Annotated in this window: 50 protein-coding genes and 3 pseudogenes (1 of these 53 running past the window's edge); 26 read left to right on the top strand and 27 right to left on the bottom strand. The window is 73.1% G+C overall.

Annotated elements, in window-relative coordinates; genetic code table 11:
- Positions 1–77, bottom strand: partial view of a hypothetical protein gene (locus ACVCAH_RS28530; RefSeq protein ID WP_447139312.1) — the 5' portion only. 157 nt of this gene lie to the left of the window's left edge; 77 of the gene's 234 nt are visible here — the first part of the coding sequence; its start codon is at positions 75–77; its stop codon lies off the left edge, out of view.
- Positions 78–83: 6 nt separating this feature from the next.
- On the opposite strand from ACVCAH_RS28530, the pseudogene ACVCAH_RS28525 reads away from it, so the two are divergent.
- Positions 84–221, top strand: a pseudogene (locus tag ACVCAH_RS28525) (sigma factor-like helix-turn-helix DNA-binding protein); the annotation flags it as partial.
- A 409-nt stretch (positions 222–630) separates the two neighbouring features.
- Here the strand turns inward: ACVCAH_RS28525 and ACVCAH_RS28520 are convergent.
- The 5 genes from ACVCAH_RS28520 to ACVCAH_RS28500 form a co-directional block, all read right to left on the bottom strand.
- Positions 631–1674, bottom strand: coding sequence for a fatty acid desaturase family protein (locus ACVCAH_RS28520; protein WP_447139327.1), 1044 nt, complete (start codon positions 1672–1674; stop codon positions 631–633).
- 91 nt (positions 1675–1765) lie between these two features.
- Positions 1766–2275, bottom strand: a complete 510-nt coding sequence (locus ACVCAH_RS28515; RefSeq protein WP_447139311.1) for a DUF3618 domain-containing protein — start codon at positions 2273–2275, stop codon at positions 1766–1768.
- On the bottom strand, positions 2272–2712 hold the full coding sequence (locus ACVCAH_RS28510) for a phage holin family protein (RefSeq protein ID WP_447139310.1): 441 nt from the start codon (positions 2710–2712) through the stop codon (positions 2272–2274). Before ACVCAH_RS28510 ends, ACVCAH_RS28515 begins: the two co-directional genes overlap by 4 nt.
- A gap of 133 nt (positions 2713–2845) precedes the next feature.
- Positions 2846–3055, bottom strand: coding sequence for a hypothetical protein (locus ACVCAH_RS28505; RefSeq protein WP_447139309.1), 210 nt, complete (start codon positions 3053–3055; stop codon positions 2846–2848).
- 444 nt (positions 3056–3499) lie between these two features.
- A complete protein-coding gene (locus ACVCAH_RS28500; protein WP_447139308.1) occupies positions 3500–3862 on the bottom strand; it encodes a hypothetical protein in 363 nt (120 codons plus the stop codon).
- 207 nt (positions 3863–4069) lie between these two features.
- On the opposite strand from ACVCAH_RS28500, the gene ACVCAH_RS28495 reads away from it, so the two are divergent.
- Complete coding sequence (locus tag ACVCAH_RS28495) at positions 4070–4498, top strand: hypothetical protein (protein ID WP_447139307.1); 429 nt, start codon at positions 4070–4072, stop codon at positions 4496–4498.
- A 293-nt stretch (positions 4499–4791) separates the two neighbouring features.
- On the opposite strand, the gene ACVCAH_RS28490 is transcribed toward ACVCAH_RS28495, so the two are convergent.
- Entirely contained in the window at positions 4792–5616 is an 825-nt protein-coding gene (locus tag ACVCAH_RS28490; protein WP_447139306.1) for a hypothetical protein, read from the bottom strand.
- Between the two features lie 140 nt (positions 5617–5756).
- Here ACVCAH_RS28490 and ACVCAH_RS28485 point away from each other — a divergent pair, with 140 nt between their 5' ends.
- The gene (locus tag ACVCAH_RS28485) at positions 5757–6635 is read left to right on the top strand and encodes an endonuclease/exonuclease/phosphatase family protein (RefSeq protein ID WP_447139305.1); all 879 of its coding nucleotides are present in this window, start codon (positions 5757–5759) and stop codon (positions 6633–6635) included.
- A gap of 98 nt (positions 6636–6733) precedes the next feature.
- Here the strand turns inward: ACVCAH_RS28485 and ACVCAH_RS28480 are convergent, their stop codons facing one another.
- Entirely contained in the window at positions 6734–7639 is a 906-nt protein-coding gene (locus ACVCAH_RS28480; RefSeq protein ID WP_447139304.1) for an SMP-30/gluconolactonase/LRE family protein, read from the bottom strand.
- A gap of 97 nt (positions 7640–7736) precedes the next feature.
- Here ACVCAH_RS28480 and ACVCAH_RS28475 point away from each other — a divergent pair, with 97 nt between their 5' ends.
- The gene (locus ACVCAH_RS28475; RefSeq protein WP_447139303.1) at positions 7737–8198 is read left to right on the top strand and encodes an Lrp/AsnC family transcriptional regulator; all 462 of its coding nucleotides are present in this window, start codon (positions 7737–7739) and stop codon (positions 8196–8198) included.
- Between the two features lie 20 nt (positions 8199–8218).
- On the opposite strand, the gene ACVCAH_RS28470 is transcribed toward ACVCAH_RS28475, so the two are convergent.
- A complete protein-coding gene (locus tag ACVCAH_RS28470; protein ID WP_447139302.1) occupies positions 8219–8524 on the bottom strand; it encodes a BON domain-containing protein in 306 nt (101 codons plus the stop codon).
- 540 nt (positions 8525–9064) lie between these two features.
- Here ACVCAH_RS28470 and ACVCAH_RS28465 point away from each other — a divergent pair.
- Together ACVCAH_RS28465 and ACVCAH_RS28460 are read left to right on the top strand one after the other, a co-directional pair.
- Positions 9065–10633, top strand: a complete 1569-nt coding sequence (locus ACVCAH_RS28465; protein ID WP_447139326.1) for a DHA2 family efflux MFS transporter permease subunit — start codon at positions 9065–9067, stop codon at positions 10631–10633.
- Between the two features lie 152 nt (positions 10634–10785).
- Positions 10786–11088 carry a GNAT family N-acetyltransferase gene (locus ACVCAH_RS28460; protein ID WP_447139301.1) on the top strand — a complete coding sequence of 101 codons (303 nt, stop codon included), beginning with the start codon at positions 10786–10788 and terminating at the stop codon, positions 11086–11088.
- Between the two features lie 62 nt (positions 11089–11150).
- On the opposite strand, the gene ACVCAH_RS28455 is transcribed toward ACVCAH_RS28460, so the two are convergent.
- Entirely contained in the window at positions 11151–11606 is a 456-nt protein-coding gene (locus ACVCAH_RS28455) for a hypothetical protein (protein WP_447139300.1), read from the bottom strand.
- A 222-nt stretch (positions 11607–11828) separates the two neighbouring features.
- Between ACVCAH_RS28455 and ACVCAH_RS28450 the strand changes: the two genes are divergently transcribed.
- From ACVCAH_RS28450 to ACVCAH_RS28440, 3 genes are all read left to right on the top strand, one after another.
- A complete protein-coding gene (locus ACVCAH_RS28450) occupies positions 11829–12374 on the top strand; it encodes an RNA polymerase sigma factor (RefSeq protein WP_447139299.1) in 546 nt (181 codons plus the stop codon).
- Positions 12371–13549: a CU044_5270 family protein gene (locus tag ACVCAH_RS28445; RefSeq protein ID WP_447139298.1), complete on the top strand. Its 1179-nt coding sequence runs from the start codon at positions 12371–12373 to the stop codon at positions 13547–13549. Before ACVCAH_RS28450 ends, ACVCAH_RS28445 begins: the two co-directional genes overlap by 4 nt.
- A gap of 553 nt (positions 13550–14102) precedes the next feature.
- Positions 14103–16184 (top strand): NPCBM/NEW2 domain-containing protein, encoded by a 2082-nt coding sequence (locus tag ACVCAH_RS28440; protein WP_447139297.1) that lies wholly within the window; start codon positions 14103–14105, stop codon positions 16182–16184.
- Between the two features lie 100 nt (positions 16185–16284).
- Here ACVCAH_RS28440 and ACVCAH_RS28435 read toward each other — a convergent pair whose 3' ends face one another.
- Genes ACVCAH_RS28435 through ACVCAH_RS28420 form a run of 4 tightly spaced genes read right to left on the bottom strand, consistent with a single transcriptional unit; the run spans position 16285 to position 21489 of the window.
- Entirely contained in the window at positions 16285–18444 is a 2160-nt protein-coding gene (locus tag ACVCAH_RS28435; RefSeq protein ID WP_447139296.1) for an alpha-galactosidase, read from the bottom strand.
- Positions 18441–19265 (bottom strand): carbohydrate ABC transporter permease, encoded by an 825-nt coding sequence (locus ACVCAH_RS28430; RefSeq protein WP_447139295.1) that lies wholly within the window; start codon positions 19263–19265, stop codon positions 18441–18443. Before ACVCAH_RS28430 ends, ACVCAH_RS28435 begins: the two co-directional genes overlap by 4 nt.
- Positions 19262–20197: a carbohydrate ABC transporter permease gene (locus ACVCAH_RS28425; protein WP_447139294.1), complete on the bottom strand. Its 936-nt coding sequence runs from the start codon at positions 20195–20197 to the stop codon at positions 19262–19264. The genes ACVCAH_RS28430 and ACVCAH_RS28425 overlap by 4 nt, the downstream gene beginning before the upstream one ends.
- On the bottom strand, positions 20197–21489 hold the full coding sequence (locus tag ACVCAH_RS28420; protein ID WP_447139293.1) for an ABC transporter substrate-binding protein: 1293 nt from the start codon (positions 21487–21489) through the stop codon (positions 20197–20199). Before ACVCAH_RS28420 ends, ACVCAH_RS28425 begins: the two co-directional genes overlap by 1 nt.
- A gap of 162 nt (positions 21490–21651) precedes the next feature.
- On the opposite strand from ACVCAH_RS28420, the gene ACVCAH_RS28415 reads away from it, so the two are divergent.
- The 7 genes from ACVCAH_RS28415 (at position 21652) to ACVCAH_RS28385 (ending at position 28917) form a co-directional block, all read left to right on the top strand.
- Positions 21652–22398, top strand: a complete 747-nt coding sequence (locus tag ACVCAH_RS28415; protein ID WP_447139292.1) for an SDR family NAD(P)-dependent oxidoreductase — start codon at positions 21652–21654, stop codon at positions 22396–22398.
- Positions 22399–22435: 37 nt separating this feature from the next.
- Entirely contained in the window at positions 22436–23146 is a 711-nt protein-coding gene (locus tag ACVCAH_RS28410) for a FadR/GntR family transcriptional regulator (RefSeq protein WP_447139291.1), read from the top strand.
- Positions 23143–24288 carry a galactonate dehydratase gene (gene dgoD / locus ACVCAH_RS28405; protein ID WP_447139290.1) on the top strand — a complete coding sequence of 382 codons (1146 nt, stop codon included), beginning with the start codon at positions 23143–23145 and terminating at the stop codon, positions 24286–24288. The genes ACVCAH_RS28410 and dgoD overlap by 4 nt, the downstream gene beginning before the upstream one ends.
- Positions 24282–25232, top strand: a complete 951-nt coding sequence (locus ACVCAH_RS28400; protein WP_447139289.1) for a hypothetical protein — start codon at positions 24282–24284, stop codon at positions 25230–25232. The genes dgoD and ACVCAH_RS28400 overlap by 7 nt, the downstream gene beginning before the upstream one ends.
- A complete protein-coding gene (locus ACVCAH_RS28395) occupies positions 25201–26088 on the top strand; it encodes an SMP-30/gluconolactonase/LRE family protein (RefSeq protein ID WP_447139288.1) in 888 nt (295 codons plus the stop codon). Before ACVCAH_RS28400 ends, ACVCAH_RS28395 begins: the two co-directional genes overlap by 32 nt.
- A 189-nt stretch (positions 26089–26277) precedes the next feature.
- On the top strand, positions 26278–27468 hold the full coding sequence (locus ACVCAH_RS28390) for a low temperature requirement protein A (RefSeq protein ID WP_447139287.1): 1191 nt from the start codon (positions 26278–26280) through the stop codon (positions 27466–27468).
- 102 nt (positions 27469–27570) lie between these two features.
- Entirely contained in the window at positions 27571–28917 is a 1347-nt protein-coding gene (locus ACVCAH_RS28385) for an MFS transporter (protein ID WP_447139286.1), read from the top strand.
- Positions 28918–28919: 2 nt separating this feature from the next.
- Here the strand turns inward: ACVCAH_RS28385 and argS are convergent, their stop codons facing one another.
- The gene (gene argS, locus ACVCAH_RS28380) at positions 28920–30635 is read right to left on the bottom strand and encodes an arginine--tRNA ligase (RefSeq protein WP_447139285.1); all 1716 of its coding nucleotides are present in this window, start codon (positions 30633–30635) and stop codon (positions 28920–28922) included.
- A 321-nt stretch (positions 30636–30956) separates the two neighbouring features.
- Positions 30957–32216 (bottom strand): ROK family protein, encoded by a 1260-nt coding sequence (locus ACVCAH_RS28375; protein ID WP_447139284.1) that lies wholly within the window; start codon positions 32214–32216, stop codon positions 30957–30959.
- Between the two features lie 213 nt (positions 32217–32429).
- Here ACVCAH_RS28375 and ACVCAH_RS28370 point away from each other — a divergent pair, with 213 nt between their 5' ends.
- Positions 32430–34901: a low temperature requirement protein A gene (locus ACVCAH_RS28370; protein ID WP_447139283.1), complete on the top strand. Its 2472-nt coding sequence runs from the start codon at positions 32430–32432 to the stop codon at positions 34899–34901.
- 105 nt (positions 34902–35006) lie between these two features.
- On the opposite strand, the gene ACVCAH_RS28365 is transcribed toward ACVCAH_RS28370, so the two are convergent.
- The 3 genes from ACVCAH_RS28365 to ACVCAH_RS28355 form a co-directional block, all read right to left on the bottom strand.
- A complete protein-coding gene (locus ACVCAH_RS28365) occupies positions 35007–35393 on the bottom strand; it encodes a DUF2267 domain-containing protein (RefSeq protein ID WP_447139282.1) in 387 nt (128 codons plus the stop codon).
- Between the two features lie 86 nt (positions 35394–35479).
- Positions 35480–35821, bottom strand: a complete 342-nt coding sequence (locus ACVCAH_RS28360) for an MmcQ/YjbR family DNA-binding protein (RefSeq protein ID WP_447139281.1) — start codon at positions 35819–35821, stop codon at positions 35480–35482.
- 34 nt (positions 35822–35855) lie between these two features.
- On the bottom strand, positions 35856–37295 hold the full coding sequence (locus tag ACVCAH_RS28355; RefSeq protein WP_447139280.1) for a hypothetical protein: 1440 nt from the start codon (positions 37293–37295) through the stop codon (positions 35856–35858).
- Positions 37296–37549: 254 nt separating this feature from the next.
- Between ACVCAH_RS28355 and ACVCAH_RS28350 the strand changes: the two genes are divergently transcribed.
- The 3 genes from ACVCAH_RS28350 to ACVCAH_RS28340 all read left to right on the top strand — a co-directional run bounded on the left by ACVCAH_RS28350 (position 37550) and on the right by ACVCAH_RS28340 (position 40861).
- A complete protein-coding gene (locus ACVCAH_RS28350) occupies positions 37550–37672 on the top strand; it encodes a 50S ribosomal protein L36 (protein ID WP_447139279.1) in 123 nt (40 codons plus the stop codon).
- A gap of 128 nt (positions 37673–37800) precedes the next feature.
- Entirely contained in the window at positions 37801–40269 is a 2469-nt protein-coding gene (locus tag ACVCAH_RS28345) for a PEP/pyruvate-binding domain-containing protein (protein ID WP_447139278.1), read from the top strand.
- Between the two features lie 4 nt (positions 40270–40273).
- Positions 40274–40861: a TetR/AcrR family transcriptional regulator gene (locus tag ACVCAH_RS28340; RefSeq protein WP_447139277.1), complete on the top strand. Its 588-nt coding sequence runs from the start codon at positions 40274–40276 to the stop codon at positions 40859–40861.
- Between the two features lie 22 nt (positions 40862–40883).
- Here the strand turns inward: ACVCAH_RS28340 and ACVCAH_RS28335 are convergent, their stop codons facing one another.
- On the bottom strand, positions 40884–41540 hold the full coding sequence (locus tag ACVCAH_RS28335; RefSeq protein WP_447139325.1) for a response regulator transcription factor: 657 nt from the start codon (positions 41538–41540) through the stop codon (positions 40884–40886).
- Positions 41537–42824, bottom strand: a pseudogene (locus ACVCAH_RS28330) (histidine kinase). Before ACVCAH_RS28330 ends, ACVCAH_RS28335 begins: the two are co-directional and overlap by 4 nt.
- A 153-nt stretch (positions 42825–42977) precedes the next feature.
- On the opposite strand from ACVCAH_RS28330, the gene sigJ reads away from it, so the two are divergent.
- From sigJ to ACVCAH_RS28310, 4 genes are all read left to right on the top strand, one after another.
- Complete coding sequence (sigJ, locus tag ACVCAH_RS28325) at positions 42978–43862, top strand: RNA polymerase sigma factor SigJ (protein WP_447139276.1); 885 nt, start codon at positions 42978–42980, stop codon at positions 43860–43862.
- Between the two features lie 249 nt (positions 43863–44111).
- Entirely contained in the window at positions 44112–44525 is a 414-nt protein-coding gene (locus tag ACVCAH_RS28320; protein WP_447139275.1) for a hypothetical protein, read from the top strand.
- Between the two features lie 15 nt (positions 44526–44540).
- Positions 44541–45137: a cell wall protein gene (locus ACVCAH_RS28315; RefSeq protein ID WP_447139274.1), complete on the top strand. Its 597-nt coding sequence runs from the start codon at positions 44541–44543 to the stop codon at positions 45135–45137.
- Positions 45138–45208: 71 nt separating this feature from the next.
- Positions 45209–46075: a MauE/DoxX family redox-associated membrane protein gene (locus tag ACVCAH_RS28310; RefSeq protein ID WP_447139273.1), complete on the top strand. Its 867-nt coding sequence runs from the start codon at positions 45209–45211 to the stop codon at positions 46073–46075.
- 94 nt (positions 46076–46169) lie between these two features.
- Here ACVCAH_RS28310 and ACVCAH_RS28305 read toward each other — a convergent pair whose 3' ends face one another.
- Positions 46170–46742, bottom strand: coding sequence for a DoxX family membrane protein (locus ACVCAH_RS28305; RefSeq protein ID WP_447139272.1), 573 nt, complete (start codon positions 46740–46742; stop codon positions 46170–46172).
- A gap of 191 nt (positions 46743–46933) precedes the next feature.
- On the opposite strand from ACVCAH_RS28305, the gene ACVCAH_RS28300 reads away from it, so the two are divergent.
- Positions 46934–47950 carry an ornithine cyclodeaminase family protein gene (locus ACVCAH_RS28300; protein ID WP_447139271.1) on the top strand — a complete coding sequence of 339 codons (1017 nt, stop codon included), beginning with the start codon at positions 46934–46936 and terminating at the stop codon, positions 47948–47950.
- Between the two features lie 163 nt (positions 47951–48113).
- Here ACVCAH_RS28300 and ACVCAH_RS28295 read toward each other — a convergent pair whose 3' ends face one another.
- A complete protein-coding gene (locus tag ACVCAH_RS28295; protein WP_447139270.1) occupies positions 48114–49598 on the bottom strand; it encodes a S1 family peptidase in 1485 nt (494 codons plus the stop codon).
- Between the two features lie 287 nt (positions 49599–49885).
- On the bottom strand, positions 49886–51667 hold the full coding sequence (locus ACVCAH_RS28290; RefSeq protein ID WP_447139269.1) for an ABC transporter ATP-binding protein: 1782 nt from the start codon (positions 51665–51667) through the stop codon (positions 49886–49888).
- A 73-nt stretch (positions 51668–51740) separates the two neighbouring features.
- Between ACVCAH_RS28290 and ACVCAH_RS28285 the strand changes: the two genes are divergently transcribed.
- Positions 51741–52313, top strand: coding sequence for a TetR/AcrR family transcriptional regulator (locus ACVCAH_RS28285; protein WP_447139268.1), 573 nt, complete (start codon positions 51741–51743; stop codon positions 52311–52313).
- 15 nt (positions 52314–52328) lie between these two features.
- On the opposite strand, the gene ACVCAH_RS28280 is transcribed toward ACVCAH_RS28285, so the two are convergent.
- The 3 genes and pseudogenes from ACVCAH_RS28280 to ACVCAH_RS28270 all read right to left on the bottom strand — a co-directional run.
- On the bottom strand, positions 52329–53798 hold the full coding sequence (locus ACVCAH_RS28280; protein WP_447139267.1) for a dynamin family protein: 1470 nt from the start codon (positions 53796–53798) through the stop codon (positions 52329–52331).
- Positions 53795–55642 carry a dynamin family protein gene (locus ACVCAH_RS28275; RefSeq protein ID WP_447139324.1) on the bottom strand — a complete coding sequence of 616 codons (1848 nt, stop codon included), beginning with the start codon at positions 55640–55642 and terminating at the stop codon, positions 53795–53797. Before ACVCAH_RS28275 ends, ACVCAH_RS28280 begins: the two co-directional genes overlap by 4 nt.
- 103 nt (positions 55643–55745) lie before the next feature.
- Positions 55746–56228: pseudogene (locus ACVCAH_RS28270) on the bottom strand (hypothetical protein); the annotation flags it as partial.

Raw genomic sequence — 56228 nt, 5'->3', positions numbered from 1 at the left:
AGCAGGATCCCGAAGACCGCGGCCAGCAGCAGGGCGACCCCGACGGGCAGGTGGCCGTGTGCGCCGAGGAACGACACCTCGGCATGGTCATCCGCCGCCCTTGTCTCCAGCGCGAACGTCGGATTCTGACCATGCGGTTCGTCGGCCGGCTGAGCCAAAAGCAGACCGCCGACGAGGTCGGGCTCTCGCAGATGCACGCCTCCCGGCTGTTGAAACAGTCCCTGGCCCGGCTCGGAGCCGGCATGTCCGCTGACCGGTCGTCATCGAGGCCGGTGCGACGCACCGGTCACGCTCATCAACGACCAGGAGAGGAACCCCATGTCTGCTGGCCCTGTCGTCACGACCGAGTCATCCGCGGCCCTGGCACGGAGATCCGCATCGTCGCGGCTCGGTGCGCGGGTGAAGCGGGGCGTCGAACTGCGCGCCTTCCGGCTGAGAGTGCTCCTGCTGGTGGCCGCCCTGCTCCTCCCGCTGTTGCTCACCGTCCTGCTGGGATGACGCTCTCGGACACGAACACAACCCCATGGTGCGCGCTGAGGCCAGCCTCAGGGTGCGCCGATCAGGGTCGGGCGGCCGCGCCGTCCGATGGCGGCGGCGGGGCGAGGAGCGAGGCCAGCGCAGGGCCGGGCCTCATCTTGGGCCGGCGTCGTCAGCTGGCCGGCCCGACCCGACCGACTGGAGATGCGTCAGCGCCTGGGCCCAGGACCGCATCAGGGTGGTCTCGTGGTACGCGATGTCGTTTTCCGCGCAGAACTGGCGGATTAGCGGTTGGGCCCGGCGGAGGTTGGGCCGCGGCATGCTGGGAAAAAGGTGATGTTCGATCTGGTAGTTGAGGCCGCCGAGCAGGCTGTCGACGAACCAACCGCCGCGTACGTTGCGGGAGGTGAGAGTCTGACGTCGGAGGTAGTCGAGCTGCTCGTCGGCGCCGAGGATCGGCATGCCCTTGTGGTTGGGTGCGAAGGCACTGCCGAGGTAGAGGCCGAGCAGGCCCTGGTGGACGAGGACGAACGCGACGGCCTGCATGGGGCTCAGGACAAGGACCACAGCACCGAGGTATCCGGTGGCGTGTAACGCCAGCAGGGCGGCCTCCGCCGGGCGTCGCTTGATCCTGCGCCGACCGACGACGGCCCGGACGCTGTTGGCGTGCAGATGCAGGCCTTCCAGTAGCAGCAGCGGGAAGAACAGGTACGCCTGGTACCGGACCACCAGTGCGGCCAACCCGCGTCGCGTCCGCGCCTGCCCGGGAGTGAACGACAGCGGCCGGACCAGGATGTCCGGGTCCCGGCCTTCCGTGTTGGGGTGGGCGTGGTGCCTGTTGTGCTTGTCGACCCACCAGCCGTAACTGATGCCGATCAGGAGATTGCCGTGGACAAGACCGACCAGGTCGTTGGCGCGGCGGGTGCGGAAGATCTGGCGGTGACCGGCGTCGTGACCGATGAACCCGGCCTGCGCGAAGATCACCGCCAGGGCGACAGCGACGCTCAGCTGCCACCACGACTCACCGAGCCAGCCGAACAGCGTCCACGCCCCGACGTAGCACCCTCCGAGGGCACCGATGCGCAGCGCATAGTAACCACGCCGCCGATCGAGGAGGCCCGCCTGCCGGATCAGCCGCGACAGGTCTGCGTACTGACTGCCGCCATGACGTTCGGTATCGAGGGTTGCATCGCTCATGATCGCGGCTCCGTGCGTATGGCGTTCTCGGACTGACGACGTCGTCGACAGTCGGTCCTTCATGACGGGCGAGGTGAACGGCGGGCCCGCGTCAGCATCGACGGCGAGCAGCGGCACGGCGGCCCTGCTGACCTAGTGTCACGGCGACGCTGATGGTGGCAGCGGCGGCAACGATCAGGACGGGATGGCGGCGGGCGGCCGATCCCATCCCGACCAGCCGGCCGCGGAGTGCACGGGCGGCGGCAGGCCCCCGCTGGCTCACCGTACCGGTTGTGACGCTGCCGCGAAGGGCGGCCAGTTTCCCTGACGTGCCTTCCCGCAATGCCGCCCCGCGTTGCTGTGCCGTACGGCCCAATCCGTCGAGACCGGTGCTGGCGGCCCTTGCTCGGGCTGCCTGGACCGCTTTCGCCGCCTTCCCCCGTATCGCCTGCGCTGAGCTGGTCAAGCGCTGTCGGGCACGGCCGTTGATTTCGACGGCCCGGTCCCGACCCCGGGCGCTCACGTCGGTCTTGGCTGCCAGGGCCCGCACCGTGGCACCGAGTTCAGCGCGGGTCTTCTCGACATCCGCTCGGGCGCGGTCCGGGTCGCTGCTCGCGGTCATCGCCCTCGTCCCTCCTTGGCCGCCTGCTGCACCGACTCCACGTCCGCGCGCACGCTGTGCAGCGTCGACTCCGGCTTGACCGGCATCGTCTGCTTGACCTGCTTCTTTCCGAACAGCGCGAGCAGCCCGGCCACCGCGAAGAGGACCACCGTGACGATCAGCGCGGCCACCCAAGCCGGCATGAACTCGGCGAGGACCAGGATGACGGTGGCGACGAGGGCGCCCGTCCCGAACAGAGCCACCCCTCCCGCGCCACCGACCATCGCGGCACCGACGCCGGCGCGTTTGCCCTTGTCGGTCAGCTCCGCCCGGGCCATCGCCAGTTCGTCGCGCACCAGGCGGGTGATCTGGTCGGTCGCACGCTGCACAAGCTGGGCGACCGTGGCGTCCGCTGGCGGCCCGTCGGAAGCCAGGTCTCCGCTGGGCGGGTCACCCATGCGTTGTCACCTCCAAGACAGATTCAGCACGTCGCACCGGTCGCGCCGCGGCACCGGTGCCGCCCCGGCGGCGCCGCTGGGTCACGCCCAGTCGGCGCCGTGCCTGGACGCTTGCGGCGTGGCGCTCGCCGGCTCACCGCGCTGCGGCTGCCGACGACGTTGTTTCCCGGCCGGCCGGGCCGCCGGCGATCGGCGATGCGCCTATGCCCGCCTCGGCGAACGCGTCGTCCGGCCGGGTAGGAAGATCACTGGCCATCGCGCCACCTGCGGCACGGCGACGACCGGCTCTTACGACGGCCACCGCCGCGATCACCGCTGCCAGGGACATCGCCGCCGCCTGCATCAGCGGCACTCTCTTGTTGCGTCGACGCCTCATGCCTGATCAATCCCTCGCACTGTCGAGTCCAACCTTGTTCTCATCGTGAGGACACCGCAGCAGCAGTGGGGTCTGTTCGCCGCATTTGACACGGTCGGGTCATCTTGCCGGCAATGCACTGTCGGGAGCTCCACGTCGCTGCTCGGCGGGCTCGCAGGTGTTCGAGCGCCCAGCGTGCGGCACGAGAGGACGCACTGTCGGCGCGGTCGCCCTGGCGGGGTGCGTCAGCGTCGCCGGGTCGTCCTCGGGGCGACCGCCTACGAGCCGGGAAGCTGCGGCGCGTCCGGCTGATGGGGATTCGACGGGGGTGCGCTGGTCAGCGATGACGAGGGAGCGCGCTGCTGACGCGGCGTTCGACTCGCAGCGGTTCCAGGTGGTCCGGCAGGGCGGGCATCGCGAATCCTGGGGATCTCAAACCGGGAAGCCACAGATGCTAGCGACTGGAGGATCAACCGTGGCGTCGACCAGAGCGACCAGATCTCGGCCCTGAGCGTCTTCCGGGTGATACATCCGGTAACTGACGCCATCACGGAAGATCCAACCGACATCGCTCAGTTTTGGTCGGCCGTTAGGGAATGGCTCCGGCGGGGCGGCTTCGCCGATATCAATCATGTTATTTGTGTCGAGGAATTGGTCCATGCAGGCACTCGTCGCCGAAAAGCGAAGGTAGAGATCGTGCCCGCCCCACATTCCGACCAAGGCATAGCGCAGATCCTGCACCGGACAGTCGGGCATTGCGAGCCCGTAAAGTTCAAGCCCCTCGTCCAGCGCCATGCTGCCAGTGTCAATCGAGTACGCTCGCTCGTCGGCCGCCCTGCAGCCCGAGACGATGCCGGCAAGGAGAGCCAGTGCCACGACTGTGGCGGTCCCGCGCCATTTTCCAACTGACGCCGTGCCACGCATGGCCGTGACTCTATGGGCCCATGGGAGTCGGGCCAGTCGGCTGACTGACTGAGGCACGACGGACGTCACACTTGACCCGTGCGTAGATCTCTGGGCGGCGGTTGGTCGATCGAGCTTGTTGGTCACTGGCAGCGGGAGCGCATCGAGCACGGCGTCACATCGTGGCGCGCACCGGGCCGGACGCTGCGCGTCGCCCCGGGGGGCCCGTGGCGGTGCGCCAGCGCCGTCGACATCATCGCCTCGCTTGATGCCGAACTGCCCCCGGACCCGGCGGGCAAGGTGGGTGAGGGCGGCCGCAACGGGGTCGGCCATCGCGCCGCCTGGTTCTACCGCCACGGCGGCGGTACCAGTTGCGCCCTCTACGGCTACACCTTCGTCGACGGTGCGTATCTGGAGACTGTCTTCGTCGGCAGAGACGCCACCGACCTCGCATGGGCGTTCGACGCCTGGCGCTCAGTGAGCCTTCTCCACGGTGGGTCGTCAGATTCGGCGGGCATCAGCGGCTAGATCCTTGGCCGCCAGATTCTCGACGTTTGTGTCAAGTTTTTGAGCGGGCGTAACGTTGGGTTGCCCGCTCCACATTTTGCAGACATGGGTTCTGACCAGCCACTTTGGTGTGGCACAGCCGGTCGCCACGGCGGCCGGACATCGGCGCAGCGGGTGGCGGCGGCCGGCCAAGATCGGGCCGCAGGTCCCTGCGTGAGCTTGGCCCGAGGTAGGGCCACAGGCTGTTTGTCCAGCTCAACCGGCCTGCTCGGCGGTCCGAGGCGGAGCCTCTCTGGTGCGGTGTCCACTAACGTTCACCGGATGTCCGGCAGGTGGGTGCAGTGGGCAACCGTGGCGTCGTCGGGTACCCGAGCATCGAGGCCCGCGGAGGTTTGGGCTTCGGCCTGTCGGACGCGGCGGATGATGTCGGCCGGCCCGTTGGCGCCGAGCAGTTCCATTAGGCCGGGCCAGTCGGTCAGGCCGTACGGGCTGACGATGCGGCTTGCGCCGTTGCTGAGCAGCACGAGGCTGTGCAGGTCATGAAGGGGCCGGCTGCCGGTGACCGCTTCCTGCGCCGCGCGCGGGTCGTCCTTGGCGATCCAGTAGCCGCCCGGCTGGTTCCGGCGAGCCCGCAGCGCCTCTACGCAGGAGTCCCGGATCCGGTCGTACTCCGGGGTTCCTTCAGGAATGCCGTCCAGGGGCGCCGAGCAGTTGCGCCTGGCGGTCACCTCCCGCTCGTCGGTGATGACCTGCGGGCCACCGCGGACCTGGTCGAGGACGAGAAAGGAGTCCGCGAGCAGGAGATAGTCCAGGCGGCCCCGGTGGGCGCGGACCATCGCCACGGTCGCCTGCGGGCTGCTCGGGTTCGTGATGTCGCAGGTGCCACTGTGCTCGGCGGCTATCTCGCCGATCGTGGTGGCGAGGATCGCCGCGAGGTCTCGCCCGTCGGCACGCGACAGCCGGCCGAGCAGCGCGCCGCCGAGACGGTGTGTGTACCAGGCGACACCGTGGGAGCAGACCGACTCGGTTCCCGGGATGCCGGCGCCGTCGAGCAGCACGGCAGCGCCGGGCACCGCGCCGGCGAAGTCCTCGTTCGGCTGGCCGGCCTTACCGGCGCTGGTCGCCATACTGACGTGCACTCATGGGCTCCTTGGTCAGGGAATGACCATCGACAGTCTCTATCCGACGCGTAACCGCGGGATCAACACGGCCATCCGATGTACAGAGTCCTTTGCCCACCATTCGGGGCGATGTCACGGTGAACTGGCATGCTCCGCAGATGCGGATCCCACGAATACTCCTGCCCCTCCTCGTCGTCGTGGCGACGACGGCGGTCCTGGCCTCACCGGCCACGGCAGCGGCGGCCGTCGACTCGCCCCCACCGCAGGCGCCGGATCGACCCGTGCGCGTCATGACCTTCAACATCCATCACGGGGCCGGCACCGACGGCATCCTCGATCTGTCCCGAGTGGCCCAGGTGATCCGGGACAGCCGGCTCGACGTCGTCGGCCTCCAGGAGGTCGATCGGCACTTCGGCGAGCGCAGCGAGTTCGTCGACCAGGCCGCCTGGCTCGCGCGTGCGCTGAACATGCACGTCGTCTACGGCGCCAACCTCGATCTCGACCCGCTCGCCCCGGGTCAGCCGCGTCGCCAGTACGGCACCGCGATCCTCTCGAACTTCCCGATCCTGGAGTGGGAGAACACCTACCTGCCGCGGTTCGGCAACCACGAGCAACGCGGCCTGTTACGGGCCCGGATCAACGTGCGGGGGGTGCCGGTACAGGTCTACAACACCCACCTGCAGCACAATGACGCCGCCGAGCGGGTTGCCCAGGCGCAGGCGATCGCGCAGCTCATCGGCGTGCCCGACGAGTCGGTCGTCCTGCTCGGGGACCTCAACGTGACCCCGGACACGCCGGAGATCCGGACTCTCGTCGAGAACCTCGTGGATGCTTGGGAGGCGGCCGGCGTCGGCGAGGGGCACACCCACCCGGCCGAGGACCCCACCCACCGCATCGACTACATCATGCAGTCCGGCGACGTCGTCGCTCGTACGATCGCGGTCGTCGCATCCCCGGTGGCCACCGCCGCCTCCGACCACCTGCCGGTGGTCGCCGACCTCGCGCTGCCCGGGCAGAAGGTCGGCATCGGTCATTGACCGTGCGGCTCGACGCGGACACCTCAGCGAGCGCCTCGTAGCCGATGGCCGGTGCGGCGACGCCGCACCGGCCATCGCGGGTAACCGCGGCGTGCTGGTCACCAACCGGGGTAGCGGACGCCGTTGACGTTCACCCGAAGGGTGAGAAGCGAGCTGGAGGCGCAGATGTAGAGGTGGTTGCGCTTCGGGCCGGCGAAGGTGAAGTTGGCGACCACCTCCGGCAGGTGCAGCTTGCCGAGCAGGGTGCCGTCCGGGTGGAAGCAGTGCAGACCGTCGTGCGCGGCGATCCAGACCCGGCCGGCCTCGTCGAGCCGTACGCCGTCGAAGGAACCGGCGTCGCAGGTGGCGAAGACGTCGCCCCCGGCGAGCGTCCCGTCGTCGTGTACGTCGAAGCGGCGGATGTGCCGGCGCCGGGTGTCGACCACGTACAGCGTGGCCTCGTCGGCGCTGAACGCCAGGCCGTTGGGCTGCTCGAAGTCGTCGGCGACGACGCGCACCTCGGCGCTGTGCGGGTCGACCCGGTAGACGTGGTTGCCGCCGATCTCCGACTCGGCGCGGTTGCCCTCGTAGTCGCTGTCGATGCCGTAGCTCGGGTCGGTGAACCAGATCGACCCGTCGGAGTGTTCGACCACGTCGTTCGGGCTGTTCAGCAGCTTGCCGCGCCACCGGTCGGCGAGCACCGTGTCCGAGCCGTCCGGCTCGGTCCGGGTGACCCGGCGCCGCCCCTGCTCGCAGCTCACCAGCCGGCCGCGACGGTCCACGGTGTGCCCGTTGGCGTATCCGGCCGGCTGGCGGAACACCCCGACCGCGCCGGTGGTCTCGTCCCAGCGCAGCACCCGGTCGTTGGGGATGTCGCTGAACAGCAGGTAGCGCCCTGCCGGGAACCAGGCCGGCCCCTCGAGCCAGCGCCCCCCGGTCCACAGGCACTGCACCCACTCGTCGCCGTTCACCCGCGCGAACCGTTCGTCGAGCACCTCGAAGCGGGTCCGGAACCGATCCACCATGGCAACCTCCCGTGTCACTCACGTTCGGTAACAAGCTAACATGTCCGAACCAGGATCGGAGTTCGGAGGAAACACCGAACGAGCTTCAGGAGGCGGCGTGGACGACATCGACCGTGACCTGCTGGCCGCCCTGCAACGGGACGCCCACCAGCCGTACGCCGCGCTGGCCGCGACGGTCGGGCTCTCCACCGGGGCCGTGCACGAGCGGGTCCGCAAACTGCGCGAGCAGGGGATCATCCGACGGACGACGGTCGACGTGGACCCGGCCGCGGTGGGCCGGGGCGTGCTCGCCTTCGTGATGGTGGAGGCGAACGCCTGGATGGGCGACCCGTCCACCCACGAGGCCCTCGCCGCGCTGCCCGAGGTGGAGGAGGCGCACGTGGTGGCGGGCCCCGCCTCGGTGCTGGTGAAGATCCGGGTCGGCACGCCGGAGCAGCTTCAGGCCAGCCTCCGGCGGCTCTTCCAGGTCGAGGGGGTCACCGGGACGCGGACCATCGTCGTCCTGGAGACGTTCTTCGAGCGCCCACTGGATCCCCACCCGCCGACGACCGCCCACTGACGGGAGCGACGGCGGAAGGCCTACCGACCCCTCGGTCCCGGCCGTTCCGCCGGTCGCAGGCGCAGCGAGTTGCACACGTCGAAGACGCCCGGCACGTCCCACGCGAGGTCGCCGGCGACCTGGCGGGCCTCGGAACTGGCCACGATCCCGGCGAGGATCACCACCCGGTTCTGCACGGTGACCGCGATCTGCTGCCGGCGGGTGGTCCAGTCGATGCTCAGCCGCTGGGCCACGAGGGCGGCCAGCCGCAGGTCCTCGCTCTGCTGCTCCGGCACCTCCGGGGAGCGGAACCAGGGGTCGTCGGGAAATGGCCAGGGCAACACCATGGGTCCTCCGTTCGTGCTGGCGGGTGTCGTCCACGGCTGCCAGGCACTGCGTCGTGTCCGCCCACCCTCGGTGAGGATCGTGGAGGTGGCGATGCGGTTCCTCGACAGTTGTGTGACAAATGAGCTGACACCGTCGGGTGGCGGGCGTGACAGCGCTCATAGCCATCCGCTCCGCCGCCGGCCGCGAACGTCGAGGCGCGGCTCGCCGGCTGGGCCGGCAGGCCCGAGATCGATGGATCCGTCGCGACGCCTGTGAAGAGGTGCCCTGGTCGCCGGGGCGCCAGCTTCGGAGTGCCACGCCGCCACCGGCGGCGGCGCGGCCGTTGGTCGTCGCCTCGACCTGGGCCGTTCGGGTGGGATGGCGCGGAGTGAGGTCGGCCTCGACGGCCGGAAACCGGAGGCCGATTGTCGGTCCCGCTCGTTAGTCTGCCTGCGGGCACGGCTCCCAGACGTGACTACGCGCGCCGCACGAGGCCCGGCGCCCGGCCAGTGCCCGCCGGCCGAAACGGGGATTCAGGAGATTTTGTGACACAGCAATCCATGGCGACATCGGACAAGCTCGACGCGGCCGTTCTCAAGGTGGCCGGGGTCGTCGTCCTCGGCGCGATCATGTCGATCCTCGACGTGACGGTGGTCAGCGTCGCCCTGCCGACCTTCCAGCGCGAGTTCGACGCGACCTACGCCGAGGTTGCCTGGACGATGACGGCCTACACCCTCGCCCTGGCGACGGTGATCCCGCTCAGCGGCTGGGCCGCTGACCGGTTCGGCACCAAGCGGCTCTACATGGTCGCGCTGGCGCTGTTCACGATCGGGTCCGGGCTGTGCGCCACCGCCGACACGCTCGGGGAGCTGATCGGCTACCGGGTGCTGCAGGGCCTCGGCGGCGGCATGCTCATGCCGCTCGGCATGACGATCATGACCCGGGCCGCCGGACCCAACCGGATCGGCCGGCTGATGGCCGTGCTCGGCATCCCGATGCTGCTCGGGCCCATCGGCGGCCCGATCCTCGGCGGCTGGCTGATCGACACGGCGAGCTGGCACTGGATCTTCCTGATCAACCTGCCGATCGGCGTCATCGGTCTCATCTACGCGCAGCTGGTCCTGCCGAAGGACGCCCCCGAGCCGTCCGAGTCGTTCGACTTCATCGGCATGCTGATGCTCTCGCCAGGGCTCGCCCTCTTCCTCTACGGCATCTCCACGCTGCCCGAGGCGGGCACCTTCGCCGACGCCGAGGTGTGGGCGCCCATGCTGGTCGGCGGCGCGCTCGTCGTCGGGTTCGTCCTCTACTCCTTCAAGCCCCGGCACCCCCTGCTCGACCTGCGGCTGTTCCGCAACCGCAACCTGACCATCGCGACGGTGACCCTGTTCGTGTTCATCATCGCGTTCATGGGCGCCGGCCTGCTGTTCCCGAGCTACTTCCTGCAGATCCGCGGCGAGACGACGCTGGCGGCCGGCCTGCTGATGGCCCCGCAGGGCATCGGCGCGATGGTGACGATGCCGATCGCCGGTACGCTGGCCGACCGGGTGCCGGTCGGTCGCACGGTGCCGTTCGCGCTCGCGCTCATCGCGGTCGGGTTCTTCACCTTCACCCAGGTCGACCCGCACACGTCGTACTGGCTGCTCTGCGGGTCGCTGTTCGTGATGGGCCTGGGCATGGGCGGCACCATGATGCCGATCATGACTTCGGCGCTGAAGACCCTGCACGCCCACGACGTGGCCCGCGGTTCCACGCTGGTCAACATCCTCCAGCAGATCGGCGGGTCCGTCGGCGCCGCGGTGATGTCGGTGATCCTCACCAACGAGCTGAAGGGCTCCCCGGCCGTGCCGGGGGTCACCGGCCCGAGCGGCGAGCCGGTGACCGAAGCCGGCCTCGCCATCGGCATTCAGCAGCAGCCGGAGCTGGCCCAGCAGTTCCCGGTCGACCCGTCGATCATCGAGCGTGGCCTCGACTTCGCCGCCGGTTCGTTCGCCACCACGTTCTGGGTCGGGTTCGCGCTGGTGCTGCTCACGTTCATCCCGGCGGCGTTCCTGCCCCGTCGGCGCGAGCCGTCGCACCTGCTCGACGAGGAGCAGGGCGGCCAGGCCAAGACGCCGGTCGTCATCCACTGACCGACCGGTCGGGCCGTCGGGCACATCTCCGACGGCCCGACCCCGAGGCCGGTCCGCCGCAGGCGGGCCGGCCTCGGTCCGTCCGGCCGCCTCCCGGCCCGTTGGCCGGGCCAGCTCGGTTCGCCCGGCGGAACCCGTGGTTGGATGGCGGGGTGCAGTTCACCGTGACAGACGTGCCGGAGCGGGAGCGTTTCGAGGCGCGGGACGAGTCGGGAGCGCTGGCCGGCGTGGTCACCTACCAGCTGAGCGGCGCCATCATCGCCTACACCCACACCGAGGTCGGCCCGGAGTTCGAGGGGCAAGGGGTCGGATCGACCCTGGCCCGTGCGGTGATGGACGACGCCCGGGCGAGAGGCCGAACCGTGGTGCCGATCTGCCCGTTCCTCAGCGGCTGGCTGGGCAAGCACCCCGAGTACGACGCCATCGTGGCCCGGTCGACGCGCAAGGTGAAGTAACCGCACCGGTCGCCGGGTGCACGCAACGCGGCGGCTGCGGAGTGGCCGGCCGCGTTGCCGGGTCAGAGCGCCGAAAAACCCGCCGGTGGGCCGGGTCGGCCGGTGGCGGCGAGCAGCAGCGGCCCGGCGACGTCGTCGGCGACGGCGAGGTCGGCGACGATGCGAAGGGCCTGCGCCGCGGCGGTCGCGGGAACGTCCGGCGGTAGGCCGCGCGCCGTGGCGAGGTCCGCGGTGTGCACAGCGAGTTCGAACGTCCGGCTCGGCAGGTAGTCCCCGCGCCGCATGCCGCCCACGATCGTCGTGACCAGTGCGGCGCCGTTTTGCGCGTCGACGAGGACCAGCACGCGCGCGGCGATCCGTGCCACGGCGGCCGCGGGCTCGCCGCCCAACGTGGCTCCAGCCTCGCGCCCGCGGGCGGCGACCGCCGGCCCGGCGGCGGCTCTCGTCGCCCGCAAGTAGTCGCCCGGGGAGGCGACCCCGACGGCGGTGGCCGGACGGGCCAGGTGCGGACGAACCACCGGGTGGCGTCGGCGAACGCCCGACGTGAGTCGTCCCACGGGAACGCGCCTGCCAGCCTAGCCGCCGGGCCACCCGCGACCGCGTCCGACGAAGGGGCTGTCCCGCGCGGGAGCGGAGGACAGCCCCCTCGGAAACGTCCGGAGATCGCGTCTGGCGGTAAGAATCGTGCGCTCACCCGCACTACCTGGTGACGGCGTGCCTTCTAAAAGGAGCAGGAGCCAGTGGCGGAACCAGATGCGAAGGCCCGGTTCACCGAGCTGTACGCGGCACACCACGCGCAGGTGTACGCGTACGCGGTGGGCCGGGCGGGCCGGCAGCTCGCCGACGACGTGGTCAGCGAGACCTTCCTCGTCGCGTGGCGGCGACTGTCCGAGGTGCCGGCGGCACCGCTGCCGTGGCTGCTCGGCGTGGCCCGCAACGTGGTGCGCGAGCGGTACCGGGCCGAACTGCGGCAGTCGTCGGTGGCGGCGGAGCTGCGGGCCTGGGTCGACGAGGCGGACGCGGACGTGGCCGACCGGGTGGCGGAACGGGCGGCCGTGCTCGCCGCGCTGGCCCGGCTAGGCGAGAGCGACCGGGAACTGCTGACGCTGGTGGCGTGGCAGGGGCTGTCCAACCCGGCCGCGGCTCGGGTGGTCGGTTGCTCGGTGGCCACGTTCTTCGTCCGGCTGCATCGGGCCCGCAAACGGCTGAACCAGGCCATGACCGGCGCCGACGAGGTCGACCGTCGTGCCTCATCCACCTACGTGATCAAGGAGTTCAGCCGATGAGTCGGCATCGAGACCTGGTGCGCCTGCTCTCCGAGGCCCGTCCTCGACGTCTCGACCCGGATCCGGGTCGGATCGACCTGGCCGCGATCATGTCGTGCCCGCCGGACGACCCGGCGGGGCTGGCGGTGCGGCGGGCGTCGCGGCGTCGGCTGATGCTGGCCGCCGGGCTGGCCCCCACGCTGGCGGCGGGGGTGCTGGCGGTCGCGGTGGTGTACGACCGACCCGCCGCCACGCCACCGGCCCGGAGCGGTCCGGCCGTCGCGCAGCAGCCCGTCCCGACGGAGCAGCCGGTTCCCTCGCAACGGCCGGTCACGGCGCAGCAGTTCCTGCTGGCCGCCGCCGAACAGGTCGACCAGGGGGCGGCCACGAGCGGCCGGTACTGGGTGCGGAAGATCGAGGACGGCCTGGTCCGCCAGGTCGGTCCGGCGGGAGCGCGGTACGACGTCGTCGAGCGGCACGGCACGGAGTACTGGCATGCGAGCGACCCGAGGGACGGGAGCTGTCTCGTCTCGCAGCACCTGGGTGCCGTGCCGGCCACGGCCGCTGACGAGGCCGCGTGGCGGCGGGACGGCTCGCCCACCCGGTGGACGGAAAGGGACCCGGACCTACCGGATCCGATCGTCATCGAGGCGGCGGCCGGACCGACCGAGGTGATCGACGCGCGACCTCCCCGGCCCAGGAGAGGCATGGGCGGCACGCCCAGGGAGACGTTCATGGTGGGCGGCATGCCGATGACCCTGGCGGAGCTGTCCGCGCTGCCGGCCGATCCGGCGGCGTTGAAGGCCGCACTGCTCAGGGCGCGCGGCGCGAAGGGCAGTGTCACGGTCAGGCAGGCGTTCCTGTTCTGGAGCGCGAAGGAGTTGCTGTTCGACGTACCGGCGACCCCGCGGGTTCGGGCGGCCGCCTACCGGTTGCTGGCCGACCTCGACGGCGTGACCCTGCTCGGCCCCGTCGAGGACCGGCATGGCCGGGCCGGCATGGCCGTGGCGTACACCCGGCGTGGAGACGGCGGCAACCTGGTCCAGATCCGGCTGATCGTGGACCCAGGGACCGGACAGGCCCTCGCCGAGGAGTCCTGGGACCTCGGCGGCTCGGGCGCCGCCCCCGGAAAGCTGGCGCGCTACACCCTCGTGCGCAGCGCCGGTTGGACCGACGAGGCGCCGCCGGAGGGGTAGGAGCCGAGCGGCACCGACGCCGACCGGCGCCGCTGCGAGGTGCCTCGGGGCCGGCCACACAGGACGATCGAACGACGGTGGGGCCGCGAATGGCGCGGTCCCACCGTTGTCGTACGTGCTACCCGCGTCGGGTGTGGACACGCTGCCGCAACTAGAACTCATAATTTACGAATTAATATTGACACCTGACGGTGACCGGCGGCAAGATCCCGGAAACACACCTCAGGAGTACGGGCATGACTGGTCTGGCAACCGATCGAGGATCCGTTCCACAACGGACCGGGGTCTGCAGCGCCGGGACCCACGTCGACCGGTGCGTCACCGCCACGTCGGACACCTCCGGCCGTCCGCCCGCGGCGTCCGTCGTGAGTGGAACGACCACCGTGCCCACGGCACCGGCCGCGAACCGCGCGGTGCCGCTCCGGGCTCCGGCGCGACCGGGCGACAAGCCCCCGCGGCGGAGCGAGGTCCAGCCGGAGCACGTGCCGGACCGGAGGTCGGCCGGCAGGTAGCTCGCGGCGCCGCCCATCCACCGGCAGCGAAGGAATCCGATGTGAAACGACACGTACCGATCGCCCTGCTCGCCCTTGCGGCCGGCCTGCTGGTCGCGCCGGCACCCGCGCACGCCGAGCCGGCCGCCGCGGTCGCCGGCGTCGCGCCGGCGCCCCAGCAGGTGCTCAGCCCCACGCCGTACCAGGGCTGGAACACCTACTTCGGACTCGGCGGCAACTTCTCCGAGGAGTCGGTGCGGCAGGTCGCCGACGCCCTGGTCTCCCGCGGCCTGGCCCGAGCCGGCTACGACATCGTCTGGCTGGACGGCGGCTGGCAGGACCCGGAGCCGCGGACGGCCGCCGGCGACCTGCAGGCCGACCGGACCCGCTTCCCGAACGGGTTGAAGCCGCTGGTGGACTACATCCACGCCAAGGGTCTGCGGGCGGGCATCTACACCGACGCCGGGCCGTACATCCCGGGCAAGTGCGGACTCGGCAGCGGCGGCTACTACCAGCGCGACGCGGACCAGTTCGCCGCCTGGGAGTTCGACGCGGTGAAGGTGGACTTCCTCTGCGGCATCGCCGCGGATCTCGACCCGAAGACCGTCTACACCGAGTTCGCCCACGCGCTGCGGAACAACGCCAGCGGCCGGCCGATCATCTTCAACCTGTGCAACCCGGTGACCTCGCCCGACTGGGGCGACTACCCGGAGGAGCAGCAGTCGACGTACTCCTGGACCTACGCGCCGGCGATCGCGCAGTCCTGGCGGACGTACACCGACGTGGGCTTCGTCGGCGACATCAAGTTCAAGGATGTGCTGCGCAACTACGACGTGAACGCGCGACACCCCGAGGTCGTCGGGCCGGGCCGGTACAACGACCCGGACTACCTCGCCCCGGAACTCGGGATGACCGACGAGGAGTTCCGGACCCAGATGACGCTCTGGTCCGTGGCCGCCGCGCCGCTGGTGATCGGTAGCGACGTCCGGAAGCTCAGCCAGACCTCCGTCGACATCCTCACCGATCCCGACGTGCTGGCGATCAACCAGGACGCCGCCGCGGTCCAGGCCGTCCGGGTCGGCCCGGCCGGCACCACCGAGACGTGGGTGAAGCGCCTGGCCGACGGCGACTGGGCCGTGGTGCTGCTCAACCGGGGCGAGACCCCGGCGGTGGTGACCACGACGGCCGCCGAGGTCGGCCTGCCCGGGTCGCGGTTCACCGTGGCGAACGCCTGGACCGAACAGGTCACCGAGAGCGCCGGCACGATCAGCGCGGCGGTTCCGGCCCACGGCGCGGCGCTGTTCCGCGTCGGTTCGGCCGAGGGCGAGCCGGGTGTGCCGCACGTGACCGCCGGCCTGCCGGAGGTGACCCGGGTCGGCGCCGACCCGGTGCCGGACGGTCACCTGCCCATGCTCGCCGGCGGCGACGAGGCGCGGGTCGAGGTGGTGGTCCGCAACGACGGCCCGCGGCCGGTGTTCGCGCCGCAGGTCGAACTGGCGACGCCCGCCGGCTGGACGGTCCGCCCGTCGGGCACGGCGCCGGACCGGCTGGTTCCCGGCGGGGCCGCCACCTACGCCTTCACGGTGGCGCTGCCGGATTCCGCCGAGCCCGGCGCCGCCTCCCTGACCGCCACCACGTCGTACCGGGTGCTCGGGCAGGGACGGCTGCGGCAGACGACGGTGTCGGCGGTGGTCGTGGCGCCCGCGCCGCCGGACGGCGAGGTGGTCCTGTCGCACCACGGCTGGGTCAGCGCCACCAGTGGCTGGATGAGCCCGACGGTCGATCTCAGCGTCGGCGGCTGGTCGCCGATCAGCATGCTCGGTCAGGTGTATCCGACCGGCATCGGGGTCGCCTCACCGTCCACGGTCCGGTACTACGTCGGCAAGGAGTGCGGTCGGCTGACCGCGGTCGTCGGCCTGGACGACGCGGTGCGCAACGTCGGGCCGGAGGGTGCGACGGCGACCTTCCAGGTGGTCGGCGACGGCCGGGTGCTGTTCGACAGCGGGGTGCTGACCCGCGACGACCTCCGCCAGGTCGACGTCGACCTGACCGGCGTCCGGGTGCTCGACCTGGTGGTCGGTGACGCGGGCGACGGCGGCTACAACGACCGGGCCAACTGGGCCGGCCTGAACGCCAGCTGCTGAACCGGAAACAGTCGCACCCGGGTGATGGTTCACCCGGGTGCGACTGTCTTTTCGGATGCTGTCGGCGCGGGGATCGCCCGGCCCGACGGGGGCGGGGGCGTCAGCCGCGGAGCAGGACGAACAGTTCCGCGTCGTGGTCCGCGGTCCACCGCACCGGCAGGCCTACCGCGGTGAGGTGGCTGCCGGAGTAGGTGTGCTCGCCGTGCTGGTAGCTGGCCCGAGCGGCCAACCCGCGCAGTGGCAGCCGGACCGGTCGGGAGGGCAGCAGCCCGTGCCCGTCGAGCCGGCCGGTGTGCCAGGCGAGCACGACGACCGTGTCGCCGTCCGGCGCGGTGTACTGCACGGCGCAGCGCGGCTGGTCGGGGCCGCCGATCAGGTGCACCTCGCCGTGCGTGATCACCTCGCGGATCTGCTTGTAGCGGGCGATCCAGCTCGCCGCCTCGGCCCGTTGCCGCGGCGTCCAGTGCCGGATGTCCGCACCGATGCCGAGCACCCCGGCCATCGCGAGCACGAACCGGAAGGCCAGCGAGCGGGGTCGCTGGTCGAACAGCCCGACCGCGTCGGTCACCCACGAACTGAGCAGGTGCGGGGCGTTGGCGTGCAGGAAGCCGTACTGGATGGCGAGCCGGTCCAGCGGGCCGGTGTTGTCGCTCGGCCAGAAGACGTCCGCGTGGGCGGCCATGGCGAGGTCGGTCCGGGCGCCGCCGGCGGCGCACGCCTCGATCACCACGTGCGGGTGGTCCCGGCGCAGGGCCGCGTAGATCCGGTGCAGGTTGGTGACGTGGGCGCCGTCGAGGTCCGGCCGGACGGCCGCGCCGGGCCGGCCGGGTTCGGTACGCGGCCGGTTGAAGTCCCACTTCAGGTACCCGATGTCGTGCTTGCGGAGCAGCCCGTCGAGCGTCGAGTGGACGAACTCGGCGGCCTCGGGCCGGCCGAGGTCGAGCAGGTACTGGTTGCGGATGGGGGTGATCGGCCGGTCGTCGATCGCGTAGATCCAGTCCGGGTGCTCGGCGTAGAGGCCCGATCTGGGGCTGACCGATTCCGGCTCGACCCAGAGTCCGAAGGTGAGGCCGAGCGCGCGGATCTCGGCGACGAAGGCGTCGAACCCGGCGGGGAACTTGGCCGGGTCCGGGGTCCAGTCGCCCAGCCCGCCACGGTCGTCGTGCCGCCCGACGAACCAACCGTCGTCGACCACGAAGGTCTCCACGCCGAGTTCCGCGGCGATCCGGGCCAGCGCCAGCTGGTTGCCGGCGTCGACGGCGAACTCGGTCGCCTCCCACGAGTTGTAGAGCACGGGCCGGGCCCGATCGAGCCGGTCGCCGGCGAGCTGCCGCTGGTAGCGGTGCCAGACCCGGGCCAGCCCGTGCAGCCCGGCGTCGCTGTAGGCCCCGGCGACCACCGGCAGCGTGAGCCGCCCGCCGGCGGGCAGGTCCAGCCCGCCGTCGACCAGCCGGCGACCGACCCGGATCCGGGTGAGCCCCCCGGTGTCCGGCTCGGCGACGATCTGCCACGAACCGGTCCAGGCCAGTGTCACGCCCCAGGTCGGGCCGTCCGTCGCGGCCCGGTCCCGGACCGCCAGCCACGGTACGAAGGTGTGCCCCGGCACCCCCTGCGAGCTGCCGACGGTGAACTGCCCGTGGTCGAGGTCGGCGTGCGCGAGCTGGAACTCCTGCGCCCACTGGCCCCACTGGTAGCTCAGCCGGGCCCCGTGGGGGGTGGGCACGCAGAACCCGGCCGAGCCGGCCCGGGCCAGCCGCAGCGGCGCCGGGCCGGTGTTGTCGAGCTCGACCCACCGCTCCACCACGTCGGTGCCGGCCGGGACGCGGTAGCAGTGCTCCGCGCGCAATCCCGTCACCGGGTCGGCGAAGGTGACCCGCAACTGACCGCTGTCGGTCGTCGCCTGCTGGAAACGCCAGGAGACCCGGCGGTCGCCGGTCGCCGTCTCGACGACGAGGTCCGCGCCGGCGAACGGGCGGGCCGCGTCGGTGGCGTACTCCACCGGCGCGAAGTCGCCGGCGGTGAGGAACGGGGTCGGGCCGGTGTAGCTGACCGGTGAGGGGCCGTCGGCGACTCCGGACGGCCCCCAGGCGACCAGCTCCAGCCACCGGCCGTGCCCGGGTACGACGACGGTGTACTCGGTCTCCACCCCGCGCAGCGTCCACGGGCCGGCGAGCGGGGCCGGTTCGTCGCCCGCGTCCGCCACGGCGCGCGCGGCGGCGCGCTCGTAGACGTTGCCGGGTTCGTCGGCCGGCCCGCTCACTTGACGGCTCCGATCGCCAGGCCGGACACGAAGTGCCGCTGGAAGCGCAGGAAGACCAGCAGGGTCGGCACCGCCGCGATCACCGTGCCGGCGGCGATGACGTTCCACGAGGAGACGAACTGTCCCTGCAGGGCGAGCAGGGCGGGGGTCACCGGCATCCGGTCGTCGGTGCGCAGCACGGTGATCGCCCAGAGCAGGTCGTTGAAGATCCAGGTGAAGGAGAGCGCGCCGAGCGCAGCCAGGGCGGGTCGGGTCAGCGGCAGGATCACCCGGGCGAAGATCTGCGCCGGCCCGGCCCCGTCGATGGTGGCCGCCTCCTGGATCTCGCCCGGCAGGTCCCGCATGAAGCCGTGCAGCACGAAGGTGTAGAAGCCTAGCCCGAAGCCCACCTGCACCGCGATCAGCGCGGCGAGGGTGTCGTACAGGCCGGTCAGCTCGCTGAACTTGCTGACCGGGATGAGCAGGATCTGTGGCGGCAGCAGGTTTCCGGCGAGCATGAGCAGCAGGATCGTCCGCCGGCCGGGGATCCGGAACCGGCTGAGCGCGAACGCCGCCACCGCCGCCAGCCCCAGGCTGAGGAGGACCGCGGGCACGGTGACCAGCATGCTGTTGACCAGGGCGCGCAGCTCACCGCCGTCGGTCCAGGCCTGCCGGTAGGTGTCCAGGGTGAACGAGCGCGGCAGGCTGCCCACCCCGTGCGCCGCGATGTCGTCGAAGGTCCTCGTCGACATGGCGACGACCCAGAGGATCGGGCCGAGCCACAGCAGGGCCAGCAGGCTCATGCCGGTGTGGAAGGCGCCGGTGCGCAGCGCGCGGATCATGTGTCCTCCCGGAACGCGCGCACGAGGTAGCCGAGGATGACCGCGAGCGCGAGGATGAAGATCACCACTGCGATGGCGGAGCCGTAGCCCAGCCGCAGGCTCTGGAAGGCGGCGGAGTACATGTAGGTGCTGAGCAGCTCGGACGAGTGGTAGGGCCCGCCACGGGTCAGCGCCCAGACGATGTCGAACGACCGCAGCGAGTCGATCACGATGACCGACAGCACCACCGCGTTGACCCCGCGCAGCTGGGGGATGGTCACCTTGCAGAGCCGCTGCCAGCCGTTGGCGCCGTCCACCCGGGCGGCCTCGTGCAACGCCGGGTCGATCGCCTTCAGGCCGGCCAGGTAGAGCACCATGACGTAGCCGATCTGCCGCCACAGCGCGGGCAGGATCACCGCGTAGAGCGCGGTCTGCGGATCGGCGAGCCAGGGCCGGATCAGCTGCTCCAGGCCCACCGCGCGCAGCAGTTGGTCGGCCAGCCCGTCGGGCTGGTAGAAGACCCGCCAGACCAGCGCGGTCACCACCAGCGAGAAGACCACCGGGGTGAACAGCGCCGCGCGGTAGAAGCCCACCCCGCGCCGCTCGCGCTGCAGCAGCAGCGCCATGCCGAACCCGCCGACGACCGACAGCCCGCCGAAGAGCACCAGCCAGATCACGGTGTTGACCAGCGCGCCCCGGAAGATCGGGTCGCCGGCCAGCTCCACGTAGTTGTCGAAGCCGATGAAGGTGGGCGGTGCCAGGCCGTCCCACCGGGTGAGCGAGAACCAGAAGCCCTGCACGGCCGGCCAGAAGACCCAGATGCTCTCGACCGCGAAGGGCACCAGGACGAACGCCACCAGCAGCGGCGACGGGCGGTTCCGCCGGCGTCGCCGCTGCTTCGGCGTCGCGCCCGCCGCCGGTGTCCGGGAGGTGGCCGGTGCGAGTGTCGCCATCAGCCCTTGAAGACCTTCTCGGCGCCGGCCTGCCACTCGCGCAGGATCGCGTCGATCTGGTTCGGCTTGTCGATGAACTTGGTGAGCGCGGTGTCCGCGGTCGGCTGCAACGCGTCGCTCGAGTCGCGGTTGAAGAACTGGGTCAGCTCCGCGGCGCTGTCCAGCATGGACTTGCCCTTGGCGACCAGCGGGGAGTCGGCGGCCTTCGCCTTGGGGTTGGCCGGCAAAACGATGCCCGAGCTGCTCCTGATGTACGTCTCCTGCGCCTCCACCGAGGCCAGGTAGGTGAGCAGTGCCCGGGTGCCGGTCGGATTCGCCGTCTTCGCGCTGGCGAAGAAGCCGTCGGTGGGCGCCTCCTCGGCGACCGGCACCGCCGGGTCGATGATCGGGAACCGGAAGAAGTCGAGGTCGCCGAGGGCGTCCTTCGGAGCGGCGTCGGCGAAGAAGGTGCCGATCAGGAACATCCCGGTCTTGTTCGCCAGCAGCGCGGTGGTCGCCTCCTGGAACGGGTACGCCTTGCCCTTCGGGTCGAAGTAGGGCAGCACCTCGCGCCAGCGGGCGAAGACCGCCTTGACCTTCGGGTCGTCGAACCGCTGCTTGCCGGCGAGGAGTTCGCGGTGGAACGGGGCGCCGTTGATCCGGATGTTCAGGTAGTCGAACCAGGCCGAAGCGACCCATGGGGTGTCACCGAGGCCGATGCCGATCGGCGCGACGCCCTTGCCCTGCAGGGTCTGGCAGAGCGCGAGGAACTCGGTCCAGGTCTTCGGCTCCTGCACGCCCCACTTGGCGAAGTTCGACTTGCGGTAGAAGAAGCCCCACCAGTAGTTGGTCATCGGCACGAAGATCTGCTTGCCGGTCGGGTCGGTGGAGATGGTCCGCAGCGACTGGGGGTAGTCGCCCAGCCCCTGCCACACGTCGGAGACGTCGAGCAGGAGATCCTTGCTGGCGTAGTTGTTGGCGACCGAGCCGGCGTACCAGGTGTAGACGTCCGGCGGGTTCGCCGAGGTCAGGTAGGTGGGAAGCTGCGTGCGGTAGGTCTCGGAGGCGATTGTGTTCAAGCTCGCCTGACCCTTGCCCTGCTTGTTGAAGCTCTCGATGAGCTTCTCCATCGCCGCCTTCGCCTGCGGCGAGGAGAGGTTCGACTGGAGGGTGACCGCGCCGGACGCCTTCTCCGCCGGTCCGCTGGCGGAGCTGGCGCAGGCCGTCAGGAACGAGCCGGCGCCGAGCGCGCCGGCGCCAGCGAGGCCGAGGTGCCCAAGGAACCGGCGGCGACCGGGGTTGAAGTCGCTCACGGGGGTGTCCCTTCCTCAGTGACACGGTGCGTGACAACGCGGTTGTGTCAGTCATGTGAACGGTGTGGCCCGAAGGTTGCATCCGTCGCATGTGGCTGTCAAGATGTTTTACTAATTAATGATTAGATCATCCAGAGTGTCGGCGGACGGGGGAGCCACCACATGCGACGACTGGACGGCAGGACCGCGCTGGTCACCGGAGCGCTCGGGGGGATCGGCGCGGCCACCGCCCGGCGACTCGCGGCGGAGGGCGCGGCCGTCGGCCTACTGGACGTACGCGACCCCACGCCGCTCGCCGAGGAACTGACCGCCGCCGGCGGTCGGGCGGTGCCGGTGGTCGCCGACGTCGCCGACGAGGCCGACTGGGCGGCCGCGGTGGCGACGGTGCGTCGCACGTTCGGGCCGGTCGACATCCTGGTCAGCAACGCCTACGCGGTCGAGGTGGCCCCCGCCCACGAGACCAGCCGCACGTCCTGGGACCATCAGCTCGCGGTCAGCCTCACCGGCACCTTCCTCGGCGTTCGGGCCTGCCTGGACGACCTCCGCGCCGGTCGCGGCGCGGTGGTGCTGGTCTCCTCGGTGCACGCGCTGGTGGGCCTGCCCGGCCGACCCGCCTACGCCGCCGCCAAGGGCGGCCTGGTCGCGCTCGGCCGCCAACTCGCCGTCGAGTACGGGCCGGAGGTCCGGGTGAACACCGTGCTGCCGGGGCCGATCCTCACCGCCGCCTGGGACGACGTGTCCGAAGCGGACCGCCGGCGCAGCGTCGCCGAGACGGTGGCCAAGCGGTTCGGCACCCCGGACGAGGTGGCGGCCACCGTGGCCTTCCTCGCCTCGCCCGACGCCGCGTACGTCACCGGGGCGAGCCTGGTGGTGGACGGTGGCTGGACCGCGGTGAAAACCTCAGCCTGACCGATCGATACCGACGAACCGATAGGTGCGAAGAGCATTGGCACAGTACGCACGCCGTGGCCTGCACGGGCAGACCGTCGAGGCGATCGCGCGCCGGATCCTGGCCGGAGAGATCCCCGCCGGCGCGACCCTGGACATCGCCGCGCTCCAAGCGGAGCTCGACGTCAGCCTCACCGCGTTGCGGGAGGCGCTCAAGGTGCTCTCCGCCAAGGGCATCGTGGACGCCCGGCAGAAGCGCGGCACGTTCGTCCGGCCCCGGGCGGACTGGAACCTCCTCGACGGCGACGTGATCCGTTGGCAGTTCGCCGAGGGCGCCGACCCGCGGCTGCTCGACAAGCTGCACGAGGTCCGCACCATCATCGAGCCGGCCGCCGCCCGGCTGGCGGCCGGCCGGGCGACCGATGACGACCTGACCGCGCTGGACGGCGCGCTGGACGAGATGACCGCCGCGAAGGGCGATCCGGCCGCCGCCGTCGCCGCCGACCTGAACTTCCACCGCGCGCTGCTCGCCGCCACGCACAACGAGTTGCTGGAGCGGATGGAGGTGGTGATGGAGACCGGCCTCGCCGAACGCGACCGGCTGGTGCACGGCGGCGAGCCGCACGACGACCCGGTGCCGAGCCACCGGGCGGTGGTGGACGCGATCCGGTCCCGGGACGAGGCCGCGGCCGAGACCGCCATGCGGAGCCTGCTGGACAAGGCCGTTCGGGACGTCGAGAAGGTGCGCGGGCGGAAGGGCGACCGGTGAAGATCGACCGGATCGAGACCTTCCTCGTCGCACCCCGGTGGCTGTTCTGCCGGGTGGAGACCGACGAGGGGCTCGTCGGCTGGGGCGAACCCGTGGTGGAGGGACGCGCCGAGGTTGTCCGCAGCGCCGTCGAGGTGCTGGCCGAGTACCTGGTCGGCGAGGATCCGCTCCGGATCGAGCAGCACTGGCAGGTCCTCACCAAGGGCGGCTTCTACCGGGGCGGGCCGGTGCTCTCCAGCGCCGTCGCCGGCCTCGACCAGGCGCTCTGGGACATCGCCGGGCAGGCGTACGGCGTCCCGGTGCACGCCCTGCTCGGCGGCGCGGTGCGGGACCGGGTGCGGGTCTACTCGTGGATCGGCGGCGACGAGCCGGGCGAGGTCGCCGAGGCGGCCGCCGCGCAGGTCGCGGCCGGGCTCACCGGGGTCAAGATGAACGCGTGCGGCCTGCTCTCCGCGATCCCCACCGCGGCCGAGGTGGACGCCGTGATCGCCCGGGTCGCCGCCGCCCGCGAGGTGCTCGGCGACAGCCGGGACCTCGCGTTGGACTTCCACGGCCGGGCCAGCGCCGCCGCGGCCCGCCGCATCCTGCCCGAGATCGCCGCCCTGCGACCGCTCTTCGCGGAGGAGCCGGTCCTCGCCGAACAGGCCCACCACCTGCACGACATCGTCACCTGCTCACCCATCCCGGTGGCCACCGGCGAGCGGCTGTACGGCCGCGGGGAGTTCCTCGGGCCGTTGCAGGCCGGGGTCGCGGTGGTCCAACCGGACCTGTCCCACGCCGGTGGCATCTCCGAGGTACGCCGGATCGCGGCGCTCGCCGAGACGTACGGCGCGGTGCTGGCCCCGCACTGTCCACTGGGTCCGATCGCGCTCGCGGCCAGCCTCCAGGTGGCCCTCGCGACACCGAACTTCCTCATCCAGGAGCAGAGCATCGGCATCCACTACCACGCCGGTTCGGAACTTCTCGACTACCTGGTCGACCCGGAGCCGTACCGCTTCGTCGACGGGCACATCCGCCGGTTGACGGCGCCCGGACTGGGCATCACGGTCGACGAGGCGGCCGTCCGGGCCGCGGCGCGGACCGGGCACGCCTGGCGCAACCCGGTCTGGCACCACGACGACGGCTCCTTCGCCGAATGGTGAGCGCGTCCGCCGAGGGCCGGCCGCCGGCGGCGCAGATCCCGGTGCCGCTGCGGGTCGGATCGGACGACCAGCGCGGCGGCCGCTGGACGACGCTGCGCGGCGGCGGCCGGGAGTGGCTCTGGCGGCGGCCGGGCACCGGCCGGGACCGGGTGCGCGCCGGTGACCCGTTCGTCGACGCGGGCGGCCTGGAGGAGTGCCTGCCGACCGTACGCGGCCGGCCGGACCACGGCGACGTCTGGTCCCGGCCGTGGCGGACCATCGGCGCCGGCGCCGCCACGGTCGAGTGTCCGGACTTCGTCCTGACCCGGCGGCTCACCGAACGGTCCGGGGCGGTGGTCGCCGACTACCGGCTCGAGGCCGAGCCGGGTTACCGCTTCATCTGGGCGGCGCACGCGCTGCTCGACCTCTCCGCCGCCGCCCGGCTGGACGCGCCCGCCGGCACTCCGACCCGGCTCTATCCGGAGGCCGCCGCGCTGCTGCCCGCCAACCGGTGGCCGGCCGGCGCCCGGTGGCTCACCGCGCCGTGGCCCGGGCCGGCCGGGCTGCCGCTGGACCGGCTCGGCCCGGACGACGGCACCGCAGTGGGGGCGGTGCTGTTGGGCTGCCCGACCGTGCGGGTGGTCGACGGCACCGACCGGCTGACCCTGCACCTCGACTGCGACGGCCAGCCCCGCGCCACCGCGCTCTGGCGCAACCTGCGCGGCTGGCCCACCGACGCGCCCTACCGCAGCGTCGGCCTCGAACCGATGCTCGGCGCCGTCTTCGACCTGGCCGAGGCCGGCCCCGGCGACGCCGCCGAGGTGCCGCCGAGCGGCGAGGTCGGCTGGCGGTTGACCGTCACCGCGCACCGAGCGCCGGGAGGACATTCCCGCGTGCCCGACAGCCGCGTCGACCAGCGAAAGGAGAGATCTGGTGCTGACCGAACCGATCCCGTGGAGCGGTGACCGCCTCGAACTGGGCGAGGGCGCCCGCTGGGTGGACGGGCGGCTCGTCCTCGTCGACCTGCTCGCCGGTCGCCTGCTGGAGACCACCGGGGACGCGCCCGCGCCGTTGCGCGAGGTGTGCACCGTGGACGGTCCGCTCGGGGCGGTGGCTCCGATCGCCGGGCGGCCGGGCGGCTGGCTGGCGGTGGTCGGCACCGGCGTGGCGGTGCTGGACGGCGCGGGAACTCCGCAGCCGATCGCGGACCTGGAGGGGGAGAACCCGGCCCCGGCCCGGATGAACGACGCGGTGGCCGATCCGCACGGCCGGTTCTGGGCGGGCAGCATGGCCTACGACGCCACCCCGGGCGCGGGTACCCTCTACCGGCTGCCGGCCGGCGGCCTGCCCGAGCCGGCGGTGACCGGGCTGACCATCAGCAACGGGCCCGCCTTCGATGCCGGCGGCACGGTGATGTACCTGGCGGACACCCCGCTCGGCCAGGTGGACCGGTTCACCGTGGACCCGGCCACCGGCGCGCTCTCCGCCCGGGAGCCGTTCCTGCGCCTGTCGCCCGGCGAGGGCGCGCCGGACGGGATGACGGTCGACGCCGCGGGGCATCTCTGGGTGGCGCTCTGGGGCGGCCACGCCGTCCGCCGCTACCGGCCGGACGGGACGCTGGACCGTGAGATCCGCCTGCCCGCGGCCCAGCCCACCAGCGTCTGCCTCGGCGGGCCCGACCTGCGCCGGCTCTTCATCACCACCGCCGCGCTGGGCCTGACGCCGCGCGGCCCCGTCGACGGCGCGTTGCTCGCGGTCGACGTGGAGGTCGCCGGGCTGCCCGCCGCGCTGGCCGCGCCCCGGGCGCCGCTGCCGGTGTGATCACCGTCCGGGCTGTCGGCGGCGTCGGGACGGCGAGGTGAGACCGCCGACGCCTCGGCACCGCAGGCCGACGGGCACCACCGGCCGCGTCGTGACCCCCACCGCTACGCCGAGCCGCGACACCTGACGAGCCGGGCCGCTTGGGTCGAAGCGGGATCTGTCCGGCTGACGCGTCGATATGGTGTTGTGGTGCGACCCTCGCCTCCGGAGAAGGGGGTGACCTGGGAAGAGCTCTTCTTCGATCTGGCCTTCGTGTTCGCGCTCACCCAGTTCTCCCAGATGCTGCACGCCGATCAGAGCTGGGCGGGCATCGGCCGGGTGCTGTTGTTGTTCGTCACGATCTACTGGGCCTGGGTCGCCACCACGATCTACACCGACCAACGGAACATCGGCAGTGTTCTGGACCGGTCGGGAATCCTCGCCCTCGGGCTCGCCAGCCTGCTGCTCGCCCTGGCGATTCCCGGCGCCTATGGTGATCGGGGCCTGCTGTTCGCCGGCGTCTACCTGGCGATGCGGGTGCTGCTGGCGGCACTGGCCCTGCCCGGTCCGCACGGCTGGAGGTCCCCTCTTTTCCGCTCCTACGGGACGAGCCTGGTGGCCGGGCCGCTGCAACTGGCGGGCGGCATCCTTACCGGCACGACCCGGATGGTGCTCTGGTCGATCGCGGTGCTCGTCGACGTGGTGGGCGCCCGGGTCGCGCGTGGGACCTTGGCAGCGGTCCGGGTCCGGCCGCTGCACTACACGCACCGTTACGGGCTGCTGATCATCCTCGTGCTCGGCGAGTCGGTGATCGAGGTCGGGATGGTGGCCGTCGACGAGCCGGCGACCCTGGCCCGATTGATCGCCATCGGCACCGGCTACGCCCTGGTGTGCGCGCTCTGGTGGGCGTACTTCATCTACGGCGTGCGGGCCTACCGGCAGGCGGTGGAGCGGACCGCGGAGCAGGCGGACGTACGCCGTTCGGTCATGGTCTACGGGCACCTGCTCTTCAGCTTCGGGATCATCATGATCGCCGTCGGCCTGGCCGACGGGGTGATGGCGCCGGTCGAGCCGTTCGAGGCCGGCGCGGCAGGCCCGCTGTTCGCCGGCGCCGCACTCTTCCTCACCACCTTCGCGTACACCCACTGGCGGATCAACCGGAAGATCGCCTGGAGGCGGATCAGCGCGGGCGCCGTCTGCCTGGTTCTGCTGCCGCTGGCGCCCCTGATACCGGCCCTGGCCGCCCTGGTCACCCTGCTCGCGGTGGTCGTCGGGCTGAACGTGCTGGAGGAGCTCATCCTGCGCCGCCAGCCGAGAGACTCCGGGGACCGCGCGACCGAGGACCAGACTCGTGGCGACCCGGGTCAGGTGGACCAGGGCCCGGTGGTGGACGACCGGTAGGCAGCCATGCGGGGGACCTGCCGGCGTCGCTGCGGTGACGACGGCCACGACAGGCGCCCGGTGGGTTGACCTGAAGTCTGGTTGAGCTACCACGATCTGCCGGTGCATACGACCCAGCGGCGCGCCGGTCGGCAGGGCCCGTTCCCCACCGCCGGCGCGGGCTATCTGGCCGGGCTCTTCGTCGACGCCCTTGGCTCGGGGCTCTACCTGCCGCTCACGGTGCTCTTCTTCCACCAGGTGACCCGGTTGCCAGTGGCGACCATCGGTCTCGGGCTCACCATCGCGGCGGTCGCCGGCGTGGTCGCCAATCCGGTCGCCGGCGTGCTGTCCGACCGGTTCGGAGCCCGGAAGATCATCATCGCCAGCTATCTCGCGCGGGCGGCGGGATTCGCCTGTTACCCGCTGGTCGACGGCTTCGGGGCGTTCGTCGCCGTCGCCGCACTGGTCGCCGCGGGCGACCGGAGCTACTACGCCGCCAACAGCGCGTACGTCGCGGAGCTGGCGGAGGGCGCCGCCCGGGACCGGCTCTACGCACTGGTCCGCACCGGGCGCAACGTCGGCTTCGGACTCGGCGGGCTGTTCACCGCCGCCGCGGTGGAGTTCGTCGGGGAGTCCGGGTACCACCTGATCGCCGCCGGTAACGCGGCGAGCTTCCTGCTCGCGGCGGCGCTGCTCGCCATGACCGCAACGCCCGCCCACCCCGGCTCCCGTGTCGAGGGGCGACGCGCCGACGGGCAGAGCCTGGTCGGGATGTTCGCCGGGTACGGCCGGGTCCTCGCCGACCGGCCGTTCCGGCGGCTGGTCCTGGCCGAGCTGGCGTTCACCGCCGCCCACTGGGTGTTCCCGCTCGCCGTACCCGTGTACGCCGTGGTGGTGCTGGACGCGCCGGCCGGCCTGCTCGGCGTGCTGTTCACCGTCAACGCCGTCCTCGTCGGCGTCGGCCAACTGCCGGTGCTGCGCTGGCAGCGCGCCGTACGCCGGACCCACGCCATGGCCTTCGCGGGCGTGGTCCTCATCGCCGCGTTCGCTGCCTTCGCGCTCGCCGCCCTGCTGCCCGCCGGCGTCGCGGTGACAGTCGGGCTGCTGGTCGCGACACTGCTGTACACCCTCGGCGAACTGCTGCACACCACACCGTCGGCCTCGCTCGGCGCCGGCGCGGCACCGGCGTCGCACCGGGGCCGTTACCTCGCCGTCTACCAGCTCACCTGGGCGGTCTCGGCGATCGTCGCGCCGGCCGGCGTCACCAGCGTCATCACGGTGAACCCGCAACTGCTCTGGCTGACCGTGGCGGTCGTCGTCGCGCTGGCCAGCCTGACCGTGCTCCGGCTCGCCACCAGCCTGCCCGCCGAGGCGGTGTGGCCGGAAGCCGTCCCGGCCGGGCACCGACGACGAGGGTGGTCACGCGTCCGGGCCCGGTCCTTCGTCGGATTCGGCCGATCAGGCGGATGACGTCACAGCCGTTCCGGGGTGCGGATGCCGAGCAGGTGCAGGCCCTGCCGGAGGACGCGGGCGGTCAGGTCGCAGAGCACCAGCCGGCTGTCCCGCAGCGGCGGATCCGCGCGGAGCACCGGGCAGCGCTCGTAGAAGCCGCTGAAGGTGGTGGCGAGCCGATGAAGGTAGCCAGCCAGCTGGTGGAACTCCAGGTCGTGCTGTACGGCAGCCACGGCCGCCGGGAAGCCGGTCAACTCGATGGCGAGGGCCCGCTCGATCGGCTCGGCGAGCCGCACGGTCGTCCCGGTGCTGCCGCCACCCGCCCGCCGGAAGATCGACCGGATTCGGGCGTACGCGTACTGCAGGTACGGGGCGGTGTTGCCGTCCAGCGAGAGCATCCGGTTCCAGTCGAACACGTAGTCGCGGTTGCGGTCCGTGGACAGGTCGGCGTACTTGACGGCGCCGATGCCGACCGCCCGGCCGACCTCGGCCGCCGCGCGGTCGTCGAGCTCGGGATTCTTCCGCCGGGCAAGCTCGGTGGCGCGCGCGACCGCCTCGTCGAGCAGCGCCACCAGTTTCACCGGGTCGCCGCTGCGGCTGCGCAGCATCCGTCCGTCCGGTCCGAGGATCGAGCCGAAACCGACGTGCTCCGCCCGGGCGGGTGGCTGGAGCCAACCGGCCTGGGTGGCGACGGCGAAGACGAGGTCGAAGTGCTGCCGCTGGGGCAGGCCCACGACGTACAGCAACCGGGTGGCGCCGACCTCGGCCGTGCGGTGCCGCAGAGCGGCCAGGTCGGTGGCGGGGTAGCCGTAGCCGCCGTCGGACTTGCGGACGATCAGCGGCAACGGCTGGCCGCCCCGACCGGTGCTGTCGGGTGGGAAGACGCACGCGGCTCCGCCGCTGTCCCGCAACAGTCCGAGCCGGTCCAGCTCCGCCACCACGGGCGCGAGCAGGTCGTTGTAGCGGCTCTCGCCCTGGAAGTCCGCGCTGGTCAGCGTGACGTCGAGCCGGTCGTAGACCTGCAGGAAGTACGCCGTCGACTGCTCGACCAGCAGCCGCCACAGCTGTCGGGTCCGCTCGTCGCCGCCCTGCAGGGCGACCACCCGCGACCGGGACCGCTCCCGGAACCCCTCGTCGGCGTCGAACTTGGCCCGGGCCGCCTTGTAGAACGTGTCGAGGTCGCCGACCGACAGTTCCCGGACCGCCTCCGCCTCGCCTAGGTCGAGCAGATGCTCGATCAGCATGCCGAACGGGGTGCCCCAGTCGCCGAGGTGGTTGGCCCGGACGACCCGGTGGCCGAGCCACTCCAGCAGCCGCACCGTCGCATCCCCGATCACCGTCGAGCGCAGGTGGCCGACGTGCATCTCCTTGGCGACGTTGGGCGCCGAGTAGTCGACGACGACGGTCTCCGGCGTGCTGGTGACCGGCACGCCCAGCCGGGGGTCGGCGGCCATCCGGGAGACCAGCCCGCCGAGTGCCGCGCCGGACACCGTCAGGTTGATGAAGCCGGGACCGGACACCTCCGCCGCCGCGCACAGGTCGGCGAGGTCGGCCCGGTCCAGCACCTCGACCGCGATCTCCCGGGGCGGGCGGCCGAGGCGCCGCGCCAGCGGCAGGGCCGCGTCGGACTGGAAGTCGGCCCGCTGCGAACGCCGTACGACGGGGTCGACCGGACCGCCGGTGACCGCGGCGAACGCCGGTGCCAGCCGGTCGGCCAGCAACTTCTCCAGATTCATCGGTACGCCGATCTCGCTCGGACCCGCGCTTTACGCGGATCGCCGGATGGGGATCCGTACGGATCGACGCGGCGGCTCGGATGGGACCGGCGGATCGATCCGCCCGGTCGCAGAGGTGACGTCAGCCCAGGCGGTCGGTGACTCGCACGCGAGCCACGGATCGCCTACGTCGCTCCCCGCCGTTCGGCAGGGCGCACCGGCACGCGGTGCCGGTGGGGGCGACGGAGCCACTCATGCCGCGCACCCTACCGGCCGGACCCGCCCGGCGGCGATCCGATATCGGCCCCGCGGCCTTGCCTGGTCGGCGGGCGGGTCCCGGTCCTACCGGGCGCGGCGGGGCACCGGTGCGGCGACGGCGGCGGAGTCGAGCCGGTGCCCGGCCAGCGGATCGGCCAGCAGGTCGGCGAAGGCCAGTTCGGCCGCCCCGACCAGGGTCGCGTCGTCGCCCAGGGCCGAGACGGAGAGCCGTACCCGCTCCCGGGAGACCGGCAGCACGTTCTCCGCGATCCGCGCGCGCACCTGGTCGGCCGAGCCTCGGTACACGTCGCGGAGCATGCCGCCGAAGATGACCATGCCCGGGTTGAACAGGTTGATCAGGTTCGCCACCCCGATGCCCAGCCAGTCGCCGATCCGCCGCAGCGCGTCCTGGGCCACCGGATCGCCACGGTCGGCGGCGTCGACGACGGCGCGGACCGCGTCGCGACCGATCAGCTCCGCCGGCCGCTCGGCCGCGTCGAGCAGGGCCCGCTCGCCGACCTCGGCCTCCAGGCAGCCACGCGAGCCGCACCCGCAGGGCCGGCCGTCGTACGGGTTCACCATCATGTGCCCGAGTTCGGCGCCGTACCCGCCGTCGCCGTCGAGGACGTCACCGTCGACGATGATTCCGCCCCCGACGCCGACGTCGCCGTGCAGGTAGATCAGGTTGCGCACGCCCACGCCGGCGCCGCGCTGGTTCTCCGCCATGGCGCCCAGGTGGGCCTCGTTGCCGACCAGCACCGGTAGGCCGAGGCCGAGCCGGCGGCCCAGCTCGGCGCCGAAGGCCTGATCCACCCAGCCCATGTCCGGTCCGAATCGGACCATTCCGTCGGAGGGCCGGATCATCCCGCAGTAGGACGCCCCGACGCCGACGCAGACCGAGTCGGCCGGTGCCCCGTCGTGCAACTCGCGGCCGAACTCGGCCAGCACCCCGACGACGATGTCCAGGTCGGCCCCGGCGCGGGAGCGGACCGCCGCGCGCCGGTCCAGGATCGCTCCGCCGAGCCCGACCCGGGCCGCGGCCAACCGGTCCACGGCCACGTCGAAGGCCAGCACGTGGACCCGGTCGGATTCCGGCCGGACCACCACCGAGGGCCGGCCCACCCGGCCGGTCGACGACAACCCCGCCTCGCGGACCAGTCCCGCCGACGCCAGGTCCGCGGTCAGCGCCATGATGGTGCTGCGGTTCAGCCCGGTCCGCGTGCCGAGCGCGGCGCGGGACAGCGGACCGTGCAGGTGGACGTGCCGGAGCAGGGCAGCGAGGTTGCGCCGACGGATCTCCTCGGGAGCGCGTCCGTCCTCGCGCGGCATCCGGTTCTTGAGCATCACGAGAACCCTGGTCGGCTGGTGGAAACCTACGCGCAAAGATACGCGTCGCGGAAACCGTTGACCATGGCGCGAGTTGACCGCCACGTCGCCGGTTCGCTACCGACCGGTACGACCGCGCTGATCGTCGGGCGGTCGGCGGCCGGGCGCCGACCAGGGGGCGCGCTTTCCGGATCTGCTGTCCGCCCTGCCGGGCCTTGGCAGAGTGAGGGCGTGGCGGACAAGGGGCCGAAGGTGGCGGCCGGCCGGATCCAGCTGGTCGGGGAGTCCAGCGCGGTCAGCCGTCTGGAGCTCTTCCTCGACCTGATCTTCGTCTACGCGTTCATCAACGTGACCAACATGGGCGCGGCCCATCTCACCGTGGCGAACGTGCTGCACGGCGCGCTGCTGCTGGTCCTGCTCTGGTCCTGCTGGATCTCGTACGCCTGGCTCGGCAACGCCGTCCGGGTGGACCGGGGCGTCATGCCGCTGGTCATGTTCAGCCTGGCGGCGGTGGTCCTGGTGATGGGGGTGACCCTGCAGGAGGCGTTCGCCGACAAGCCGGGCGGACTGCCCGGGCCGCTGCTGTTCGTGGTCTGCTACCTGGTCATCCGGTGCGGCGCGCTGCTGGTCGCGACCGTCGCCGCGTGGCGGAATCCCGTCGACCGACGCCGGCACCTGCTGTCGTGGGTGCCCCTGCTCGCCGCCACGCCGGTGCTGCTGGCCGCGGCCCTGGTGCCCCGCCCGCTCGGCGAGGGCACCGCGGCAGGGGAGTGGGCCCGTTTCTGGTTGCTGCTGCTCGCCATCGTCGTGGAGTACGGCGGGGCGGCGGCGCTGCGCCTGACCGCCTGGCCGATCTCCTCCGTCAAGCACTGGACCGAGCGGTTCCACCTGATCATCCTGGTGGCCTTCGGCGAGATCATCATCTCGGCCGGAATGGGCCAGGGCGTCGGCACGGCAACCGCGGTCAGCTGGGGAGTGGTGGCCGGCATGCTGCTCAGCGCGCTGCTGGTGGGCGTGCTCTGGTGGACGTACTTCGACATCGCCCGGTTCGCCGCCGAGGACGCGCTGGAGCGCGCGTCGGGCCGGGCCCGGGCACTGCTCGCCCGGGACGCGTACACCTTCCTGCACCTGCCGATGATCGCCGGACTGATCCTGCTCTCCCTCGGGCTCAAGCACACCTTCAACGGCCTCGCCTTCGAGTCGGCGCCGGACGAGTCCGGGCTCGGCCTGGTCAGCCTGTACGGCGGGGTGGCGCTCTACCTGGTCGGCCTGATCGCCTTCGAACGCCGGACGATCCGGCTGCTGGGCCGCGGGCCGATCGTCGGCGTCGTCCTGGTGCTCGGGCTGGCCCCGGTGGCGGCGTTTACGCCGGTGGTGGTCCAACTCGGCCTGCTGGCCGCGGCGGTGGTCAGTCTGGTGGTGCTCGACCGCACCGTCTTCCGGGTCAAGCACCGGACGCTGCACGGGGCGATCGAACCGGTCACCGAGCGGTTCAGCGGCGTCACCCCCAAGGAACTCTTCCTCGACCTGGTCTTCGTCTTCGCCTTCATCGAGGTCACCGAACTGATGACCGCGGTGCCCAACTGGCGCGGGCTGATCGAGGGGCTGGGCGTGCTGGTGCTGCTGTGGTGGTCCTGGGCCTGCTACGCCTGGCTCGGCAGTGCGTTCCGAACGGAGAACGCCATCGCTCGGCTGATGCTCCTCAGCGCCGCGGCGACCATCCTGATCATCGCCATCACCGTGCCCGTGGTCTTCGCCGACCTGCCCAACGGGCTGCCCGGGCCGGTGGTCTTCGTGACCTGCTACGGCATCGTCCGGGCGGTGAACTTCGGCGCGTTCTGGATGATCGGCCGCAACGATCCGGCGTTCCGGGGCCAGCTGGTGCGGCTCGCGGTGCCGTCCGCCGTCGCACTCGCCTTGCTGTTCACGGCGGCTGTCGTCGCGCCGGCGTCCGGCACCGTGCCGTTCCAGCCCGTCCGGGCCGCCCTCTGGGTGGCCGCCATCGTCATCGAGCTCGGCAGTGGCTACCTGCTGAACGCCCGGCACTGGCTGGTCCGCTCCGCGGAACACTGGGCCGACCGGTTCGGGCTCATCATCCTCGTCGCGCTCGGCGGCGCGATCGTCTCGACCGGGCTCTCGCTCAGCAATCGTGGCGTCTCCACGATGATGGTTCTCGCCGCGGTGCTCGGACTCGTGCTGATCGCGGCGCTCTGGTGGGCGTACTTCGACGTCGACGCCACCGCGGGACAGCGGGGCGTGCAGAGCCTGCAGGACGGGCAGCGCAGCCGCCTGGCGCTCGAGGCGTACACGTACGCGCACCTGGTGATGATCATCGGGATCGTGCTGGTCGCGCTCGGGCTCCGCAAGACGGTGGCCGAGGTAGAGCGGTTCGCCGGACCCGTCGGGTGGGACATGCCGCACCTCACCCTCTACGGCGGGGTGATCGTCTTCCTGCTCGGCGACAAGCTCTTCTGGTGGCGGATCATGCACCAGATCCGTCCGCTCCGGGTGGTCGAGATCCTGACGCTGGTCGTCCTGACCGCGGTGTGCACCCGGGTCTCCCGCCTGGCGGGGCTGGCCGTTCTGGCCGCCGCGCTGACCGCCTTCGCGCTGGTCGAGGCCCTCGGCACCCGCCAGCTGCGGCGGGCCCTGCGCGACCCGTTGGTGCCGGAGACACCAACGCCGCCTCCGCACCGGCCATGACGGGTGGACACGCGCCCGGCCGGGACGGGCGATCACGGGCCGTCGGCGGCGCGGCGTGACAGCGCGCGCCGGCCCGCGAACCCTGGCGCGACGAGCGCGACCGGGTCACGGTGAGCGGGGCACCGGCTCGGCCAGGGCCCGCAGGTCCGCCGGCAGTTGCGCCATCGCCTCCTCGAACTCCGCGTGCCCGACCACCCGGTGGAGGGTCTGCAGGACGGCCCGCACGCCGCGTTCCGCGACGTCGCTCGGCACCCGGGCGCGCTCCGCCACCCGGCGCAGGAACTCGTCGTACCCGAAGACCTCCGGATCCTCCGTGCCCTTGACCAGCAGTGGGCGCAGCTCGGCCGCCACGTGGTCGGCCAGGTCCGCCGCCTCGCCGCCGCTGATCCGCTCCGCGAGGGTCTGCAGGGCGGCCTCGGTCAGGGATTGCGCCGTCTCCGCTGGTACGCCCGCCCGCGCGGCCACCTTGTCGAAGAACTTCAGCTCAGCCATGCCCCGTCCTTCCGTGCCGGAGACAGCGTGGCTACCCGTGTCGACCGGCGGCAAACGAGGGCCCCTCGTACGCCTGTTCGCCCGGCTCAGTCGCCGAGCCGTTGCCGGGCGAGGAACTTCGGCACCACCATCCGCCACGCCTCCGTCACCAGCTCGGTCATCTGGTCGTGGTCGAGGCGGGCGAGGTGGCAGCACACCCAGTTGAACCGCAGGTCGGAGGTGCCGGGCAGGAAGAACAGCTCCGGCTCGGCGGCGACCAGGCCGTCCCGCTGCTCCTTCGGGTAGCCGAAGCCCATCGTCTGCTCGTCGCGGGAGAACGCGACGTACACGATCGCGCCGACCCGGAACTTGATCCGGTCGCGGATCACGTGCTCGCTGCTGCGGGGCAACGTCCGGGCCAGCGCGCGGACGTCGGCGACGGTGACCATGCGGGCCACCGTAGCGACCCCCACCGACAGTCCGTCAGGACCGGCCGAGGCGGGGCATGACCGGGCGGATCTCCACCGGCGCGCCCGGCCGGCCCCCGGCGCGCGAGCGGTACTCCGGGACTCCCACGCAGGTGAAGAGCAGCGCCGCGAGGTCGGCCGGCTCGGCCAGCAGACCGGGCACCTCCGAGTCGATGAAGGTCATCCCCGACGCGCCCGCGCCAAGGGCGTACGCGGCCAGGTGCAGCCGGCCCTCGACCAGCCCGGCGGCGAGCTGGGCGTCGCGGTAGCTTCGGTCGTCGAGCGCCGACAGTGGGGTGGCCGCGATGACCACGTACGCGGCGTCGCCGGCGAGGGACTGGTCCAGGCAGACCCGCAGCAGCTCGTCGCGGAGATGCGCGGCCAGCAGCGGCTGGGCCAGGTCGGGCCACCGGTAGAGGCCGGGTGCCACGTCGTCGACGCCGTGCACCGCCACCCAGTGCGGCACCTGCACGCCGCGCAGGGCGGCGGCCATCGGCCATTCCAGTGCGGCGCGCGGCAGCGTCCGGGACCGGTCCATCCGCCGCTGCGATCCGCGCCGGCGCACCACCTCGTCCAGGGTGTCCGACGGTGGGAAGCCCGGTAGTGCGGCGGCCTGCGGCCACGGCGCCCCGAGGTCGTCCCGCTCGCCCGCGCGCTGCGCGGCGGTGCACAGCGGCAGCTCGACCGGCGGCAGCTCGCCCGGGGCCGCCGGCCCGGTGGGTCCGATCGCCGGCTCGCCGGCGTCGAGGGACAGCAGGGCCAGCGGGTACTCGTGCACACCGTCCGCCCCGACGAGGGCGCGCAGCACGGCGTCCGGGAAGAGCGAACGCAGCCGCGGCGGGATGCCGGCGCTCGCGGCGGCCGCCGACAGCTGGGACAGCAGCGTCCCGGCGTCCCAGTAGAGGTGCCGCCACCCCCGCTCGGCGTAGCGCCAACCGGTCCGCCACGGCACGCCCGTCACCACGAGCGTGGTGACCGTCCCGGCGGCGGCGGGGGCGACCTGGACCAGCGCGTGCCGCGCCGCGTCGTACCAGTGCACGCCGTCCGGGATTCCGGCGACGCCACGGGTGCTCGCGTAGACCTCCAGGGGGAAGCGCGCCCCGGCCGACCCGGCGGCGCGGTAGTAGATCGGACGTCCGTCGCGGCGGGCGGTGCGGACCACACCGGCGCCGAGGAAGAGCACGCGGCCGAGCTGCGCCGCGTCCAGCGGCCGCGCCGGGCAGGTGACGCCGGCGAGGACGGCGGTCGCCGGCACGCCGGGGTCGGGCAGGTCGCGCGGCAGCGCCACGACGGGAAGACCGTCCGGATAAGTCTTCATCGGCGGCGGCAGGGTCGCCGGGTCGTTCGGGACGAGGTCGCGGCGGACCCGGGGGTCGTCCACCGGCACGTTCCACTCGCGGCTCGGCAGGTACGAGGTCAGCCGGTGCAGCAGCCCGGCGCCGGAGTCGAGGTCCACCCGGCCATCCTGCCAGCCCCCCACCGCGGCGGTCGGCCGCTGCCGGGCCCGGCGGAACACCGTCGCGCAGGCTTCGCCCCGGGGCGGACGGCGGCGCCCGCGAGGTGACGAATGACCGGTGTGCCGCCGGGTACGCGAGCCGGGGTACGTCGGTGATCGCCCACCGTCGCCGCGACGCGTGCCCACCCGTTCCCGAATCCGCTGCCGTCCCGGCGGGGGCCCGGGATCCGGCGACCAGGAAGGGGTGTTCCGCCATGAAGGTCAGAAGCTCGGTGCGGGGGTTGAAGCGGAAGGTGAACTCGATCGTGGTGCGCCGCAGGGGCCGGATCTTCGTGATCAACAAGGCGGACCGGCGCCAGAAGGCCCGCCAGGGCTGACCGGCACCGACGGCGTCGCCGCTCAGTGGCGAGGGCCGAGCACCTCTCAGCGGATTTCACATTGCAGTTGCATCGTGAAACGGGTAGCGTCTTTTGCAATGCAACTGCACTGCAAAAGAGGTGTTCGCATGCGGGTGATCGCGCTGTCCGAGGTGACCGGCGACCTGGTCGACCTGGTCGGTGGCAAGGCGGCCGGGCTCGGTGAGCTGATCCGTTCGGGGGAGCGGGTGCCGGATGGCTTCTGCGTCACCACCGTCGCCCACGGCCAGGGAGTGATTCCGGAGGCCGAGGTCGCCGAGGCGTACCGGCGGCTCGGTGGCGGCCCGGTGGCGGTGCGCTCCAGCGCGACCGCGGAGGACCTCCCGGACGCCAGCTTCGCCGGCCAGCAGGACACCCTGCTCGGTGTCACCGGGCTGCCCGAGGTGCTGACCGCGATCCGGCAGTGCTGGGACTCGCTGCACCACCCGCGCGTCGTCGCCTACCGCGACGCCCACCAGATCGACCATGAGTCGGTGCGGATGGCCGTCGTCGTGCAACGCATGGTCGAGCCGGCGGTCGCCGGGGTGCTGTTCACCGCGAACCCGCTCACCGGCTGCCGCACCGAGCAGGTGGTGGAGGCCGCCCCGGGCCTCGGCACGGCCGTGGTCGACGGCGCCACCGCCGTCGACCGGTACGTCCTCGACGACGCGCCGCCCGCCGCCGCGGGGCCGCTGACCGCCGCCCAGCTGGCCGAGCTGCGCGAGGTCGGCCGCCGGCTCCAGGCCCACTTCGGGACCCCCCAGGACGTCGAGTGGGCGTACGACCGCGACGGCGTCCTCTGGCTGCTGCAGTCACGGCCGATCACCACGCTGTTCCCGCTGCCGCCGGACACCGGGAAACCCACCCCCCGGGTCTACCTGGAGTTCGGCCACGTGCAGGGCATGCTGCAACCCGCGACCCCGATGGGCATGTCCACCCTGAAGGCGCTGGTGGCGGGGATGCTGGCCGCGTTCGGGCTCACGGTGGAGATCACCGACATCGGCGGCCGCCTGTACGGCGACCTCACCGACCTGGCCCGTGACCGGGCCGCCCGCAAGCGACTGGTCAAGCTGATGGCGGTGGACTTCGGCCCACGCGCGCAGGCGGTGATGGAGCACGTGCTCGCCGATCCGCAGTTCGCTCCGCTGCCGGGCGCCACCCGCCGCGCGGGGTCCGCCCCGTCCCTGCGGACCGGCCTGCGCGCCGTCACCGGGGTCACCCGGTCGCTGGCCCGGCCGGACGCCGCCCGGCTCCGGTTGTTCCAGGAGGTCGAGCGGCTCAGGCTCGGCTCGGCCGCGCCCGCCGGGCTGCGCACCGCCGCGGAGCGGCTCGAGTTCGTCCGCGCCCAGGACCCCTCGGCCGGCTCGTACGACCTCGTCTGGCCGATCGTCGCCGGCATGCTCGCCGCCGCGCTGCCGCCGACGCTGCTCGCCGGGGTGGCCAGCCGAGACGAGATCAACACCGTGCTCGGTGGCATGCCGCACAACGTCACCCTCGACATGGACCTGGCGCTGTGGCGGCTGACCCGACACGTCGGCGAGCACCGCGACCTGCTGCTCACCACCCCGCCCCCGGAACTGGCCGTCCGGTACGCCCGGGGGGAGCTGCCGGACATCGGGCTGGCGGCGTTCCTGGACCGCTACGGCCACCGCGCGGTCGCCGAGGTCGACCTCGGGGTGCCCCGCTGGGACGAGGACCCGACGCCGGTCTTCGCCATGATCGCCAACTACCTGCGGGTCACCGACCCGGAGCAGGCGCCCGACGCGCGCTTCGCCCGGGCCGCGGTGACCGCCGAGGCCGCCCTGGCGGACATCGTCGCGCGGGCCCGCCGCCGCCGGCCGGTCCGCGGCCGGCTCGCCGGGTTCCTGCTGCGCCGGGCACGGTCGCTGGCCGGCCTGCGGGAGGCGGGCAAGTTCGCCGGCCTGTACCGGTTGCGGGAGATGCGCCGGCAACTGCTGCTCATCGGCGCCGACCTGGCCGAGCAGGACCTGCTGGCGCAGCCCGACGACATCATGTTCCTGACCCTGGACGAGACGCACGCGGCCGTGCACGACGGGGTCGACCACCGGCCCACGGTCGCCGCCCGCCGGGCGGTGCACCGGCGGGAACTGCGCCGGCGGACCGTTCCGGTGGCCGTCCTCTCCGACGGCACCGACGTCGAGGCCGTCCTGCCCGCCACGCCCGCCCCGGACGGTGCCCTGCGCGGCGTGGGAGCCGCCGCCGGCCGCGCGACCGGGCCGGCCCGGGTCGTCCACGATCCGGCCACCGCACACGTCGAACCCGGCGAGATCCTGGTCGCGCCCACCACCGACCCGGGCTGGACGCCGCTGTTCCTCACCGCCGCCGCCCTGGTCACCGAGACCGGCGCGGTGATGGCGCACGGCCCGACGGTGGCCCGCGAGTACGGCATCCCCGCCGTCATCTGCGTCCCGGACGCCACCCGCCGGATCCGCACCGGACAGCTGGTCACGGTGGACGCCGCGGCCGGGACGGTGACCGTCGAGGACCCGGCCGCCGGCGACCCCGCACCGGCCGGCGCCGCGGCCGATCACCGGGACGGCCGCACCGTGACAGCATGAGGCCATGCCGAAGAAGGTCGACCGCCACGAACGGCGCACGCTCATCGCCGACGCGTTGATGCGGGTCGCCGCCCGGCAGGGGCTGGAGGCGGTGAGCCTGCGTCACGTGGCCACCGAGGCCGGGGTCTCGCCCGGCATGGTGCAGCACTACTTCCGCACCAAGGACGAGATGATGACCTTCGCCATGGGCGTCGTGCGGGACCGCAGCCAGGCCCGGATCAACGACGCGGTCAGCCGGCTGGGCGACGACCCGTCGCCCCGCCAGCTGCTCCGGGCGATGATCACCTCGCTGCTGCCGCTGACCGAGGAGTCGCGCGCCGACGGGCGGGTCGCCCTGGCCTTCCTGGCCTACACCGCGGTACGCCCGGAGGCCGCCGCCGGCATGCGCGACGAGACCGGGCAGCTGGTGGAGTTCGTCGCCGGTCTCCTCCCGGCGTCCCGCCGGGACGCGGCCGCCGGGGTGCTGGCGCTGATGGAGGGGCTGGGCCTCTACCTGCTCGGTGGGCAGTACACCGTGGAGCAGGCGTTGACCGCGCTGGACGACCACCTCGACACCCTCTTCGGCGTGGGGGACGCGACCCCGGCCGGCTGACCCACCGGCCCGGCGGCACGGCTCAGTGGACCGGGTCGGCGCGTAGGTAGGTGAGCACCGCCAGCACCCGCCGGTTGGTGTCGTCGCTGGGCAGCAGGCCGAGCTTGGTCAGGATGTTCCCGACGTGCTTGCCGATCGCCGCCTCGGTGACGTGCAGCCGTGCGGCGATCGCCGCGTTGGACCGGCCCTCGGCGACCAGCATCAGCACCTCCCGCTCCCGCGGCGACAGCGCGGCGAGCGGGTCGCGCGGGCGGTGCAGCAGTCGCCGTACCACGTCGGGGTCGACGACCGTGCCTCCGGCGACCACGGTGCGGAGGTTGTCGACGAACTCGGCCACCTCGGCCACGCGGTCCTTGAGCAGGTAGCCGACCCGTCGACCGTCGCCGCTGTCGAGCAGCGCGGCGGCGTACTCGGCCTGCACGTGCTGGCTGAGCACCACGACCGCGAGCCCCGGCCGCTCGGCGCGCAGGGCGACCGCCGTGCGCAGACCGTCGTCGCGGTGGTCCGGCGGCATCCGGATGTCGGTGACCACCAGATCCGGCGCGTGCCTACGCGCCGCCTCCAGCAGCGCCGGCGCCGAGCCGACCGCGGCGACGACCTCGAAGCCGAACCGGGTCAGCAGGGCGACGAGCCCCTCGCGCAGCAGAACCTCGTCCTCGGCGAGCACGACCCGGGTCACCGGCACGGCAGCTCCACCCGCACCAGGGTAGGGCCGCCCGGCGGGCTGGCCAGCAGCAACCGGCCACCGGCCGCGGCGACCCGGTCGGAGAGGCCGGTCAGGCCGGTGCCGCGCACCGGGTCGGCCCCGCCACGCCCTTCGTCGTGGATCTCCACCACGAGTCGGTCGCCGGTGCGGGTGAGCCTCACCCTCGGCCCGGGTGGCCTCGGCGTGCCGGGCCACGTTGCCGAGCGACTCCGAGACGACGAAGTAGGCGGTCGTCTCGACGGTCTCCGGCAGTGGCCGCCCGAGGTCGGCGTGGACGGTGACCGGGATGGTGGCCTCGGCCGCCAGTTCCCGGACCGCGCCGGCCAGGCCGAGGTCGGTGAGGCTCTGCGGGCGGATCCCGTGCACGATCTGTCGCAGCATGACCATCAGATCCTTGGCCTGGTCGTGCGCGACGGCCAGCGGCCGGGCCGCGGGGGAGTCCGCCGGCACGTCCAGGCGGGCCAGGCCTAGGTGCAGGGTGAGGCTGGTGAGCCGGGTCTGCGCGCCGTCGTGCACGTCCCGCTCGATGCGGCGCCGCTCCGCCTCGTACGCGTCGACCAGGCGGGTCCGCGACCGGGCCACCTCGCGCAGGGCCGCCCCGTCGTCGGGGCGGCCGAGCAGCCACCGGGCCACCGCGGCCTGGCCGGCGGCGAGCGCCCCCGCCAGGTACCAGAGCGCCGGGACGAGCAGGACGCCCAGGATCGCGTACGGGACGGCCTGGCGAGGCGTGTCCACAGTGGTCCAGACCACGATGACCTCGTCGGCGTCACCGGCCAGCCAGGGACTCGCCACCAGCGTCAGATCCAGGGCCGTGACCAGCGCGAACACCCAGTACGCGAGCGGCACCACGCTGCCCAGCCAGCAGGTGTACGCCACCTCGCGCCAGGCCGCGGCGGTGGTGTAGCGGCCGGCCAGGCCGGGGCGGCGCGCCTCGGGCAGCGGTCGCGCGTCGACGACGCCCAGCCGCCACCGCTCGACGGCGCTCACCGGGATGCTCACGATCGGCGCTAGGGCCAGGACGACCAGGCTGCCGACGGTCAGGAACAGCACGAGCGGAAGCTCGACCGGGCGGCCCTGCCGCACCGCGTTGACGGCCGCCAGCAGCGGCGCCCCGACGACAAGCAGCCCGACGGCGAGGGTGCCGGCGATCGGCACGGTGGTCAGCAGATAGGCCAGCGCGCGCCACGGCCACCAGGAGAGCAGGTAGTGGGGGCGGCGCAGCGCCTCGGCCAGGTGCGGCGGTTCAGGCGGTGTCATGCGGCAGACGCTAATCGGGGCGCGGGCGCCCACCCCAGCCGTCTGGGCGTACCTTCCGGGTATGGCCAGCCCTACCCGAGGCCGACCGCCGGTCACATCGCCCCACCGTGGCGGGTCCTACCGGTACGACCCCGCGAGGAAGGCGTGTGACAGGTGGACGAGCGCGAGTGGCTGACGGAGTGGTTCGAGGAGCACCGGACGCGGCTGCGTGCGGTGGCCTACCGGATGCTCGGTTCGGTGAGCGAGGCCGACGACGCCGTCCAGGAGGCCTGGTTGCGGGTCAGCCGCGCCGACGCCGGCAGCGTGGAGAATCCCGCGGGGTGGCTGACCACGGTGGTGGCCCGGGTGTGCCTGAACATGCTCCGCTCACGCGGGGCGCGGCGGGAGGAGCCGCTCGACGTGCGGGTGCCGGATCCGGTGATCAGCCCGGATTCCGGTCTCGACCCGGAGCAGCAGGCGGTGCTGGCCGACTCGGTCGGGCTGGCGCTGCTGGTGGTGCTGGAGACGCTGACGCCGGCCGAGCGGCTCGCGTTCGTGCTGCACGACATGTTCGCGGTGCCCTTCGAGGAGATCGCGCCGATGGTCGACCGGTCACCGGCCGCCGCCCGCCAGCTCGCCAGCCGCGCCCGCCGCCGGGTCCGGGGGCAGGCGCCGGCGCCCGACCCCGACCTCGCCCGGCAGCGGGCGGTGGTCGACGCGTTCTTCGCCGCCGCCCGCGACGGCGACTTCGCCGCGCTCGTCGCCGTGCTCGATCCCGAGGTGGTGCTGCGCGCCGACGGCGGGGCCGCCCGCACCCACCGGACGGTCGTCGTCACCGGCGCCCGGGCGGTGGCCGGCCAGGCGGTCACCTTCGGGCGACTCTCCCCGTTCGCCCGACCGGCGCTGGTCAACGGGGCCGCCGGGGTCGTGGTGGTGGCCAACGGCCGGCCGCTGTCGGTCATGGGTTTCACCGTCACCGACGGCCGGATCGTCGCCATCGACGTGCTCTCCGACCCGGACCGGCTCGCCGCGCTGGACCTGACCGTCCTCGACCGCTGACCGGCGTGCCGGGGCGGGCGTCCGGGTGACCGGCCGCCGGCGCTCGCGGTGAGGACCGGCCGAGGTTGACGGCCGAGCCTGTGGTTGCCGCATGCATGAGCGCGTCACCGGGTCGGGTCCGAATCCGCCCATCACCCGCTCTGTAGGAAAGCTTCCACTCCACCGTTGACTTTGGTGATTTATGACACAACAATCAGCGTCTATATAGACACTGATCGTTTTCGATCACGTCCCTGGAGGGAGGTACCCATGGCAGCTCTGCGAGGTGAGGTGTCGTGGTTCTGCTGCGGCAGCGCCTGGGGTCCCTGCGGCTCGGCCGGCGGCGGCGCCTGCGGCACCTGCAGATCCGGCAACTACCAGCACGCCTGGCCGAACACCTCGGACGCGTGCCTGGCCATCACCCGCCCGCACGCCTGCGGGATCAGCGGGATGAGCCGCCGCGGCTGCGGCTTCCGGCACTACACCACCAACCTCTGCAACGGCGCCCGGATCGGCACCACGATCGCCGACTGCGGCCCGCAGACCGACCTGTTCTGTGGCGAGCGGACCTGCTGCGGCTCGGCCTGCGGCAGCAACCGGATCATCGACCTGACGCCCGCGGCGTACAGCGCGATCGCCAGTCTCTCCGCCGGGCTGCGGCCCTGCTCGGTCGACACCGTCTGAACGGAGGGCACCACCATGCACCAGACCCTGGACCGTCGGCGGCTGCTCGCCACCGCCGCGCTCGGCGGCGTGGTCGGCGCCACCGCGCTCGGCTCGCTCGCCCCCGAGGCCGCCTTCGCCGCCGAGGCCTCCGCCGTGGAGCCCGGCGCGCCGGACCCCAACTTCGCCGAGGGCCGGATCAGCAAGATCTCCGGCAGCATGCTGCTGGTCACCGGTTCGGACACCGTGCTGCACTCGATCCGGATCACCGACGGCACGAGCATCTGGAAGCTGCACCCGACCACGTTCGACCGGGTGGCCGTCGGTGACGGGCTCTACGCCCGTGGCGTCCGCCTGCCCGACGGCACGCTCGCCGCGGACGCCGTCTGGGTCAACATCGTCAACCTGCACGGGCACATCGCCGCGGTCGGCCGCAACGTGCTGCACCTGGACCACAAGGGCCAACGGATCGTCGCGCACGTGGTGCCGGACCGCTCCGCCGCGGTCTACAACGGCACGCCGGCGGTGAGCGACATGTCGCTGCTGCGGGTCGGCCGGCACGTCCAGGTGCTCGGCGCCTGGCATCCGGACACCAACGAGATCGACATCGCCACCGTCTACGCCGCCGCCTGATCCGCGCGGCACCCCGGGCGGTACGGGGCCGCCCGGGGCGCCGCCCACCGGACCACCTGATGGGAGAACCCATGATCGACATGATCGCGGCGCTGCAACCGCTGGTCGTCGGCGCCGTGCTGATCTGGTCCGCCCGCGTCAAACTGTTCAGCCGGCACGCCGCCGCGGCCGCCCACCGGTCGGCGCTGGTCCGGCTGCTCGGGGAGCGCCGGGCGCTGCCGGCGTACCGCCTGCTCGGCGGCGTCGAGCTGATTCTCGGCGGGCTGCTCCTGCTGCCGCCGGTGCTGCGGCTGGAGGCGGTCGCCGCGACCGCGCTGGCCGTCGGCTTCCTCGGCTACCTCGGCTACGCCCGCCGGGCCGCGCCGGCCTCCTCCTGCGGGTGCCTGAGCGCCCGCGCCATCCCGGTCTCCGGTCGCAGCCTGGCCCGGGCCGGACTGCTGGTGGCGGCGGGCGGCCTGGCCGGCCTGGCCGGGACGGGCTGGGCGGGCGCGCTGGCGGCACGGCCGATGGCCGGCGCCGCGGTACTGCTCGCCGAACTGGCCGCGGTGGTGGCGCTCTCGCCGGAGCTGGACGCCGCCTGGCTGCTGCCGCTGCGCCGGCTGCGCGCCCGGCTGACCCATCCGCTGCGCGGCGGCTCCGGGGTGCCGCTGCTCGCCACCGTGCAGCAGCTCCAGCTCAGCGAGGCCTACCGCCGGGTGGCGGCGCTGCTCCGCTCCGACGTACGGGAGCACTGGGACGACGGCGACTGGCGCTTCGTCGCGCACGCCGCCCGCTACCAGGGCCGCCCGGTGACCGCGGTGTTCGCCGTGCCGCTGGCCGACCCGGAGCCCGCCGCGGTGCGGGTCGCCCTGGTCGACGACGTCACCGGGCACACCCTGCTGAGCCTGGCCGGTACCGCGCCGCCCGCCGGTCCCCGGCTCGCCGTCGTCCCGGTCTGACGCCGGCGCCGGCACCTGGATCGGGTCCGGGCCGCCGGCGCCGGTACGCCGCGGGGGCGGCACCCGGCCGGGTGCCGCCCCCGTCGGGGCGTCGTCACTTCAGGAAGGGCAGCCGCCGGACGATCCGCAGTCGGCTCCAGTACCGGCCGAGGCCGAGGGTCTTCCCGGCGGCGGTGAGGGCCAGGACCGCGAGGACACCGGCGTAGACGAGGTGGTCGTCCATGAAGGGGTTGTTCTCCGGGGGCAGGACGGCCGTCCACATCATGACCAGGAGCAGGGCACCGGCCGCGGCGGCGATCCGCGTGCCGATGCCGAGCAGGAGCGCGGTACCGATGGCCGCGAGACCGGTCATGAAGAGCCAGTCGGCCCAGGCGGCTCCCGCGAACGACCGGTAGAGGTCGGCGAACGGGCCGGCCACCGCGTTGCCGAGGAAGCCCGCGGTGGGGCTGCCGCCGTTGATCCAGGCCTTGGCGGCGTCGGTCGAGTGGCCCAGGCCGAACAGCTTGTCGAGGAACGCCCAGAGGAAGGTCCAGCCCAGCGCGAGGCGCAGGCCGGCGAGAGCGTACCGGGTGGCCCTCTCCCGCGCGGTCTCGGCCGGGACGGCGGTCGCCCGGGGGGCGGCGGTCGCGGTGCGGTCGATGGTCGGACGCTCTGCGATGGCGGTCATGGCGCCTGCTCCTCTCACTTCTTGTCTACGACTCAATTCCACCGGTTCCGGCGGGCCACGAGCAGTGCCGGCGGACCACAGTCGACGGGACCTTCGACCCCCACCCGCGGGACCTCCCGCCGGCCGGGTGCCACCCCGGCCCGCGCACTAGCCTCGGGGTGTCCCGCCAGCCGTCCACCCCGGAGCCGCCCGTGTCCGAGTTCGCCGCGCCGACCGTCGCCACCTTCGCCGGGATGCGCCTCATCGCCGCGGCCGAGGTCGCGGCGACCCCCGTCCGGGCGGCGGTGGACGCCCTGGAGGCGGCGCTGTCCGAGGGCCTCGACCCGGAACGGCAGGCGCCCCGCTCGCGGCTGGCCACGGCGGCCGGCGAACTGCTGGTCATGCCGGCGACCAGGGACGGGTACACCGGCTGCAAGCTGCTCACCAGCACCCCCGGCAATCCGGACCGCGGCCGGCCGCTCATCCAGGGCGCCTTCCTGCTCTTCGCCGGATCGGAACAACGCCCGGCGGCGCTGATCGACGGCGCCGCGCTGACGAACCTGCGCACCCCGGCGATGTCCGCGCTCGCGGTGCGGCACCTGCTGCCGCCCGCCGGCGAGCCGTTTCGGCTCACCGTGTTCGGGGCCGGCCCGCAGGCGCTCGGCCACGCCGAGGCGCTGCTGGCGCTGCACGACGTCGCCGAGGTGACCCTGGTCGCCCGCGCCACCGCCCGGCGGGACCGGCTCGCCGCGCGGCTGGCCGGTACGGGCGTCCGGGTGGAGGTCCGCGACCCGGGCTCGGCCACCGAGGCGGTGACCCGGGCCGACGTGATCTGCTGCTGCACCAGCGCCGCCACGCCGCTCTTCGACGGCGCGCTGGTCCGGGCGGACGCGGTGGTCGTGGCCATCGGCTCGCACTCGCCGGACGCCCGGGAGGTGGACGACACGCTCGTCGCCCGCTCGCACGTCGTGGTCGAGTCGCGGGCCAGCACCCTGCGGGAGGCGGGTGACGTGGTCATCCCACTGACCGCCGGGGTGCTGCGGGAGGACGAGGTGATCCCGCTGCACCACCTGGTGACCGGCCGCCTCCGGCTGCCCGCCGGTGGACCGCGGCTGTTCAAGGGCACCGGCATGCCCTGGCAGGACCTCGCCGTCGGCGTGGAGGTCTACCGCACCCGGCCGGCGCCGTCTATCCGCGGCGGGTTCGCCCACGGCACGCCGCCCGGCTGAGCACCCGGCGGGCGGACGCGGTGCCGGTCCGGTCCACCAAGAGCGGAGGCGGCGGCGATTCGTCCACCACGCGCTGACGCGGGGTGCGGACTCCCCTCCGCACCCCGCCGTCACCGCGTCCCCGCCCCGGTGCGACCGCCGTCGGCGGCCGCGCCGGTCGGGATCACGGGTTGGTGATGCCCATCGAGTAGCTGCCCGAGCCGCTGTAGGCGTGCACCTCGAAGCGGTAGTAGCCCGCGGTGCCGGTGTAGCTCAGCGACTCGTCCGGGCCGGCGGTGTACGACCCCGCCACGTCCACCCAGCTGGAGCCGTTCCACTTCTGCAGGTAGAGGTCGAAGTCGACCCCGGTCGGCCCGTCCAGGCAGCCGCGGTGGGTGCCGGAGACCGACGAGTAGTAGTAGCTGCCGTTCGGCTGGTATCGGCTCTGGCCCGCCGAGATCGAGCCGGTGTAGGTCGCCTCGTACCCGGTGCAGCCGGTCGGCGGCGGCGGCTCACCGCCACCGCTGGTGCGCAGCGTCAGGCCGTACGCCGAGAGGATCTCGTTGACCGGCTGGAAGTAGGTCGTCCCGCCGGTGGTGCAGTTGCCGGATCCACCGGAGGTGACGCCCTGCGCCTGCTGGCCGGAGAGCCACGAGCCACCCGAGTCGCCGGGCTCCGCGCAGGCGTTGGTGCGGGTCAGGCCGCTGACCGATCCCTCGGCGTAGTTGACGGTCTGGTTCTTGGCCTGGACCGAGCCGCACCGCCAGCCGGTGGTCGAGCCGGAGCGGCAGATCGCCGCGCCGACCGCCGCCTCCGTGGAGCCGGCCACGGTGACGTTGCCGCCGGAGTAGTTGTTCACCCACGGCTGCGGGGTCCAGTTGGTGTTGGTTTGCACCCAGGCGTAGTCGTTGCCCGGGAAGGACGACCCGCGGAAGCTGCCCTGCGCGACCTGGTTGTAGCCCTGGGTCGCGGTGCCGACGGTGCCGCAATGGCCGGCGGTGACGAACCCGCCGGTGACCGAGAAGCCGACCGAGCAGCGCCCGCCCATGTAGTAGGCGTCGCCGCCGCGCACGTCGTAGTAGGTGCGTGGGGCCTCGGTGGTGGCCACCACGCGGACGGCGGACGCGTCGACCCGGCTGGCCCGCACGAACGCGGCGGCCGCGCGGGCGTCGCCGCGGGCGAGCACCACCACGCTGTTGGTGGTGACGTCGACGTACCAGCCGGGGACCGAGGCGGCGGGCGCCTTCGCGGCGTGCCGGTCCAGCGTCGACTTGATCCGGTCGAGTTCCGCGCCGCCGCGCTCGACGACCTTCGGCCGGGCGCCGGCGGCCCGGACCCGGTCCGCCGCGGCTTCGCTGGTGACCGCCACCACGAGCGCGTCGGCGGTCAGCCAGCCGCCGGCGTACGCCGCGCCGAGCGACCGGCGCAGCGCGGCGTCCGTACGGCTGCCCTTCTCGTCCCGGGCGATGCGGGTGCGGGCCTGGGCGGCGGTGAGGCCGAGGTCCCGCTGCAGCGCGGCGAACATCTCCGACGACGCGGCGGCGGGCGGCGCCGCGGCGCTCGTGGCGGGTACGTCCACCGGTGCCGCGGCGGCCGGTGGCGCCGCGATCGTGAGGGCGCCGACGGGCAGCAGGATCGCTGCTGCCGCGGCGGCGAAGCTTCGTCTCATCCGTGGCCTCCTTGAGGGCGGCCGCGGCGCGGGTTCGTGGGGGTTGCGCCGCGGACGGGAGCGGGGTCCGGTGCCCAGCCGCGTCCCGCCCGCCGGAAGCAGTGGGCGGCGCGGATGGTGCCGGTGACCTGCCGACCCGGCCCGTGCCGCGGCCGCTGGTCGCCCTCGGCCCCGACGCCGGCCCGATCGAACGGGTCAGCGTCAACCTACGCGGGCAGAATCGAGATTGCTCTATATCATCTGGCTCATATCACGAGCTGACGCGGCCGGTCGGTGGCCGGCGCGGGTCAGCGTACGGCCACCGCGCCGCCGCGCTGCTCGGCCGCGATGCGCAGCGCCTCGACCAGCCGGCGGTAGAGGTCGTCGCCGGCGAGCAGTTCGGGGTGGGTGCCCTGGGCCCGGATCCGGCCGTCCTCCATCACCACGATCCGGTCGGCGTCGAGCACGGTGGAGAGCCGGTGCGCGATGGTGACCACCGCGCCGGCCGCCGCGCGCCGCCGGACGCACTCGTGCAGGGCCGCCTCGGTCAGCCCGTCGACCTGGGCGGTCGCCTCGTCGAGCAGCAGCACCTCGGGGGTGCGCAGCATGGCCCGGGCCAGCGCGATGCGCTGCCGCTGCCCGCCGGAGACCTCGGTCGAGGAGAGCGACGTGTCCAGGCCGTCGGGGAGCGAGTCGACCTTCTCGTCCAGCCGGACCGCGCGCAGCACCTCCCGGAGCTCCGCCTCGGTGGCGTCCGGGTGGGTGAACCGCAGGTTGTCCCGGATGGTGCCGGGCACGACCGGCGTCTCCTGCTCGACGTACGCCAGTCGGGCGCGCACCTCGTCGTGGCGGTAGCTGGCGTACGGGCGGCCGTCGAGCAGCAGTTGCCCGTGCTCGGGTTCGAGGAAGCGCAGGATGAGCGAGAAGAGGGTGGTCTTGCCCGCGCCCGACGGCCCCACGATCGCGGTGTGCCCGCGCCGCGGGATGGTCAGGTCGACGCCGCGTACCGCCGGCGGTGCGTCCGGGCCGTACCGGGCGGTGACGTCCCGGAAGACCAGCACCGGCTGCTCCGCGTCGGCCGCTGCGACCTGCTGGGCCGGGGCGGCCACCGGCGCCGCCGGCTCGGTGTCGATGGCCTCGATCTCGCGGATCCGCCCGGCCGCGGCCACGCCGGCCTGCAGGGCGGTGGTGTTCTGGGTCAGTTCGGTGATCGGCCCCATCAGCTGGAACGCGTACAGCAGGAAGGCGATCAGGCTGGAGATCTCCAGCAGGTCGCGCTGGGCGCGCCAGGCGCCGATGCCCAGGATGGCGATGACCGCCAGTTGGATGCCGGTCCAGGCGATCGTCCAGACCGTGGCGGTGACCCGCGCCGATCGGACGCTGTGCGCCGCCGCCTGGCGCGCGTCGGCGACGATGCGCTCACCCAACCGCGCCTCGGCGCGGCTGGCCTTGACCGTGCGGATCGCGCGCAGCGCCCCCTCCAGCGCCCCGCCGAGCTGTCCCATCGACTCCTGCGCGGCGGCCTCGGCCGCCGCGATCCGGGGCATCAGCGCGCCCATGATCGCCGCGACCACGATCACGGCCACGATGGTGCAGCCCAGCAGGAACAGGTCCAGCACCCCCATCAGCACGAGCGTGCCGAGCAGGGCGATGCCCGCGTTGACCAGGCCGACGATGCTGCCGGACGCCTCCCGCAGCAGTTGCGTGTCGGAGGTGACCCGGGTGACCAGCTCGCCGGTTGGCCGGCGCTGCAGGTCGCCGACGCGGGCCCGGAAGTAGCGCCGGACGATCGCGGCCCGCGCGTCCAGCACGATGTGCTCGGCCAGCGTGCCGAGCAGCCGCCACTGGCACAGCGTGATCGCCGCGCCGACGACGACGAGCACCAGCAGGACCCCGATCGGGCGGGCCATCGACTGCCCCGCGCCGAGGGTGTCGAGGACCCACTTGGTGACCATCGGCGTGGCGAGCCCGGCCGCGTTCGCGGCGAGGCCCAGCAGCAGGCCGAGGAGCATCGTCCGCTTGTGCGGGGTGAGGAACGACGCGAGCGTGCGGAGCCGGGGTAGGGCCACGTCGGGACTGGAGGATGCCATGGCCTAAGTGGAACAACAATGTTCCAATACAGTCAAGCTGTATTCCGACCTGGCGTGTTGCTATCCTCGCGGCGTGACCGACGTGCAGGTGTCCGGCAGCCGGGCGCGGACCCGGCAGGCGATCGTCGACGCGGCGATCGAGCTGCTCGGGCGCAACCCGGCCGCGTCGCTCGGCGACATCGCCACCGCCGCCGAGGTGGGCCGCACCACCCTGCACCGCTACTTCGCCGAGCGCTCCGACCTGCTCGCCGCGGTGGGCGCCGAGGCCGTCGCGCGGCTCAACCGCGCCACGGCGCAGGCCCGCATCGGCGAGGGCACCGGCGCCTCCGCGATCCGCCGCCTCTGCCAGGAGTACTTCGACCTGGGCAGCCTGCTCTCGCTCATGTTCACCGAGCCCGAACTCTGCGTCGACCCGGCCGCCGGGGGGTCGGCCGGGTGCGATCCCGAGTTCATCGCGATGGTCGAGCGCGGCCACCGCGACGGCACCGTCGACCCGGAGCTGCCGGCGGACTGGTTGCAGAGCCTGGTCTGGTCGCAGCTCTACGCGGGCTGGGCGTACCTCGCCGAGACCGGGGCCTCCCGGCACGAGGTGCTGCGCCTGATCCTGCGTACCGTCGACGGCGCGATCGCGGTCAACCCGGCCTGACCGGGCGGCGACCGGTCAACGCCCGCCCTCGGCCAGTTCGGCGAGCATCCCCTCGCAGCTGCGCACGACGACCTGCGCGCCGCGCCGCTGCGCCAGCCGCAGCAGCGGGTCCTCCGCGCGCTCCCGCCAGCGCCACTGCGCGTCGGCGGCGACCTCCCAGAGCCGCTGCACGGTCGCGTCGTGCTCGACGCCGAGCCGGGCCGCCAGCCCGATCCCGTCGCCGCCCACCAGCCGCCGCGCCTCCTCGGCCAGGTCGGCGTCGAAGCCGAGCCGGGTGTCGCGCAGCGCGGCGAGCAGCCGCAGCTCCTGGAACTCGTGCGCACCGGCGAGGATCTGCTCGACCGTGCCGAGCAGCTCGGCGCTGCCCGGACCGGGCTCGGCCCGCGCCAGCGCCTCCACGGCGGCCAGCGCCGAGCGTGCCTTGAGGGTGTCCCGCCGGTCGACGAAGAACCGGTTCACCGACTCGCGCAGCTCGGCCAGGCCGCTGCGCCGGATCAGCTCGGCGGAGAGCGCGACCCGGCTGTCGCAGCCGGTGCGTACCAGGGTGGTGGCCAGCCGCACCCCGAAGAGGCCCAGCCGGTCCAGCAGGGCGGCGCGCACCTCGGCGTCCAGCGGGACCGGCAGCTCGCCCCGGAGGAAGCGGTCGGCCGAGAGCAGGTACGCCTCCAGCTCCGCACGGGGCGCCTGGGCCAACTGGGCGAGCGCCGCGTAGTCCGACTCGCCGAGCACCCGGCCGGCCAGCCCGAGCAGCCCGCTGCACGCCACCACGTTCAAACTGACCGCGGCGACCCGCGGGTCGCGGTGCTGCCGGCGGGCGAGCTGCCGGGCGGTGAGCAGCGCGTCGATCCGCCCGCCCCCGGTCTCGTCGGCCCGGGACAGCACCAGGACCACGTGCACCGGGGCGGCCTGCCCGACCGCGCTCTCCCGCACCGACTCCAGCACCCGCAGGTCGCTGCCCCGGCCGTCGCGGGTCAGGTAGAGCACGGCGTCCGCGTCGCGCAGCACCCGGTCCAGCACCGGGGACCGGCCGTGCTCGTCCGGGCCGGCGACCGGCGGCGTGTCGATCAGCGTGACCTGCCGCAGTGCCCGGGTCGGCCACCGCACCACGATGTCGCGCAGCTCGCCGGCCCGCCAGCCGACCAGGTCCACCCGCATTCCGGTCGCCGACTTGGCCACCGCCAGCTCCTGCGGCGGGTGGCTGGTCGAGTACGCGGTGGCCGCCGGCTGCGCCCCGTCCTCGTACCAGGTGAAGACGCCGCTGCCGTCGGTCCCCTCGACCGGCGCGACCTCCTCGCCCATCAGCGCGTTCAGCACGGTCGACCGGCCGGACCGCCACGGCCCGGCGATCGCGATGCGCAGTGGCTGCTCCAGCCGGGCCAACTGGTGGCGCAGGTGGGCGCTGGCCCGGGGGTGGTCCCGGTAGAGCTCCACGGCGCGGTGCAGCAGGCCCCACACCGCCTCGTCCAGCCGGAGGCCGACGGTCATGCCCGGGGCTCCAGCGTCGCCGGCGCGGGCCGGGCGCCGGTCAGCTGCTGGGCCTGCTCGTAGAGCGCGGCCAACCGGGTCATCTTCAGCCGGATCTCGCGCTGGCGCTGGTCGCGCGCCGCCGCGTCGGTGTCCGCGGCCGCCTTGGCGGTACGCAGCGACTGGATGATGGCCTCCTGCAACTCCTCGGTCAGCGCGCTGAAGTGGTCCCGCAGCATCCGCTGCACCTGCCGGGCGGTGTCCCGGCAGTCCCTGGTCGTCCGGACGAAGAAGTCGTCGACGTGGCGCTGGATCGCGGTCTTGACGGTCGACTGGCGGCGGCGCAGCAGCTGGCGGCTCTCGTCCCGGATGCTCTTGCCGCCGAACAGCGCGCCGGCGCCGATCGACACCGGGTTGATCATCGGCATTCCGGCCAGCGTCATCGCCAGGCCGAACATCAGCAGGCCGCCGTACGAGCCCTTCATGCCGGTGAAGACCTTCTGGCCCGCGGTGAACCGGTCGATGTTCGGCCGTTCCATGCTCGGCATCCGGTCACCGAGGTCCTCCGGCACCGTCATCGACCATGGCGGCAGCACGTCGTAGCCGTACCGGGCGAAGTTGCCGGCCACCCGCCGGGCGACCCAGTCGCAGCGCTGCACCAGCCACTCGTGATTCGCCTCGGCCGCCTCGACCAGGCTGAGCCGCAGCCACTCCTCGAAGGTCTCCCAGGCCACCAGCGGGTCGGCCGTGTCGAACGCCTCGTCGACCATCCGCAGGATCTCCCGGGTCCGGTCGCGCAGGTCGTACTCGATGTCGGAGAGCAGGTCGGCCATCTCGTCGGCGAGCGTGTTCTGCCATCGGGTGGAGCACCGGCGCAGCTCGTCGACCTCGCGCTGGGCCGCGTGCAGCCGGGACATCGGGCCGGACTCCTGCTCGGCCTGCTGGCTCTCCAGTTCGGCCCGCAGCGGCGCGGCGAGCTGCTCCACCACCGTACGGGCGACCAGGCTTACCGAGGCCCGGGCCAGCACGTCGGCCTTGCCGGCCAGGTCCCGCTGGAGTCGCGCGATCAGCACGGGGAAGCCCGACTCGGCGTTGAGGACCCGGTCGTCACCGGCCGCGGCGCGCAGCCGCAGCGCCGCCGACACGCAGATCAGCGCCGCCGGCACGCCGGCCTCGGCGAGGTGCTTCCGGTTGCGCTCGGCCACCGCCCGCCAGTCCGGCGCCAGGTCGGTCTTGGTCTGCACCACCACCACGTTGGGGTGCGACCGGGTGAGGTGCAGCAGCACGTTCAGCTCGGCGACGGAGAGTTCCCGGGTCGAGTCGGAGACCAGCAGCACGGCGTCCGCGCGGTTCAGCGCGGCCGCCGGGGCGGCACCGCCGAGGGCGGCCACCTCGTCGGCGCCGGGCATGTCCACCAGCACCAGACCCGCGCCGAGCAGCGCGCGGGGCAGTCCGATCTCGACGTACGCCGGGCCGCCGCCGGCCCGGCGCAGGGTGCCGGCCACGCCGGCGGGGATCTGGTCCAGCGGGAGCGCGGTCCGCTCCAGGGTCCCGGTGCCGCCACCGGGCCGACCCGGAGTGGACGGTGGCCCCTGGACCACCGCGGCGGCGGCGGCCCCGGCGTGCCGCACCACGGTCGGCAGCACGGTGGTGCGGCCGTCGCCGACCGGACAGACCGGGGCGTTGACGATGGCGTTGACCAGTTGGCTCTTGCCCTGGTTGGGCTCGCCCAAGACCAGCACCCGCAGTGTCGGATCGAGCAGTTGGGCGCGCTTCTCACGGACCGTCTGGAGCAGGTCGCCGCGCCCGTGCTCCCGGCACGTACGGGCGATCTCGTCGAGCACGTCCAGCCAGATCCCCGCCATCACCGCACCAAGTGTGCGGATTTCAGGTCAATTATCAAGAGGGATCCGGGAAAAGGCCGGACCGCCCAGGGCGGTCCGGCCTTCCCGCTCCACCGGAATCCGGTCAGAGCAGACCGTCGGTGACACCCAGCAGGCCGCCGCCGGCCGACGCCGAAGCGTCGCCGTGGACCCCGGCGTCGCCGGTAACACCGCCGGTCACGTCACCGGTCACGCTGCCCACCGTGCCGGTCACACCGCCGAGCAGGCCGTCGACCTGCTGCGTCACGCCGCCCACGGTGGACGGCACGTCGACCGGCGGGACCAGGCCGCCCTGCCCGTCGCCGAGCCCCAGGCCACCCAGGGTGTCGTCCACGCCGAGCCCGTCGACCAGGCCGCCGACCTGGCCCTGGGTGCCGCCGAGCGTCCCGCCGAGCAGGCCGTCGCCGCCCAGCACGCCGTTGCCGAGCAGCCCGGAGTCGGCGCCGCCGAGCACCGCGCCCGGGTCGCCGGCCGTACCGGTCACGTCACCCACGACCGGGTCGGCCACGGTGTCCACCGCGCCCACCACGTCGGCGTCGAGGGTGTGCGCCAGGTCGTGCGCCCCGGT

This window comes from Micromonospora sp. LZ34 (assembly GCF_052981855.1).
The sequence above is the reverse complement of the archived record's forward strand: the minus strand, read 5'-3'. Positions and strand labels throughout refer to the sequence as shown.

Excerpts from the sequence above, each read along its gene's own strand:
- ACVCAH_RS28520 (WP_447139327.1), bottom strand. The coding sequence starts at position 1,674 with ATGAGCGATGCAACCCTCGATACCGAACGTCATGGCGGCAGTCAGTAC.
- ACVCAH_RS28515 (WP_447139311.1), bottom strand. The coding sequence starts at position 2,275 with ATGACCGCGAGCAGCGACCCGGACCGCGCCCGAGCGGATGTCGAGAAG.
- ACVCAH_RS28510 (WP_447139310.1), bottom strand. The coding sequence starts at position 2,712 with ATGGGTGACCCGCCCAGCGGAGACCTGGCTTCCGACGGGCCGCCAGCG.
- ACVCAH_RS28505 (WP_447139309.1), bottom strand. The coding sequence starts at position 3,055 with ATGCAGGCGGCGGCGATGTCCCTGGCAGCGGTGATCGCGGCGGTGGCC.
- ACVCAH_RS28500 (WP_447139308.1), bottom strand. The coding sequence starts at position 3,862 with ATGGCGCTGGACGAGGGGCTTGAACTTTACGGGCTCGCAATGCCCGAC.
- ACVCAH_RS28485 (WP_447139305.1), top strand. The coding sequence starts at position 5,757 with ATGCGGATCCCACGAATACTCCTGCCCCTCCTCGTCGTCGTGGCGACG.
- ACVCAH_RS28480 (WP_447139304.1), bottom strand. The coding sequence starts at position 7,639 with ATGGTGGATCGGTTCCGGACCCGCTTCGAGGTGCTCGACGAACGGTTC.
- ACVCAH_RS28470 (WP_447139302.1), bottom strand. The coding sequence starts at position 8,524 with ATGGTGTTGCCCTGGCCATTTCCCGACGACCCCTGGTTCCGCTCCCCG.
- ACVCAH_RS28465 (WP_447139326.1), top strand. The coding sequence starts at position 9,065 with ATGGCGACATCGGACAAGCTCGACGCGGCCGTTCTCAAGGTGGCCGGG.
- ACVCAH_RS28445 (WP_447139298.1), top strand. The coding sequence starts at position 12,371 with ATGAGTCGGCATCGAGACCTGGTGCGCCTGCTCTCCGAGGCCCGTCCT.
- ACVCAH_RS28430 (WP_447139295.1), bottom strand. The coding sequence starts at position 19,265 with ATGATCCGCGCGCTGCGCACCGGCGCCTTCCACACCGGCATGAGCCTG.
- ACVCAH_RS28425 (WP_447139294.1), bottom strand. The coding sequence starts at position 20,197 with ATGGCGACACTCGCACCGGCCACCTCCCGGACACCGGCGGCGGGCGCG.
- ACVCAH_RS28415 (WP_447139292.1), top strand. The coding sequence starts at position 21,652 with ATGCGACGACTGGACGGCAGGACCGCGCTGGTCACCGGAGCGCTCGGG.
- ACVCAH_RS28400 (WP_447139289.1), top strand. The coding sequence starts at position 24,282 with ATGGTGAGCGCGTCCGCCGAGGGCCGGCCGCCGGCGGCGCAGATCCCG.
- argS (WP_447139285.1), bottom strand. The coding sequence starts at position 30,635 with ATGAATCTGGAGAAGTTGCTGGCCGACCGGCTGGCACCGGCGTTCGCC.
- ACVCAH_RS28375 (WP_447139284.1), bottom strand. The coding sequence starts at position 32,216 with ATGCTCAAGAACCGGATGCCGCGCGAGGACGGACGCGCTCCCGAGGAG.
- ACVCAH_RS28365 (WP_447139282.1), bottom strand. The coding sequence starts at position 35,393 with ATGGCTGAGCTGAAGTTCTTCGACAAGGTGGCCGCGCGGGCGGGCGTA.
- ACVCAH_RS28360 (WP_447139281.1), bottom strand. The coding sequence starts at position 35,821 with ATGGTCACCGTCGCCGACGTCCGCGCGCTGGCCCGGACGTTGCCCCGC.
- ACVCAH_RS28350 (WP_447139279.1), top strand. The coding sequence starts at position 37,550 with ATGAAGGTCAGAAGCTCGGTGCGGGGGTTGAAGCGGAAGGTGAACTCG.
- ACVCAH_RS28345 (WP_447139278.1), top strand. The coding sequence starts at position 37,801 with ATGCGGGTGATCGCGCTGTCCGAGGTGACCGGCGACCTGGTCGACCTG.
- ACVCAH_RS28340 (WP_447139277.1), top strand. The coding sequence starts at position 40,274 with ATGCCGAAGAAGGTCGACCGCCACGAACGGCGCACGCTCATCGCCGAC.
- ACVCAH_RS28320 (WP_447139275.1), top strand. The coding sequence starts at position 44,112 with ATGGCAGCTCTGCGAGGTGAGGTGTCGTGGTTCTGCTGCGGCAGCGCC.
- ACVCAH_RS28315 (WP_447139274.1), top strand. The coding sequence starts at position 44,541 with ATGCACCAGACCCTGGACCGTCGGCGGCTGCTCGCCACCGCCGCGCTC.
- ACVCAH_RS28310 (WP_447139273.1), top strand. The coding sequence starts at position 45,209 with ATGATCGACATGATCGCGGCGCTGCAACCGCTGGTCGTCGGCGCCGTG.
- ACVCAH_RS28305 (WP_447139272.1), bottom strand. The coding sequence starts at position 46,742 with ATGACCGCCATCGCAGAGCGTCCGACCATCGACCGCACCGCGACCGCC.
- ACVCAH_RS28295 (WP_447139270.1), bottom strand. The coding sequence starts at position 49,598 with ATGAGACGAAGCTTCGCCGCCGCGGCAGCAGCGATCCTGCTGCCCGTC.
- ACVCAH_RS28290 (WP_447139269.1), bottom strand. The coding sequence starts at position 51,667 with ATGGCATCCTCCAGTCCCGACGTGGCCCTACCCCGGCTCCGCACGCTC.
- ACVCAH_RS28280 (WP_447139267.1), bottom strand. The coding sequence starts at position 53,798 with ATGACCGTCGGCCTCCGGCTGGACGAGGCGGTGTGGGGCCTGCTGCAC.
- ACVCAH_RS28275 (WP_447139324.1), bottom strand. The coding sequence starts at position 55,642 with ATGGCGGGGATCTGGCTGGACGTGCTCGACGAGATCGCCCGTACGTGC.